General features: G+C 68.8%; 49 protein-coding genes and 1 tRNA gene. 26 read left to right on the plus strand and 24 right to left on the minus strand.

Annotated elements, in window-relative coordinates:
- On the plus strand, nucleotides 1–1,557 hold a 1,557-nt coding region (locus tag VFY73_RS06800; protein ID WP_329717170.1), incomplete at its 5' end, for a glycoside hydrolase family 2 protein.
- A gap of 85 nt (nucleotides 1,558–1,642) precedes the next feature.
- On the opposite strand, the gene VFY73_RS06805 is transcribed toward VFY73_RS06800, so the two are convergent.
- Nucleotides 1,643–3,319 carry a glycosyl hydrolase family 18 protein gene (locus VFY73_RS06805; RefSeq protein WP_329717171.1) on the minus strand — a complete coding sequence of 559 codons (1,677 nt, stop codon included), beginning with the start codon at nucleotides 3,317–3,319 and terminating at the stop codon, nucleotides 1,643–1,645.
- 370 nt (nucleotides 3,320–3,689) lie between these two features.
- On the opposite strand from VFY73_RS06805, the gene VFY73_RS06810 reads away from it, so the two are divergent.
- Both VFY73_RS06810 and VFY73_RS06815 read left to right on the plus strand, forming a co-directional pair.
- Entirely contained in the window at nucleotides 3,690–4,220 is a 531-nt protein-coding gene (locus VFY73_RS06810; protein ID WP_329717172.1) for an SRPBCC family protein, read from the plus strand.
- Between the two features lie 220 nt (nucleotides 4,221–4,440).
- Entirely contained in the window at nucleotides 4,441–4,692 is a 252-nt protein-coding gene (locus VFY73_RS06815; protein ID WP_329717173.1) for a hypothetical protein, read from the plus strand.
- Nucleotides 4,693–4,714: 22 nt separating this feature from the next.
- Here VFY73_RS06815 and VFY73_RS06820 read toward each other — a convergent pair whose 3' ends face one another.
- Nucleotides 4,715–5,350 carry a Smr/MutS family protein gene (locus VFY73_RS06820; RefSeq protein ID WP_329717174.1) on the minus strand — a complete coding sequence of 212 codons (636 nt, stop codon included), beginning with the start codon at nucleotides 5,348–5,350 and terminating at the stop codon, nucleotides 4,715–4,717.
- A gap of 146 nt (nucleotides 5,351–5,496) precedes the next feature.
- On the opposite strand from VFY73_RS06820, the gene VFY73_RS06825 reads away from it, so the two are divergent.
- Together VFY73_RS06825 and VFY73_RS06830 are read left to right on the plus strand one after the other, a co-directional pair.
- On the plus strand, nucleotides 5,497–6,015 hold the full coding sequence (locus VFY73_RS06825; protein ID WP_329717175.1) for a hypothetical protein: 519 nt from the start codon (nucleotides 5,497–5,499) through the stop codon (nucleotides 6,013–6,015).
- Complete coding sequence (locus VFY73_RS06830; protein WP_329717176.1) at nucleotides 6,012–6,737, plus strand: hypothetical protein; 726 nt, start codon at nucleotides 6,012–6,014, stop codon at nucleotides 6,735–6,737. The genes VFY73_RS06825 and VFY73_RS06830 overlap by 4 nt, the downstream gene beginning before the upstream one ends.
- Here VFY73_RS06830 and radC read toward each other — a convergent pair.
- Entirely contained in the window at nucleotides 6,709–7,383 is a 675-nt protein-coding gene (gene radC / locus VFY73_RS06835; protein ID WP_329717177.1) for a RadC family protein, read from the minus strand. The genes VFY73_RS06830 and radC overlap by 29 nt on opposite strands.
- An 83-nt stretch (nucleotides 7,384–7,466) precedes the next feature.
- Between radC and VFY73_RS06840 the strand changes: the two genes are divergently transcribed.
- The 5 genes from VFY73_RS06840 (at nucleotide 7,467) to VFY73_RS06860 (ending at nucleotide 14,806) form a co-directional block, all read left to right on the plus strand.
- Nucleotides 7,467–7,943 (plus strand): FKBP-type peptidyl-prolyl cis-trans isomerase, encoded by a 477-nt coding sequence (locus VFY73_RS06840; protein WP_329717178.1) that lies wholly within the window; start codon nucleotides 7,467–7,469, stop codon nucleotides 7,941–7,943.
- Complete coding sequence (ispH, locus tag VFY73_RS06845; protein WP_329717179.1) at nucleotides 7,943–8,914, plus strand: 4-hydroxy-3-methylbut-2-enyl diphosphate reductase; 972 nt, start codon at nucleotides 7,943–7,945, stop codon at nucleotides 8,912–8,914. The genes VFY73_RS06840 and ispH overlap by 1 nt, the downstream gene beginning before the upstream one ends.
- Before the next feature lie 113 nt (nucleotides 8,915–9,027).
- Nucleotides 9,028–10,326, plus strand: coding sequence for a serine--tRNA ligase (gene serS / locus VFY73_RS06850; protein ID WP_329717180.1), 1,299 nt, complete (start codon nucleotides 9,028–9,030; stop codon nucleotides 10,324–10,326).
- Nucleotides 10,323–14,639 (plus strand): DEAD/DEAH box helicase, encoded by a 4,317-nt coding sequence (locus tag VFY73_RS06855; RefSeq protein ID WP_329717181.1) that lies wholly within the window; start codon nucleotides 10,323–10,325, stop codon nucleotides 14,637–14,639. Before serS ends, VFY73_RS06855 begins: the two co-directional genes overlap by 4 nt.
- Before the next feature lie 75 nt (nucleotides 14,640–14,714).
- Nucleotides 14,715–14,806, plus strand: a tRNA-Ser gene (locus tag VFY73_RS06860).
- 72 nt (nucleotides 14,807–14,878) lie between these two features.
- Here VFY73_RS06860 and VFY73_RS06865 read toward each other — a convergent pair.
- From VFY73_RS06865 to VFY73_RS06905, 9 genes are all read right to left on the minus strand, one after another.
- On the minus strand, nucleotides 14,879–15,838 hold the full coding sequence (locus tag VFY73_RS06865) for an arginine N-succinyltransferase (RefSeq protein WP_329717182.1): 960 nt from the start codon (nucleotides 15,836–15,838) through the stop codon (nucleotides 14,879–14,881).
- The gene (locus VFY73_RS06870) at nucleotides 15,831–16,913 is read right to left on the minus strand and encodes an arginine N-succinyltransferase (RefSeq protein ID WP_329717183.1); all 1,083 of its coding nucleotides are present in this window, start codon (nucleotides 16,911–16,913) and stop codon (nucleotides 15,831–15,833) included. Before VFY73_RS06870 ends, VFY73_RS06865 begins: the two co-directional genes overlap by 8 nt.
- On the minus strand, nucleotides 16,906–17,928 hold the full coding sequence (locus tag VFY73_RS06875) for a GlxA family transcriptional regulator (RefSeq protein ID WP_329717184.1): 1,023 nt from the start codon (nucleotides 17,926–17,928) through the stop codon (nucleotides 16,906–16,908). Before VFY73_RS06875 ends, VFY73_RS06870 begins: the two co-directional genes overlap by 8 nt.
- 13 nt (nucleotides 17,929–17,941) lie before the next feature.
- Nucleotides 17,942–18,718 (minus strand): ABC transporter ATP-binding protein, encoded by a 777-nt coding sequence (locus VFY73_RS06880; RefSeq protein WP_329717185.1) that lies wholly within the window; start codon nucleotides 18,716–18,718, stop codon nucleotides 17,942–17,944.
- Between the two features lie 14 nt (nucleotides 18,719–18,732).
- On the minus strand, nucleotides 18,733–19,857 hold the full coding sequence (locus VFY73_RS06885; protein ID WP_329717186.1) for a succinylglutamate desuccinylase/aspartoacylase family protein: 1,125 nt from the start codon (nucleotides 19,855–19,857) through the stop codon (nucleotides 18,733–18,735).
- A 4-nt stretch (nucleotides 19,858–19,861) separates the two neighbouring features.
- The gene (locus VFY73_RS06890; RefSeq protein WP_329717187.1) at nucleotides 19,862–20,548 is read right to left on the minus strand and encodes an ABC transporter permease; all 687 of its coding nucleotides are present in this window, start codon (nucleotides 20,546–20,548) and stop codon (nucleotides 19,862–19,864) included.
- 265 nt (nucleotides 20,549–20,813) lie between these two features.
- Complete coding sequence (locus tag VFY73_RS06895) at nucleotides 20,814–21,500, minus strand: ABC transporter permease (protein WP_329717188.1); 687 nt, start codon at nucleotides 21,498–21,500, stop codon at nucleotides 20,814–20,816.
- A 5-nt stretch (nucleotides 21,501–21,505) separates the two neighbouring features.
- On the minus strand, nucleotides 21,506–22,306 hold the full coding sequence (locus VFY73_RS06900) for an ABC transporter substrate-binding protein (RefSeq protein ID WP_329717189.1): 801 nt from the start codon (nucleotides 22,304–22,306) through the stop codon (nucleotides 21,506–21,508).
- Nucleotides 22,307–22,335: 29 nt separating this feature from the next.
- A complete protein-coding gene (locus VFY73_RS06905; protein WP_329717190.1) occupies nucleotides 22,336–23,607 on the minus strand; it encodes a cyanophycinase in 1,272 nt (423 codons plus the stop codon).
- A 255-nt stretch (nucleotides 23,608–23,862) separates the two neighbouring features.
- On the opposite strand from VFY73_RS06905, the gene VFY73_RS06910 reads away from it, so the two are divergent.
- From VFY73_RS06910 to VFY73_RS06940, 7 genes are all read left to right on the plus strand, one after another.
- Nucleotides 23,863–26,592, plus strand: coding sequence for a TonB-dependent receptor (locus tag VFY73_RS06910; protein ID WP_329717191.1), 2,730 nt, complete (start codon nucleotides 23,863–23,865; stop codon nucleotides 26,590–26,592).
- A 77-nt stretch (nucleotides 26,593–26,669) separates the two neighbouring features.
- Nucleotides 26,670–26,984: a hypothetical protein gene (locus tag VFY73_RS06915; protein WP_329717192.1), complete on the plus strand. Its 315-nt coding sequence runs from the start codon at nucleotides 26,670–26,672 to the stop codon at nucleotides 26,982–26,984.
- 186 nt (nucleotides 26,985–27,170) lie between these two features.
- Nucleotides 27,171–27,566 (plus strand): hypothetical protein, encoded by a 396-nt coding sequence (locus tag VFY73_RS06920; RefSeq protein WP_329717193.1) that lies wholly within the window; start codon nucleotides 27,171–27,173, stop codon nucleotides 27,564–27,566.
- 85 nt (nucleotides 27,567–27,651) lie between these two features.
- Nucleotides 27,652–28,152 carry a tetratricopeptide repeat protein gene (locus VFY73_RS06925; protein WP_329717194.1) on the plus strand — a complete coding sequence of 167 codons (501 nt, stop codon included), beginning with the start codon at nucleotides 27,652–27,654 and terminating at the stop codon, nucleotides 28,150–28,152.
- Nucleotides 28,153–28,262: 110 nt separating this feature from the next.
- Complete coding sequence (locus VFY73_RS06930; RefSeq protein WP_329717195.1) at nucleotides 28,263–28,829, plus strand: Spy/CpxP family protein refolding chaperone; 567 nt, start codon at nucleotides 28,263–28,265, stop codon at nucleotides 28,827–28,829.
- Nucleotides 28,830–28,922: 93 nt separating this feature from the next.
- Nucleotides 28,923–29,645 carry a response regulator transcription factor gene (locus VFY73_RS06935; protein ID WP_329717218.1) on the plus strand — a complete coding sequence of 241 codons (723 nt, stop codon included), beginning with the start codon at nucleotides 28,923–28,925 and terminating at the stop codon, nucleotides 29,643–29,645.
- A 102-nt stretch (nucleotides 29,646–29,747) separates the two neighbouring features.
- Complete coding sequence (locus VFY73_RS06940; protein ID WP_329717196.1) at nucleotides 29,748–31,289, plus strand: sensor histidine kinase; 1,542 nt, start codon at nucleotides 29,748–29,750, stop codon at nucleotides 31,287–31,289.
- Here VFY73_RS06940 and VFY73_RS06945 read toward each other — a convergent pair whose 3' ends face one another.
- The 3 genes from VFY73_RS06945 to VFY73_RS06955 form a co-directional block, all read right to left on the minus strand.
- Complete coding sequence (locus VFY73_RS06945) at nucleotides 31,290–32,693, minus strand: MATE family efflux transporter (protein WP_329717197.1); 1,404 nt, start codon at nucleotides 32,691–32,693, stop codon at nucleotides 31,290–31,292.
- The gene (locus tag VFY73_RS06950) at nucleotides 32,690–33,157 is read right to left on the minus strand and encodes a DUF3717 domain-containing protein (RefSeq protein ID WP_329717198.1); all 468 of its coding nucleotides are present in this window, start codon (nucleotides 33,155–33,157) and stop codon (nucleotides 32,690–32,692) included. The genes VFY73_RS06945 and VFY73_RS06950 overlap by 4 nt, the downstream gene beginning before the upstream one ends.
- 74 nt (nucleotides 33,158–33,231) lie before the next feature.
- On the minus strand, nucleotides 33,232–33,795 hold the full coding sequence (locus VFY73_RS06955; RefSeq protein WP_329717199.1) for a PaaI family thioesterase: 564 nt from the start codon (nucleotides 33,793–33,795) through the stop codon (nucleotides 33,232–33,234).
- A gap of 49 nt (nucleotides 33,796–33,844) precedes the next feature.
- On the opposite strand from VFY73_RS06955, the gene VFY73_RS06960 reads away from it, so the two are divergent.
- The gene (locus tag VFY73_RS06960; RefSeq protein ID WP_329717200.1) at nucleotides 33,845–34,345 is read left to right on the plus strand and encodes a MarR family winged helix-turn-helix transcriptional regulator; all 501 of its coding nucleotides are present in this window, start codon (nucleotides 33,845–33,847) and stop codon (nucleotides 34,343–34,345) included.
- Nucleotides 34,338–35,573, plus strand: a complete 1,236-nt coding sequence (locus VFY73_RS06965; RefSeq protein ID WP_329717201.1) for an MFS transporter — start codon at nucleotides 34,338–34,340, stop codon at nucleotides 35,571–35,573. Before VFY73_RS06960 ends, VFY73_RS06965 begins: the two co-directional genes overlap by 8 nt.
- On the opposite strand, the gene VFY73_RS06970 is transcribed toward VFY73_RS06965, so the two are convergent.
- The 3 genes from VFY73_RS06970 to VFY73_RS06980 form a co-directional block, all read right to left on the minus strand.
- Nucleotides 35,570–36,349 carry a DNA-binding domain-containing protein gene (locus VFY73_RS06970; protein ID WP_329717202.1) on the minus strand — a complete coding sequence of 260 codons (780 nt, stop codon included), beginning with the start codon at nucleotides 36,347–36,349 and terminating at the stop codon, nucleotides 35,570–35,572. The two genes, VFY73_RS06965 and VFY73_RS06970, sit on opposite strands and share 4 nt — an antisense overlap.
- The gene (locus VFY73_RS06975; protein WP_329717203.1) at nucleotides 36,346–37,197 is read right to left on the minus strand and encodes a DUF692 domain-containing protein; all 852 of its coding nucleotides are present in this window, start codon (nucleotides 37,195–37,197) and stop codon (nucleotides 36,346–36,348) included. The genes VFY73_RS06970 and VFY73_RS06975 overlap by 4 nt, the downstream gene beginning before the upstream one ends.
- Nucleotides 37,198–37,361: 164 nt before the next feature.
- Nucleotides 37,362–37,625: a hypothetical protein gene (locus VFY73_RS06980; protein ID WP_329717204.1), complete on the minus strand. Its 264-nt coding sequence runs from the start codon at nucleotides 37,623–37,625 to the stop codon at nucleotides 37,362–37,364.
- Nucleotides 37,626–37,869: 244 nt separating this feature from the next.
- Between VFY73_RS06980 and VFY73_RS06985 the strand changes: the two genes are divergently transcribed.
- The gene (locus VFY73_RS06985; protein WP_329717205.1) at nucleotides 37,870–38,346 is read left to right on the plus strand and encodes a cupin domain-containing protein; all 477 of its coding nucleotides are present in this window, start codon (nucleotides 37,870–37,872) and stop codon (nucleotides 38,344–38,346) included.
- A gap of 43 nt (nucleotides 38,347–38,389) precedes the next feature.
- On the opposite strand, the gene VFY73_RS06990 is transcribed toward VFY73_RS06985, so the two are convergent.
- Nucleotides 38,390–39,511, minus strand: coding sequence for an aromatic ring-hydroxylating dioxygenase subunit alpha (locus VFY73_RS06990; RefSeq protein ID WP_329717206.1), 1,122 nt, complete (start codon nucleotides 39,509–39,511; stop codon nucleotides 38,390–38,392).
- 248 nt (nucleotides 39,512–39,759) lie between these two features.
- On the opposite strand from VFY73_RS06990, the gene xseB reads away from it, so the two are divergent.
- The 4 genes from xseB (at nucleotide 39,760) to folE2 (ending at nucleotide 43,693) form a co-directional block, all read left to right on the plus strand.
- Nucleotides 39,760–40,005: an exodeoxyribonuclease VII small subunit gene (gene xseB / locus VFY73_RS06995; RefSeq protein ID WP_329717207.1), complete on the plus strand. Its 246-nt coding sequence runs from the start codon at nucleotides 39,760–39,762 to the stop codon at nucleotides 40,003–40,005.
- Entirely contained in the window at nucleotides 40,002–40,889 is an 888-nt protein-coding gene (locus VFY73_RS07000) for a farnesyl diphosphate synthase (RefSeq protein ID WP_329717208.1), read from the plus strand. The genes xseB and VFY73_RS07000 overlap by 4 nt, the downstream gene beginning before the upstream one ends.
- A 29-nt stretch (nucleotides 40,890–40,918) precedes the next feature.
- A complete protein-coding gene (gene dxs, locus VFY73_RS07005; protein WP_329717209.1) occupies nucleotides 40,919–42,808 on the plus strand; it encodes a 1-deoxy-D-xylulose-5-phosphate synthase in 1,890 nt (629 codons plus the stop codon).
- Between the two features lie 81 nt (nucleotides 42,809–42,889).
- Nucleotides 42,890–43,693, plus strand: coding sequence for a GTP cyclohydrolase FolE2 (gene folE2 / locus VFY73_RS07010; protein ID WP_329717210.1), 804 nt, complete (start codon nucleotides 42,890–42,892; stop codon nucleotides 43,691–43,693).
- Between the two features lie 129 nt (nucleotides 43,694–43,822).
- Here folE2 and VFY73_RS07015 read toward each other — a convergent pair whose 3' ends face one another.
- From VFY73_RS07015 to VFY73_RS07025, 3 genes are all read right to left on the minus strand, one after another.
- Complete coding sequence (locus tag VFY73_RS07015) at nucleotides 43,823–44,476, minus strand: GntR family transcriptional regulator (RefSeq protein ID WP_329717211.1); 654 nt, start codon at nucleotides 44,474–44,476, stop codon at nucleotides 43,823–43,825.
- Nucleotides 44,477–44,564: 88 nt separating this feature from the next.
- Complete coding sequence (locus VFY73_RS07020) at nucleotides 44,565–45,944, minus strand: aspartate aminotransferase family protein (RefSeq protein WP_329717212.1); 1,380 nt, start codon at nucleotides 45,942–45,944, stop codon at nucleotides 44,565–44,567.
- A gap of 2 nt (nucleotides 45,945–45,946) precedes the next feature.
- Nucleotides 45,947–47,287: a glutamine synthetase family protein gene (locus VFY73_RS07025; protein ID WP_329717213.1), complete on the minus strand. Its 1,341-nt coding sequence runs from the start codon at nucleotides 47,285–47,287 to the stop codon at nucleotides 45,947–45,949.
- Between the two features lie 178 nt (nucleotides 47,288–47,465).
- Here VFY73_RS07025 and aroQ point away from each other — a divergent pair, with 178 nt between their 5' ends.
- A complete protein-coding gene (gene aroQ / locus VFY73_RS07030; protein ID WP_329717214.1) occupies nucleotides 47,466–47,912 on the plus strand; it encodes a type II 3-dehydroquinate dehydratase in 447 nt (148 codons plus the stop codon).
- A gap of 91 nt (nucleotides 47,913–48,003) precedes the next feature.
- Here the strand turns inward: aroQ and VFY73_RS07035 are convergent, their stop codons facing one another.
- On the minus strand, nucleotides 48,004–48,750 hold the full coding sequence (locus tag VFY73_RS07035; protein WP_329717215.1) for a general secretion pathway protein GspB: 747 nt from the start codon (nucleotides 48,748–48,750) through the stop codon (nucleotides 48,004–48,006).
- A gap of 33 nt (nucleotides 48,751–48,783) precedes the next feature.
- A complete protein-coding gene (locus VFY73_RS07040) occupies nucleotides 48,784–50,553 on the minus strand; it encodes an AAA family ATPase (RefSeq protein WP_329717216.1) in 1,770 nt (589 codons plus the stop codon).
- Nucleotides 50,554–50,780: 227 nt separating this feature from the next.
- Between VFY73_RS07040 and VFY73_RS07045 the strand changes: the two genes are divergently transcribed.
- Nucleotides 50,781–52,298, plus strand: a 1,518-nt coding sequence (locus tag VFY73_RS07045) for a thiamine pyrophosphate-binding protein (RefSeq protein ID WP_329717217.1), incomplete at its 3' end; no start/stop codon positions are given.

A 52,298-nucleotide genomic window follows, 5' to 3' on the forward strand; every position in this document is an offset into this window, starting at 1 on the left:
TGCTGGGTGCCGCTGGACACGCTGAAGCTGCACGCCGAGCCGGCGCAGTACCGCGAGGTGCTGACCCGCCTGCGCGACGCAGGGGTCAACCTGATCCGCGTCGGCGGCACGATGGCCTACGAGGCCGATGCCTTCTTCGAACTCTGCGACGAGCTGGGCCTGATGGTCTGGCAGGAGCTGATGTTCGCGAACATGGACTATCCGGCCGACGACGCCGGCTTCGCCGCCGAGGTCGATGCCGAGCTGGCGAGCCAGTTGCTGGCCTGGGGCGCGCGGGCCAGCGTGGTCGTGGTCTGTGGCAATTCCGAGGTCGAGCAGCAGGCGGCGATGTGGGGCGCGTCGCGCGAACACTGGCAGCCGCCGTTGTTCCACGAACGCATCGCACAGGCGGTGGCTGAGCAATTGCCCGGTGTCGTCTACTGGCCGTCGAGCGCGCATGGCGGCTCGTTCCCGTTCCAGCCGAACGTGGGAACCACCTCGTACTACGGCGTCGGCGCCTACCGCCGTCCGTTGGCCGACGCGCGGACGAGCGGGCTGCGCTTCGCCACCGAATGCCTTGCCTTCGCGCAAGTGCCGCCGGACAGCACGCTGGCCCGTTTGCGTGCACTGAACAGCGACGTGGCGGTGCGCACGCACAGCCCGTTGTGGAAGGCGCGCGCGCCGCGCGACCTCGGTGCGGGCTGGGATTTCGACGACGTGCGCGATCACTACGTCAAGCACGTGTTCGGTGAAGACCCGATGGCCTTGCGCATGAGCGACCCGGCGCGGCACCTGGTGCTGGGCCGCGCGGCAGCGTCCGAAGCGGTGATCGCCGCGTTCAGCCAATGGCGTGCCGCGGATTCAGCCTGTCGTGGCGCGATGGTCTGGTTTCTGCGCGACCTGTGGGCTGGCGCTGGCTGGGGCTATCTCGACGACCAGTGTCAGCCGAAGGCCGTGTTCCACGCGCTGGCGCGCGTCTGCCAGCCGCTGCATCTTGGCTTCGTCGACGAGGGGCTGAACGGCTTCACGCTGCATGCCACGAATGAGCGCGGCGAGGTGCTGGGCGGCACGCTCAGCGTCACGATCTTCCGCGAAGGCGAATGGCCGGTGGCCCAGGGTGAGAAGGCGATGCAGCTGCCCGCGCGTTCGTGCCAGGGCTGGCCGATGACCGACTGGCTCGATGGCTTCACGGACCTGTCGTGGGCCTACCGCTTCGGCCCGCCACCGGCCGACGTGCTGGTGGCGCGCTGGCAGGGTCGGCAAGGCGTGGTGGAGCGAGTGCACTTCGTCGACGTCGAAGGCGTGCCGCTGCCACGTCGCGAGATCGGCTTGAGCGCCGAGGCCGGGCCGGTGATCGACGATGCGATCGAGGTGACGGTGCGCAGCCGCGGCGCCGCCCGCTTCGTGCACTTCGAGGTCGACGGCTGGCAGGCGGACGACGAGGGCTTTCACCTCGCGCCGGGCGGCGAGCGGCGGCTGCGCTTCACGCCGGTGCCGAACTATCCGCGCCGGCCATGGCGTGCCACCGTGTCGGCGATCAACGCGCTGGTGCCGGCGACGGTGCGTCAATCGGGCTGAGGCCCGTGCATGAAAAAGGGCGACCTCGTGGTCGCCCTGGCTCTCTCATGACGGCCCGACTTGAAGTCGGGCCGCTCTCCTCACATCACTTCCAGATGCCGGTCTGAATCAGCGGGTCGTCGGTGCCGCCCATGTTCTGCACGACCTTCTTGCCGATCGTGCCAGGCGACGCCAGCGCGGCGCTGCCGCAGCTGCCGTTGGCCGTCTTCAGGATGCTCCACAGCATCGAGCCATCGCGCGCATTGCGGTTGGCGTGGTTGCTGTTCTTCACGGACATCGTGTAGCGGTTTACCGAGTACGGCAGGTTCAGGGTCGCGCCGTACTGGTTCTGCAGGTTGCGTGAGCCTTCGCACTGCGCGTCCGCATCGTTGACCACCAGGTTCGCACCGGACCAGCCCTCGGGTGAAGTCTCGAGGCCGATCGAGACGATGGTCTTCGACGGGAACAGGTTGCGGTAGTCGGTCCACGCGGTCACGCCGTCGTAGTGCTCGTAGCGAGCGTCATACGACATCACGTTGACCATGTCGAACATATTGGCGACATCCGCATGGTCGCGTACCAGCAGCCGCTCGCGGCCGGCGTTGCCGCCCCAGAACGACAGCTTGCCGGCGCAGTCGGGCATGTTCGACGTGGCGGCGATGCAGTCCGCACCGGTCGACCAGCCCGCGACCGCGAGGATGCGACCGCCACCGGCGATGTCCACCGCCTTGCGCATCGCCCGGGTGGCGTTGGCGTAGCGGGTGACGTTCGCATCGGCCTCGTAGTCGACATCGAGGCCGTCGAAGCCCAGGTCCTTCATGATGTTGGCCAGCGCGGTGATGCGCGAACCCGATCCGGCCTGGCCTTCGGCCGCGAGGCCGTCCCAGTCGTTGTAGGTGGCACCGCCGACGGCGAGGATGACCTTCATGTTGCGCATGTGCAGCACGTCGATCGCCGCCTTGATGTCGCTCGGTCGGCCATTGAAGTTGATGCCCGTGCCCGACCAGCTGTTGGCCGCCAGCCCGCCCCATGAGAAGTTCGGGTGCGCGAAAGCCGCCATCACGTGGGTGTAGTTGGCCGGGATCTGCGCCAGCTTGCTCAGGCCGTAGACCTGCGCCGGCGTCTTGCCGTCCGCATCGAACCAGTTGTCACTCCAGCTCGGGTAGTAGCCGGCATAGGTGCGGGTATTCTGGTTCGCGCTCAGTGCTTCAGGCGGCAGATCGGGCGGCGGCGGCGGGGGCGGCGGCGGCGGAGGAGGTGTACCGCCGTCGCACTTGGCAGTCTTGGTCCATGGCTCGCCGCTGCCCTTCGGACCGCTGTTGGTGGTCGGATCTTTGTTGATCGACTTGGCCAACGCCTTGTAGCCCTGGCCATCGTCGACCACCAGGCTGCCCCGGAGGTACTTGTAGTCATTGCGCCAAGGGTCGCACGGGGCAGGGGCGGGGGGAGGAGGAGGAGGCGGCGGCGGCGTGCCGGTGCACGAATCGATCTGCGTCCACGGCTGGCCGCTGCCGACCGGGCCGCTGTGGGTGGTCGGGTCTTCACCCTGCGTCCACCAGTTGGCCTTGTAGCTCAGGCCGTTGCGGGTGACGGTGTCGTCCTTGACGTAGGCGACAGCGGCGTCCCAGGGCTGACAGGCTGGTGCCAGCAGCTGGAAGTCGCGCACTCCAGCGGCATTGGTGGCGGCGGGCGCCAGCAGGGCTGAGGCCGCCACGGCGGCTGACAAGGTGGCCAGCCAGTCCAGACGACTGGAGCGCTTGGCCGCGCTTACGGGGTTGATCATGGCGAATGCTCCTTCAGAGTGAACCCGGTCGGTCGGCTTTCGAACGACACGGGCAGCAGTCTGCGTCGGGCTTTCACTGACGTCCTCAGTTGAAACCAGTATAGAACCAGTTGTGGCGCCACTGAAGTGTAATGGGACGTTTCATGGTGGGCGCTGTGGCTCAACTTTTCATCATTGACCCTGCTGAAGTGAGTTGTTCCAGCGCGCCTCGACGTGGTGCATTCTGCAAATTCCAGAGTAGATACCAATGGGAGTCCACTTGGGCAGCAGGCCCGTATGAGCCAGGGCTTCCTCAGGTAGCCAACCGCTGCCAGCTTGGGCATCATCGCGGCCGCGCCGCTGCCGTGCGCGAAGCCACCGGAGGATGAGCATGCTGAAGAAGATGGCGATCGTCATCGTCGCGGCGTTGGCTGCGCTGCTGTTATTCGCCGCGACGCGGCCCGACAGCTTCCGCATCGAGCGCAAGGCAACGATCCAGGCACCACCAGAGAAGGTGTTCGGCCTGATCAACGACTTCCACCAGTGGCCGCTGTGGTCGCCGTGGGAGAAGCTGGACCCAGCGATGAAGCGCACGCTCGGTGGGCCGATGGCCGGCCTGGGCGCGACCTATGCCTGGGAAGGCAACAGCGACGTCGGCGCCGGCCGGATGGAGATCAAAGAGTCGGTCCCGTCGTCGAAGGTCCACATCCAGCTCGACTTCCTGCAGCCGTTCGAGTCGCACAACCAGACCGACTTCATCCTGACGCCGCAGGGCAACGGCACCGAGGTGAACTGGGCGATGTACGGCAAGGCCGACTTCATGACCAAGCTGATGAGTGTGTTCTCCAGCATGGACAGCATGGTCGGTCCGGATTTCGAGAAGGGCCTGGCGAACATGAAGGCGGTGGCTGAGAAGAACTGAACGTGAAGCAGGTGTGGCGCCAACCTCTCCGGGCTGTGTGAATCGGCAAGTGTTCGCAAACGGGCGGGTCTCCCGGTAAGCGGGGAAACGGCAGGCAAAAGCGCTGGCGCGAACTTGCTCGCTCGCTAAATTGAGGGCTCCTTCCACTCAATGACAGGAGCTTCATCCGATGCAAACCCAACGTGTTGGCAGATCCTCGACATGGGCGCTGGCAGGCGCCTTGCTGGCGCTCGGCGCCGTCTCGGCTCAGGCACAGGCGCCCGCTCCCATCGACCCCGCCAAGCAGCCGCCCACCGCGGCGGGGGCGGGGCCCGTCGATCAATTCACCAAGGCAGATGTCACCCGCGACGGCAAGTTGTCGCGTGATGAAGCCAAGGCCGTGCCGGGGGTCGGCGACAAGTTCGATGTGCTCGACAAGGACAAGGACGGATCGCTGAACCTGACGGAATTCAGCGCCGGCTTCGGCAAGTAAAGGTGAATCGGGTTCCTCGAAATCAGCGGGAACCCAACAGCACCACCAGCGCACCGGCCCCACCTTGCGGGCCCGGTGCCTGGGCGAAGGCGATCACCTCTCGCCGCTGGGCGAGCCAGCGTTGTACCTTGGCCTTGAGCACCGGCATCTTGCCCGGCGAGCCATGGCCCTTGCCGTGCACCACGCGCACGCAACGTCGGCCCTGGTTGTGGGCCTGGCGAATGAAGCTGGCCAAAGCCTCACGCGCTTCGTCGCGCCGCAGGCCGTGCAGGTCGACCTGCCCCTGGATCGCCCATTGGCCGCGGCGCAGCTTGTTCAGCACGTCGATGCCGATATCCGGCCGGCGAAAACTCAGGCCGTCGTCGGTCAGCAGCAGCGTGTCGATGTCGACTTCATCGGACAGCGCCTCGCGCAGCGCGGCCTGCTCATCGAGCACGCGCTGACGCGGCTCGGGTGACGGCAGTGGCGTTGTCGACGCCGCCTTCGGCGTCGCTTTCACCGGCTTGACGGGCCCCACCGCGTGGGCAAACACATGCCGCTCACGTTCGCGCCGCGCGGCCTCGGCGGCTTCCCGCGCGCGCGCCGCGGCGGCTTCAGCCTGGGCCGCGCGCATCGCATCGCGCATGGCGCCCAGGTCTTTCAGGCTGTTGGACTTCACGATGGGCCGATTGTCGCGGTTGCGCGCCGTCCGTCCGGCCGAGGTCGCGGCCTGTCGGCGAAGCCTGCAGTGTGTCGCTTGCGGGTGGGCATTGGAATGGCCGCCCCGTACGCTGGCGACCATTCCATACCTCTGCCGGATCTCCCATGCGTCGTTCGTTGCTGCTCCCTGCGCTGTTGACCTCCTGGCTGGTTGGCGGTGTCGTTTCGGTCGTCAGCCTGCCGGCCGCTGCCGCCGGCGCCGGCATCGAGCTGAGCGACAAGTCGTCGGCCGCCGACGTGGGCCTGCCGGCCTATCCGGGCGCCGCGATCCGGCGCGACAAGCACGATGGCGGCGAAGGCCTGAACCTGTCACTGTGGGGCGGCTCGCTGGGCTTCAAGCTCGCACTGGTCAAGTTCACGAGCACCGATCCGGTCGAGAAGGTGGCCGGCTTCTATCGCGATGCGATGGGCCGTTACGGCACGGTGCTCGACTGCACCGGCCCGCGGCCGGCGGCGCCGGGGCCGACCGACAAGAAGGTGCTCGCCTGCAACAAGGACGACAAGGGCGAGCCGGGCGGCAAGCTCTACAAGGTCGGCACGCCGCAGCAGCAGCGCATCGTCAGCATCAAGCCGGTCGGCTCTCGGGTCGAGTTCGATCTGGTCAGAGTGGAGGCCAGCCAATGATCGCCGCTGTCATCCCACCGAGCCGGCCTCGTTTGCAGGGGGTGGGGGGGCTGGCCGCCTGCTTCGTCGCGCTGGCCTACGTCGTCGGCTTTGCGGGGATGGCCACGCTGCTGAACCCGCCCGGTTCGGTCGGCAGCAACCCATCCGATCTGTTGGCCTTCCTGCTGGACAAGAAGCTGCTCTTCCAGCTGTGGATGGTGTTGATCTACGTGCTGGCCGGAGGCGCGCTGGTGGTTCTTTCGGTGTCGTTGCACGAGCGGCTGAAGGACGGGTTCAGCGACCAGATGCAGATTGCCACGCCGTTCGGCCTGATCTGGGCCGGCCTCGTGATCGCCAGCGGGATGGTGGCCATCTCGGGGCTGGAGTCGGTCGCGGACCTGCGCGCCAAAGATGCGAACCTGGCCGTGTTCACCTGGGTGTCGGTGGGCACGATCCAGAACGCGCTGGGCGGTGGGATCGAGGTGGTCGGCGGCGTCTGGATGCTGCTGGTCAGCGTGGCGTTGGTGCGGTGGTCCGGATTTTCGAGGGCTCTGGGCTGGTACGGCGTGCTGATCGGCGCTGTCGGGGTGTTGACCGTCGTGCCGCCACTGAAGGAGCTGACCACTGTCTTCGGCCTTGGCCAGATCCCGTGGTTTGCCTGGATGGGCGCGGCCATGTTGCGCCCGCCGGGGCGGCCAGGCGTGATGGCAGCCGCTACATCAACCCCCGCTCCGCGAAGCTGACGACCTGCCCGGTGCCGATGACCAGGTGGTCGAGCACTTTCACGTCGATCAACTGCAGGGCGCTCTTCAACGACTGGGTCAGGAACTCGTCGGCGCGTGACGGCTCGGCCACGCCGGACGGGTGGTTGTGGGCCAGGATCACAGCGCCGGCATTCAGGTCCATCGCGTGGCGCACCACCTCGCGCGGGTAGACGCTGGTCTGGGTGAGGGTGCCGCGGAACAGCTCGCGCCACTCGATCAACCGGTGCTGGCTGTCGAGGAACAGCACCGCAAACACCTCGTGGCCCAGGCCACCGAGTTGCAACGCGGCGAATTCCTTGACCTTGGCCGGTGAGTCGAAGACCGGTGCGTGACGAAGCTGCTGCGCCAGCGCGCGGCGCGCCAGCTCCATCACCGCGGCCATCTCGGCCCGCTTGGCAGGCCCCATGCCTTTGACGTGCCTGAAGTCGTCCGCCTCGGTGTGCAACAGGCCCGCCACACCTTTGAAGCCGCCGAGCAGCTCGTCGGCCAGCGCCAGCACACCCTTGCCCTTCATGCCGGTGCGCAGCAGCAGGGCCACCAGCTCGGCGTCGGCCAATGCCTGCGGGCCATGCGCGAGCAGTTTCTCGCGCGGGCGCAGCGCCACAGGCAGATCCTTGATCGTCATCAGCACTCCCTCGTTGTTGTTTTCGGGCCGGTCGTGGGCCGGCTCGTAAAATCAGGAGCAAAGCCTATCAACCCACCCGCTGAATGGGGATCCCCCGTAAGCGGGATCGTCGCGCTGTGAACACTGTCCAAATGGGGTCGTTCCTGACCCTGCATTACCGGCTCGCCGGCCCTGATGGGGCCGATGTGGTCAGCACATTCAACGGCCAGCCGGCCACGCTGTCGGTCGGCGCCGGCCAGCTGGCGCCGGCCATCGAGCAAAAGCTGATCGGCCTGCAAGAGGGGACCGAGGCCACCTTGGTGCTCGCCGCGGGCGAGGCTTTCGGCGAGCGCAACGGCGACATGCTGCAAAGGGTCAAGCGCAGCCTGCTGACGCAGCATGGCGACCCCGAGGCCGAGTACAACATCGGTGACGTGGTCGAATTCCCCACCCCGGACGGCACCGGCCGCTTCGCCGGCGTGGTCCGCGAATGCGGCGACGATTGGCTGCTGTTCGATTTCAACCACCCGCTGGCCGGGCAGGCCGTGACCTTCCAGGTCCGGCTCATCGGAGTACTTTGATGGCGATTCAGCCGCATGAGGTCTTGCTGGCCGAGCCGCGTGGCTTTTGCGCCGGCGTCGACCGCGCGATCGAGATCGTCGAACGGGCGCTGACCAGGTTCGGCGCGCCGATCTACGTCCGCCACGAGATCGTTCACAACACCTACGTGGTCAACGACCTGAAGGCCAAGGGCGCAATCTTCATCGAAGACTTGGCCGATGTGCCCCCCGGGGCGACGCTGGTCTTCTCGGCCCATGGCGTGCCCAAGGCGGTGCGGACCGAAGCCGCCCAGCGCGGCTTCCAGGTGTTCGACGCAACCTGCCCGCTGGTCACCAAGGTGCACGTCGAGGTCGCCAAGCTGGCCAAGGAAGGCTACGAGTTCATCATGATCGGCCACAAGGGGCACCCCGAAGTCGAAGGCACGATGGGCCAGTTGCACGAAGGCATCTACCTGGTCGAAGACGTGGCCGACGTGGCCACCGCCCCGGTCACCAAGCCCGACATGCTGGCCGTGGTGACCCAGACCACGCTGAGCGTGGACGACGCAGCGGACATCCTGGCGGCCGTCAAGGCGCGCTTTCCGAAGGTGCGCGAGCCGAAGCAGCAAGACATCTGCTACGCCACGCAGAACCGGCAGGACGCGGTGAAGTTCATGGCCCCGCAGGTCGACGTGGTCATCGTCGTCGGCAGCCCGACCAGCTCGAACAGCAATCGCCTGCGCGAACTGGCCGAGCGCCTGGGCACGCCGGCCTACATGGTCGACGCGGCCGAAGACCTGCAGGAAGCCTGGCTGGACGATCGGCCGCGTGTCGGCCTGACGGCCGGTGCTTCGGCGCCCGAAGTGCTGGTCAACGCGATCGTCGACCGGCTGAAGGCGCTGGGCGCATTGGCAGTGCGCAAGCTGCCCGGCGTGGAAGAAACCATCCAGTTCCCGCTGCCGATGGGCCTGGGCGACAAATCGATGGCCGAGTTCTCTTCGTCTCGATCCTGACGGCGGCTTCGCAACCCTCTGCGACGGGCGCCCATGAGTTTCATGCGGCGCCTTTTTCTTGTTGCTGTTATCGCCTTCCTACAATCCGCCCCAGTTTCGCGAAAGAGATCACCATGCTCGACATCACCTTGCTGCGCAAAGACCTCGACGCCGTCGTCAAGCGCCTCGAAACCCGCAAGACCCCGCAACCCTTTCTCGACGTGCCGGCCTTCAGCGCGCTCGAAGCCGAACGCAAGCGCCTGCAGGTGCGCACCGAAGAGTTGCAGGCCCAGCGCAACAGCCTGTCGAAGCAGGTCGGCATGGCCAAGGGCAAGGGTGAAGACGCGTCGGCGCTGATGGCGCAGGTGGCCGGCATCGCAGACGAATTGAAGAGCGGCGCCGAGCGGCTCGAGGCCTTGCAGGCCGAGATATCGCAGATGCTGATGAGCATCCCGAACCTGCCGCATGAAAGCGTGCCGGTGGGCGCCGACGAGACCGACAACACCGTCGTGCGCCGCTGGGGTGAACCGCGCGCGTTCGACTTCCCGGCCAAGGACCACGTTGATGTCGGGGCGCCGCTGGGCCTCGATTTCGAGACCGGTGCCAAGCTGAGCGGCTCGCGCTTCACCTTCATGAAGGGCCCGGTCGCGCGGCTGCACCGTGCGCTCGCCCAGTTCATGCTGGACGTACAGACGCAGGAGCACGGCTACGCCGAGTGCTACACGCCCTACATCGTCAACCGCGAGGTGCTCGAAGGCACCGGCCAGCTGCCCAAGTTCAAGGAAGACATGTTCTGGGTGCTGCGGGGCGGCGACGAGGAACAGGCCGAGCAGTACCTGATCTCGACCTCGGAAATCTCGCTGACCAACACCGTGCGCGGCGAGATGCTGCAAGCCGACAAGTTGCCGATCAAGCTGACGGCGCACAGCCCGTGCTTCCGCTCGGAAGCTGGCTCGGCCGGGCGCGACACGCGCGGCATGATCCGTCAGCACCAGTTCGACAAGGTCGAGATGGTGCGTATCGAACATCCCGAGCACAGCATGGCTGCGCTGGAAGAGATGACGGGCCACGCCGAAGTCATTCTGCAAAAGCTCGGCCTGCCGTACCGCGTGGTGCTGCTGTGTACTGGCGACATGGGGTTCGGCTCGACGAAAACGTATGACCTCGAGGTCTGGCTGCCGGCGCAGAACACCTACCGCGAGATCAGCTCGTGCTCGAACATGGGCGCCTTCCAGGCCCGCCGCATGGGCACGCGCTTCAAGAACGCGCAAGGCAAGCCCGATCTGGTGCACACGCTGAACGGCTCGGGCCTGGCCGTCGGTCGCACGCTGGTGGCGGTGCTGGAGAACTATCAACGCCCCGACGGCGGCATTGACGTTCCCGAAGCCCTGCGCCCCTACCTGGGTGGCCAAGCGGTGCTGAAGGCCGCGTGACGAGCGAGTTCACCGACGGCGCTGAACTGCGCAGCCGGCTCGATGCACTGACGACGATCGAGCGCGACCTGCTGGCCGCGCTCGCATTGGGTGCAGCCCCCCGCCCGCGCGACTGGGTGGCCGAGCTGTTGGCCGCGCCGGGCGTGCGCGAGGCCGCGACCGTGCGGCCGACATTGGACAGCGTTCGCGCCGGCTTGCACGCGCTGCAGCAAGCCGGCTGGATCGAATCCAGCGAACGCAAGCCCGGCTTCTGGGGCGTGGCGGCGCCCGCGCTGCCTGTCGTCTACGAACGGATGTTGCAGCGCGCCGACGTGCCCCTGCTGCGCGGCGCGCTGGCCCGTGCCGATGGCTACCCCGCGCTGGCCGCGGCCGGCCGCATCACCGGCGAGCGCATCCCCAGCATCGAGGCCAGCTTGGCACTGGTGCGGCTGGAGCTGCTGAGCGGTGCGTCGCCCGATGCGATGCAGGCGCTGGACAAGCGCATGCCCTGGGGCGTACAGGCCGACACGCTGATCGAACCCGCGCTCGCATATTGCCTTGACGACGCGCTGTTCGAGCGCTTGCACCCGCATTGGCAACGCGCGCAACTGCAGCGCGCGTGGCGCGAATGGGTCAGCGTCTGGCTGCCGCCGGAAGCCTGGGACCTGCGGGCCTGGACCGAAAAGCTGCTCGCCCGCAGCAGCCCGGCCGACCGTGGCGCTGAACTGCTGCGTTGGGCCTATGGCGACTACCTGCTGGCCATCGGTGACACCTCGCGGCTGGCCGCGCTGATGCATTTGGCCGATGGTGGTGACGTGCCGGTACCGGCCGAACACCTGGCCGTGCGCGCCGCCTATCAAGCTGCGATCGCTGCGCAAGCCGGACGCTGGCCAGAGGCCGAGGCCGGCTTCGACGCGGCACTCGCCACCTTGCGCCAAGCCAGCGGCAAGCGCCGCGAGCTGCTGCCGCCCTCGCTTGGCATGGCCTATGTGCAGTGCCTGCTGGCGCAGTACACGCCGGCGGCCGAGGCCAAAGCCCTGAAGTACGCCCTGGGCGAAGGCGGCAAGCGCGAACCGGTGCTCGACGGACCCTTCGGTTTCGCCGCGCTGGCGATCCTGATCCATCAAGGCGAAGTGCCGCGCCAGCTGCAGCCCTTCCAGCCCGCCCGCTACACGACGCCCAGGCACGTCTCGCCGCTGGACTACTGGCGCTGGTTGATGCGCGCGTGGCTGAAGCAGGGCGCCTTGCCCGAGCCGCTGCTGCCGGCCGAGGCCGATGCGGCCGCGCGCCTGAAAGACAAGCTGCGTGCCGCGGGGCTGACCCACCTCGAGGCCGAGTTCGACGCGGCGATGCGGGTGCTGGCAGGTGAACGCGCGCCGGCCTGGTTCTTCGTGCCTGGCACGCAAGAGCCTTGGCAAGCCGCACTGGCCGCGCTCGGGGCCGTGCTGCAGCCCACGACCGATGGCGCTGCTGCCGCTGTGACGGACGCAGCGCCAACCCGCCTGCTGTGGCTGCTCGATGTCGATGCCGATGGCCGTGTGCTGGACTTGGTCCCGCACGACCAGAAGCAGGGTTCACGCGGCTGGAGCAAGCCGAAGGAGGCGCCAATCGCACGCCTGCAGCGCAGCGCTGAAGCCCTGGCGCCGCACGATGCGGCCGTCGCGCGCACGATTCGACAAGAGGCCTATGGTCGCGCGCACCGGCTGGACCTGGCCGCCGCGGTGGTCGCGCTGGTCGGCCATCCGGCCGTGGCCTTTGCCGATGCCCCGGAGCAGATCGTCGAGCTGGCCGAAGCCGGCCCCGAACTCGACGTGGTGCAAGAGGGCGACATGCTGCGCGTGCGCATGCTGCCTCAGATGAGCATCGGCCACGACGCCGCTGCGCCACGCTGGGCCGGCAGCGCCGCTGAACAGAAGGAGCTCGATGCGCTGCGCCTGATCTGCGTGCTGCGCGAGTCGCCGCAGCGGGCTCGGCTCGTGCGGCTGACGCCGGCGCAAAAGCGCGTCGCGCAACTGCTGGGCCCGAACGGCCTGGAGATCCCGCGCGAAGGCGCTGCACAGCTGCAGCAGGTGCTGGCGGGGTTGGGCACGCACTTCCGCATCCATGCCGACGACAGCGCGACCGCGCAGGCCGCGCGCGAGTTGCCCGCCGAGGCGCGCCTGCGTGCCGAGCTGACGCCCGTCGGCTCTGGCCTGCAGGTTCGCATCGTGGCGGCGCCGTTCGGTGCCGACTACCGCGCCGATGGCCCGCGCCTCGTGCCCGGCAGCGGGCGCGCGCGGGTCGTGGCCACGCTGCGTGGTGAGACGCTGGGCGTGCAACGCGACCTCGCCAGCGAGCAGGCGAACCTGGAAGCCGTGCTGGACGATTGCCCGATGCTGCCGGCGCCTGCCCCGGGCGCGCCGTGTGAATGGCAGATCGACGAGACCGACGCCGCGCTCGCGGTGGTCGAAGCCTTGCACCGCCTGGCGGGCGCCGTGAGCCTGGACTGGCCACAAGGACGCGCGATGCGCGTCGAAACGGCGGGGCTGAACCAGCTGGCGCTGAACGTGCACACGCGCCAGGAGTGGCTGGCGGTGCAGGGCGAGCTGAAGGTCGATGAAGGCCTGGTGCTCGGCCTGCAACAGCTGATTGGCGCCGCTGCGGCGAAGAACCGATTCATTCCCCTCGGCGAGGGCCGCTACCTCGCGCTGACGCAAGAGCTGCGCGAACGCCTGGGCGACCTGGCCGCGGTGGCCGAGGCCCAGCGCGCCAACGCCACGCTGGCGGCCTTGCGCATCCCGACCGTCGCCGCGCCTTGGCTGCAGCAGGTGCTCGAAGGCACCCAGGTCGAGTTCGACAGCGAATTCGCGGCGCGCCTGCAGCGGCTGGACGAAGCGCGCAGCCTGGTGCCCAAGCTGCCCGCCAACCTGCAGGCCACGCTGCGGCCGTATCAGGAAGAGGGCTTCGAATGGGCGATGCGCCTGTCGCACGCGGGCCTGGGCGCCTGCCTGGCCGACGACATGGGCCTGGGCAAGACACTGCAGGCGCTGGGCGTTCTGCTGGCGCGTGCCGGGCAGGGGCCGGCGCTGGTGGTCGCACCGACCTCGCTGGTCGGCAACTGGCGAGCCGAAGCGCTGCGCTTTGCGCCTTCCCTCAACGTGCGGGTCTATGCCGAGGGTGGCCCGCCTGGTGAGCGTGAACGCCTGATCGACGAGGCCCGGCCCGGCACGCTGCTGCTGGTGTCATACCCGTTGCTGCAGATCGATGCAGAGGCCTTCGCCAAGCGCGAGTGGGGCACGTTGGTGCTCGACGAAGCGCAAGCGGTCAAGAACGCCGCGGCCAAACGCAGCCAGGCGGTGTTCGCGTTGAGGGCGGGCTTTCGCCTGGCGCTGTCGGGCACGCCGGTGGAAAATCGGCTCGGCGAGCTGTGGTCGATCATGCGCGCCTGCAACCCTGGCCTGTTGGGCAGTGCTGCGCGCTTTGCCGAACGCTTTGCGGGGCCGATCGAACGCCAACGCGACAAGCATGCGCAAAAGCAACTGCGTCGCCTGATCGCCCCGTTCGTCTTGCGCCGAACCAAGGCCCAGGTGCTGGACGACCTGCCGCCGCGCACGGAACTGGTCTTGCGTGTGCAGCCCGACGAAACCGAGGCTGCGCACTACGAGGCGCTGCGCCGCGACGCGCTGATCGCGGCCGAGCGCGCGATGGAAGGCGATGCCCCGGGTCAGGCGCAACTGAACGTGCTGGCGGGCCTGACGCGCCTGCGCCGCGCCGCCTGCGACCCGCGCCTGGTCAGCCCGCACCTGAGTGCCAAAGGCGCCAAGGTGCAGGCCTTTGCGGAATTGGCCACCGAGCTGGTGGCCAACGGCCACAAGGCGCTGGTCTTCAGCCAGTTCGTCGATTTCCTGACGCTGCTGCGCGAGCCGCTCGATGCGGCAGGCATCCGCTACCAGTACCTCGACGGCAGCACACCAGCGGCCGAGCGCATGAAGCGCGTCGACGCTTTCCAGGCCGGCGACGGCGAGCTGTTCCTGATCAGCCTGAAGGCCGGTGGTTTTGGCCTGAATCTGACCGTGGCCGACTACGTGGTCATCGCCGATCCGTGGTGGAACCCGGCCGCCGAAGACCAGGCCAGCGGCCGCGCGCACCGCATCGGCCAGCTGCGGCCGGTGACGGTCTACCGCCTCGTCAACCAGGGCACGCTGGAGGAAAAGATCCTCACGCTGCACCGCGACAAGCGCGAGCTGGCCGACCTGCTGCTCGAAGGCAGCGATGGCTCGGCCCGGATGCCGCCTGCTGATGAGTTGATAGCGTTGATGCGTGCAGATGACGAGACGGCAGGTCTGTTCGAGTAGTTCGTAATTTCTTGGGCTAGAATGCGCGGCTTCACCCAGTGACCACGGGTGCCGAGAAGATTCAAGAAGAGTTCAGGAAAGGTGGCAGAGTGGTCGAATGCACCGGATTCGAAATCCGGCGTACTGGTTCTCCAGTACCGAGGGTTCGAATCCCTCCCTTTCCGCCAGGTACGCTTTCGCAGCTGTTCGCAGCGATCCGCAAACACCCCTCAAAGCCCCGCATGTCGGGGCTTTGTTGTTCATGGCTGTTCGCTGCTTCTTGAGTGCCCCGCGACAGCCTCTGCGCCAGCGGACGCCGGCGCAGCCCACAGGCGGGTGGCGGCCGTCGTGCCCAGCTGCGCCAAGCTGGCCTGGCTCATCTGCAGCTCTTCGCCGTCGACGCGCGCGGCCGCCAGGCGCAGGCCGCTGTCGCCTTCCAGCGCCAGCCAGCATCGCGAAGTGGGCGTCACGTCGACAGCGGCCGTGCTCAGCCAGCGGCCACCGCGCGCAACCGGCGCGTCGAGGTGGCCTTCATGCACCGGGCCGCCGTCGAACACGGTGACATGCTGACCCGCGTGCAGGCCATTGGCGGCCAGCGCGTCGGCCCAGGGACGTGCGTCTTCTGCCGGGCGTGACAAGGCTGTTTGCGCCGCGTCGCTCAGCAGCGCCACCATCACCGGTTGACGCGGCAGCAAGGGCGCCAGCCCTCGCACCCAGGCGGCGCCGAAACGCCGCTCTGCCTGCGCCGGGCCCATGGGCAGGCAGTGCTGGCCCAGGCCTTGCCAGAAGGGCGAGTGGCCGTGGGCATCGCGGATGCCGGGCAGCTCGGCGAACACCCGCGCACCGGGCGATGCGGCCCCTTGGCGCTCGGCGCGCATGCGGCGCATGGCCAGCCAGGCCAGTGCCGCCTCGACCAGCAGGCGCGGTGCCTCGGCCCGACCGGCGTCGGCGCGCAACTCGGCCAGCTCGGCTGCGCCGCAAAGGTCGCTGCCCAGCAGCAAGGTTTGTTGCAGGCGAAACAGGTTGAGTTCGGCCGAGGCATGCAATGCGCGCCCCAGGTGGAACCAGTGGCGCGGCTCCTGCAACCCGGCCTGGTCGACCACCAGCAGCGTGGCCAACACGCGCGGCTGGTCGCCCTGCGTGGCAGGGGGCTCGGTCAGGGCCAGGCGCCAGGTGCCGGGCGTGTGTTCCGCGGTGGCGCGCAGGTGCAGCTCAGACATGGTGGGCGTCCTCTTCTGGGGCCAGCGGTGTGGCGATGGCTGGTTCGCCAGGGCCCAACGCGAGCTTGGTGCCGAGTGCCGCCGGCAACTCTGCGTCGCCGTCTGCGAGCCGGCACAGCACCGCGCGGAAGTCGGCGCGCTGAGACGACGCGGCAATGTGCAGCGCGGTGCGGCGCACCGACGGTTCCGTGCCTCCAGGGCTGATGCGCACGTGCCGCGAGAGCGCGACGCTGCGCGCGCTGGTCAGACGTGTCTCGACGATCGGGCCGGCATCGAACACGTCGACGTAGGTGTCGGTGTCGAAGCCCTCGTCCTGCAGGATGGAGAACGGCAGCGCCGCCACCGGGTGCAGTTGGCCGACGGCCCACTGCGCCTGCTCAGGCAGCAGCGCCACGTAGACGGGCGACTGCGGCAGCAGCTCGGCGATGAAGCGCTTGCTACGGCCCACCGCCAGGCGCTCGGCGGTGGGGTAGTCCAGACCGATGAAGCGCTGGCCCACGGCGGCCCAGAAGGGGCAGTGGCCGTTGTCGTCCGCCAGGCCCGGGCTTTCCGCCGCCACGCGCTCGGCAAAGCGCTCGGCGAACTGGTGGATGAACAGCAGGCGCCCGCGCGACAGCAGCTGCGGTGCAGGCGTTCGCTCGTAGGCGGGCTCGATGTAGAACGAGGTCAGCAGCGTCGCGCCGGTCAGGTCGTGGCACAGGTGCAGGGTGTGCAGCCGGTTGCTGGCGGCGAGCGCGGGGCTGACCTGCACGGTGTACTCGTTGCGGTAGCAGTAGAACTGCCCACCTTCGCCCGCCGCAGCGGTGATGCCGGCGGTGCCCACCACGCGGCCGGCCGCCATGTCTTCCAGCACGAAGAGGTAGATCTCGCCGCCGCTGGCGTCGTCGGCGTTGGTGAAGGCTTCGGTGGAACGTGCCAGCCGGTCTTGCAGCACGCTGCGGTCGGCGGGCAGGGTGGTGATGCCATGCGCACTGGCGGCGGCCAGGCGCTCCAGCGCGTCCAGGTCGGCCGCGTGCGCGGGGCGCAGCAGGTAGCGGTCGGGGTCGTGCAACGGGGCGTTCACGAAGTCAGTCATGGGGTGTCTCCTCGGCGGCAATTGCCGCCGGGTTGAAAGCGGTGGGTGACCGGGGCGCGGCGCGCCAGGCGGCGGCGCGCTGGGCGCGCTCGTCCCGCGGGGTGTGGCCGTATTGCGCACGGTAGGCACGCGAGAAGTGCGGGGCCGAGGCGAAGCCGCAGGCCAGGCCGATCTGCAGGATGGACTGCGGCCCGTCCAGCAGCAGCCGGCGAGCACGCGCCAGGCGCAGCTGCATGTACCAGCGCGCGGGCAGCTCTTCCAGGTGCTGCTTGAACAGCCGCTCCAGCTGCCGGCGCGACACGCCTACCAGCTGCGCCACGTCGTCGGTGGCCAGGGGTTCGGCGAGGTTGGCCTCCATCAGGGCCACCGCCTCGCTCAGCTTGGGCGGCATGGCGCTGCCGGCGCCGGCGCGGCTGGCGCCCTGGCGCTCGTCGGCCGGGCGCAGGCGCGCCAGGCCGAAGTGGGCCAGCAGTTCGCGCTGCAGCTTGGGGCCGTGGCGCTGCCCCAGCCAATGCAAGGCCAGGTCCAGGCTGGCACCGCCGCCGGCCGCACTCGGCTGCGAGTCGCCGGGCTCGAAGAGCTGGGCCGAGACGACCACGGCGGGGTGGCGTTGCGCCAGCTCGGCCACGTCGGCCCAGCGCACGGTGCAGCGCGCGCCGTCGAGCAGGCCCGCGGCCGCCAGCCAGCCGGCGCCGCTGCCGATGCCGCCCAGCACGTCGGGCCGTGGCGCGAGTGCTGCGAGGGTGGTGCAGGCGATGTGGTCGGCTTCGGAGTTCGGCAGGCACGGCGCGACGACGAAAAGCGCAGCCAGCGGCCCGGCCGCGGCCAACGGCGCATCGACGGCGAATTCGCGGCCGAGGCTGCAAGCCACCGGCGCACCGTCGGCCGACAGCAGCCGCTCCTCGTAGCCGATCGACGGGTCCAGCGCATTGGCGGCGCCGAGCGCATCGCGCACGCCGGCCCATTCGAGCAGGTGAAAGCCCGGCAGCAGCCAGAAACCGACGCGCTGCGCCACGCCGCTGCGTGCCCTATTTCAGGCCGGAGCCGATGAACTGCCGCAGCCGTTCGCTGCGCGGCGCGCCGAAGAGCTCAGCGGGCGGGCCTTCTTCCTCGACCTTGCCCTGGTGCAGGAAGACCGTGCGGCTGGAGACCTCGCGCGCGAAACCCATCTCGTGCGTGACGACCAGCATGGTGCGGCCCTCGGCGGCCAGGTCGCGCATGACCTGCAGCACCTCGCCCACGCGCTCGGGGTCGAGCGCCGAAGTGGGCTCGTCGAACAGCAGCACCTCCGGGTCCATGGCCAGCGCGCGGGCGATGGCCACGCGCTGCTGCTCGCCGCCCGACAGCTGCGCCGGAAAGGCATCGGCCCGGTGCGCCAGGCCCACACGGTCGAGCAGCGCATGCGCGCGCTCGGTGGCCTCGGCCTTGGGCCGGCCCAGCACGTGCACGGGCGCTTCGGTGATGTTCTGCAAGGTCGTGCGATGTTGCCAGAGGTTGAAACTCTGGAACACGAAGGCCAGCCGCGTACGCCAGCGGCGCAGCTGAGCCGCATCGGCGGCGTCGAGCTCGCCTTCGCGGGTGGGGCGCAGCTGCAGCGTCTCGCCGCCGAGCGCCATGGTGCCCTGGTGCGGCCGCTCCAACAGGTTCAGGCATCGCAGCAGCGTGCTCTTGCCTGAGCCGCTGGAGCCGATGATGGTGATCACGTCGCCGGGTTGGGCGGTGAGGCTGACGCCGCCCAGCACCTCGCGCTGGCCGAAGCGCTTGTGCAGGTCGTGGACGTGGAGGCTGGCGGTGGGTTGGTTCATGGCGGGTTTCAACTTCATGCCGACATCAGCCGGCCTTCGCGCAGAGGCTCGCGCCCGGCCACCTTGGCCAGCGTGGCGCCCGCGCGCACGAAGCGGCGGCTGGCGCGCGCGTAGAGCAGCCCGTCGACCGGGCTGGACAAGGTGGTGCAGGCGCCGCTGGCAGGGTCGATCAGCTCGGCCAGCGGCTGGCCGGCGGCCAGGCGTTCGCCGCAATCGGCCAGGAAGACCAGCACGCCGGCGTGCGGCGCGCGTACCGGCATGGATCCGGCCAGGGGCAGGGCGAGAGGTGGGGCATGCTTGCTTTCGGTGGGGGCCGGGCCGTCGACGAAACCCTGCATTGCGAGGAAATCGACCAGTGCCTGCGCGTCCTGCGCGGCCAGGCGGTGGCACACGTCGACCTCGCCGCGCAGTTCCACCGTGGCGGCCAGGCAGCGGCCGGGCAGTTGGTCGGCGTCCATGCCCAGGCGTTCGGCCAGGCGCGGCCAGAAGGTCGAGCAGGCTTCGTCGAAGGGCGCGTCGCCCGAGTCGCTGGCCAGCAGCGCCAGCGGTGCGCCCAGGCGCTGCGCCAGCGGCGCGAAGGTGGGCCAGCCCTCCGGCGTGGTGTAGAGGTGCAGCACGGCCTCGTGGTCGCAGTGCAGGTCCAGCACCAGGTCGGCGTCGGCGGCCAGGCCCAGTAGCGTCTTGCGCAGGCTCGCCAGTTCGTCGGTGGCGGGCAGGCCGGCGCAGGCCTCGGCGAGCGCGGCGCGGGCCTGTTGCAGGTTGGCCGCAGCGTCGTTGCCCAGGCGGCCCAGCAGGGCCTGGGCCACCGTGCCGCTCAGGTCGGCGTAGTGGCGGTTGAAGTTCTCGCCCGAGCCCAGGTCGAAGCGGCCTTGCGGCTGGCTCAGCGGGTGCTGGGCCAGGCCGATCGGGTTGGCGGCCGGCACCAGCACGACCTCGCCGGTGAGCCGGCCCTCGGCTTCGAGCTGGCGCAAGGCCAGGCGCAGGTGCTGGGCCACCAGCATCGGCGGCACCTCGTCGGCATGCAGCGAGGCCTGCAGGTAGGCCTTGCGGCCGCGGTCGGTGGGGCCGTGGTGCAGGCTGACGAGTTCGCGGGTGGTGCCGGGTGCGGCGGGCGCCAGGCGGTGGTGTCTGACTTGCATGGGTTCAGCGCGCCCGCAGCGGCAGCAGCCATCGACGCTCGGCGGCGCGGAACAGCGCCACCAGCACGAGGGTGAGGGCCAGGTACAGCAGCGCCGCGGTGATGAAGGATTCGAAGGGCAGGTAGTGGCGCGCGTACAGCTCGCGCGCCGCGCCGGTCAGGTCGAGCAGGGTGACGACGCTGGCCAGCGAGGTGCCGTGCAGCATCATCACCACCTCGTTGCCATAGCCGGGCAGCGCGCGCCGGAAGGCCGAGGGCAGCACGATGCGGCGCAGCATCACCCCGCGCGACATGCCCAGCGCCTTGGCTGCTTCCACCTCGCCGTGCGGCAGCGCGCGGATGGCGCCTGCCAGCAGCTCGGTGGTGTAGGCGCAGGTGTTGATGGCGAAGGCCGCGATGGCGCAGAACCAGGCCGAGCTGAGCCAGGGCCAGAGCACCGACTCGCGCACCACGTCGAACTGCGCCAGGCCGTAGTACAGCAGGAACAGCTGCACCAGCATCGGCGTGCCGCGGATGAAGTAGGTGAAGCTCCACACCAGGCGCGACAGCCACGGTTGCGGCAGGCTGCGCAGCACCGCCAGCGGCACGGCGGCCAAGCCGCCCACCAGCAGCGCGGCCATCAGCAGGCGCAGGGTGGTCCACAGGCCGAGCAGCCACTGTGGCCAGGCCTCGATCATGGGTTCGAGTGTCATTGGAGCCCCTCGCTCGACGGGTATGTCGATCGGTCCCCCGAGGGGAGGGCGGGCCGGCTTGGGAGCGGCCCGGCGCTCGGCCCGGTGGAATGGAGCCCCTCGCTCGACGGGTACGTCGATCGATCCCCCGAGGGGATGGCGGGCCGGCTTGGGAGCGGCCCGGCGCTCGGCCCGACAGTGTGGAGCCCCTCGCTCGACGGGTACGTCGATCGATCCCCCGGGGGGATGGCGGGCCGGCTTGGGAGCGGCCCGGCGCTCGGCCCGCTCATAGCGCACCCCTCCGAGTGCCGATGGACAGCCGGCGCTGCGCGGCGGCGAAGGCGAGTTCGGACAGCGTCGTGAAGCCCAGGTAGACGAGCGCCACGGCGGTGTAGAAGAGGAAGGGTTCGCGCGTGGCGCCGGCGGCGAGGCTGGCGCGGTGCATCAGGTCGGTCAGGCCGATCACCGACACGATGGCCGTGCTCTTGAGCAGCACCAGCCAGTTGTTGGCCAGCGGTGGCAGCGCGTGGCGCAGCATCTGCGGGCCGACGATGCGCACGAACACCTGCCAGCCGCTCATGCCGCAGGCCAGCGCCGCCTCGCGCTGGCCGGGTGGAACGGCGAGGAAGGCCCCACGGAAGGTCTCGGCCAGGTAGGCGCCGAAGACGAAGCCGATGGTCAGCACCCCGGCGATGAACGGGTCGATGTCGACGTAGGTGCCGTCCAGCGCTGCCACCACCTCGTTGACCAGCATCTGCCCGCCGTAGAAGACGAGGAGCATCAGCACCAGGTCTGGTACCGCGCGCACGACGGTGGTGTAGGTGGCGGCCAGCGCGTTGAGCGCGCGCGAGCGGGCCAGCCGCGCCATCGCGCCAGCCAGTCCCAGCACGGTGGCCACGGCCAGCGAGCAGAAGGCGACGGCCAGGGTAATGCCCGCGCCCTCGGCGAGCGCGCCGGTGTATTCGTGCAACATGGGGGTTACTTCTGGGCCGCGGCGGCGTCGCCGTAGATGTCGAAGTCGAAGTACTTGTCCTGCAGCTTCTGGTAGGTGCCGTTGGCGCGGATGGCAGCGATGGCCACGTTCAGCGACTGCAGCAGCGCGGGGTCGTTCCTGCGCACCGCCACGCCCACGCCGTGGCCGAAGTAGGCCGGGTCGGTGTAGGCCGGGCCGGCGAACACGAAGCCCTTGCCCTGGTCGCGCTTGAGAAAACCCGCGTCAGCAGCCACCGCGTCCACCAGCGTCGCGTCGAGCCGGCCGGCGGCCAGGTCGAGGTAGATGTCGTCCTGCTTGGCGTAGCGAACGATCTCGCTGTGCTTGAAGGTGTCGGTCGCGAAACGGTCGTTGATGGTGGCGCGCTGCACGCCGATGCGCTTGCCCTTGAGTCCTTCGGGGCTGACGACCAAGCCGCTGCCGGCCTTGATGATCACGCGGTTCGGGGTCTTGTAGTACTTGTCGCTGAAGGCGACGGCCTTCTTGCGTTCTTCGGTGATCGACAGCGACGCGACGATGGCGTCGAACTTGCGCGCGTTGAGCGCTGGGATCATGCCGTCGAAATCCTGCTGCACGAGGGTGCAGCGGGCCTTCATCTGCTCGCACAGGGCGTGGGCGATGTCGATGTCGAAGCCCTTGAGCTGGCCATCGGCGCCCACTTGCGAGAACGGCGGGTACGCGCCTTCCACGCCGATGCGTACGGCGCCGCCGGGGGCGAGCTGGGCGGCGGCAGCCAGAGGCAGGCCGAGGGCGAGCGCGGTGATGGCGCGGCGGATGTGGCGGGTCATGTCGGTTTCCTGTCTGGTTCTGATGGGGGTCAGCGGCTCCAGGCCGTGTAGAGCGGCTGGCGCAGGCGCATCGGTGTCACGTCCAGTCCCATGTGGGCGACGGTGTAGTCCTCGCCGCCGAAGTGGCCGGTGAACCAGCCGTGGGTGTCGGGCCGCTTGTGCAGGCGGAACTCGAATCCGAGCTCCGGCGCCGGGTCGTCAGCCGGTGGCAGGGCGTTGAAGGCGAGGCCGCGCAGCTCACGCTGTGGGCTGTCCAGCAGGTGCGCCATGGCGTTCGAGATCGTCGCGTCGCCCAGCATGTCGAGCGGGAATATGCGGTTGTTGAAGTAGGGCTTGAAGTCGGCCGCGTTCGGGTCGATGCGGTGATCGGCCGCCTTGGGCGCCGAAGGCGTGAGCACGCGCGTGGCCAGGTCGTAGCGGTCGCCACGGTCCAGGTAAGTCAGCACGGCGTTCTTCAGATTGAACGCACCCAGCGCGGCGTCGTGCGCGGCGGTCGACAGGTCGGCCAGCAGCGCGCCGCGCCCACCTATCACCTCGACCTGCGTGCCGCGAACGATGGCGGCGCTGTTCTCTTCCACGCCCAGGCCCAGCGTGTAGCCGCGCTGCAGCATCAGCGGCAGCATGCGGCCGATGCGGCCGCGGCGCAGGAAGTGCTGGTCGACGAACAGGCTCGGGCCGACGAAGCCCAGGCCGCGGTCGACCTCGCGGCCGTTGCGCAGCGGGCCCTTCATCGCGGCCATCACGTCCTGCGCATCACGGAACATGGTGGTGCTCATGATCGCGGCGCCGGCGGAGGTGCCGGCCACCACGCCGCCGCGGTTGAACACGTCCCACACCGCCTGAAGCAGCGGTGTGGTCTGGCCGACGGGCTGCAGCGTGTCGACGATGCGCTCCTGCGCGCCACCGGAGAAGAACACGCCCTGGCAGCCGCGCACTTTGTCGACCCACTCGGGGTGCTTCACGGCCGCGGCCAGGTCGACGCCCGGCAGCTTGGGCGCGACGGCGATGTGCTCGGTGCGGGCGCCGTGCTTCTGCAGCGCACGGGCGATGAGGCCGGCGCTGCGCTCGGGGTTGCCGGCGGCGGTGGCGAAGATCGCGAAGCGCGCGCCCGGGCCGCCGGCCAACGCTACCAGGCGCGACCAGACCTCGTCGTTGTCGTAGCGCAGCGCGCCGCCAATCGGGACGGCGGTCGGCACGGCAATGCCTTGCGTGGAAGGGTTCGCGGCTTGCGCCAGGGCGGCGGGCGCGGCGGCGGTGGCGGTGAGTGCCGCAAGGAAGCGGCGGCGGTGCTGGTCATGCATGGGCCGCGATGTTGTCGGCGCGGCCCGGCCTTGTCGCGGGGGTTGCCCCGCAGCCGGCGGAATCAGGCAAGCCCATGTCGCAAGACAGCAAGCTGCGCCCGTGGCTGCGCACGGCCGCTTGACGTTTTGCGACGCGCTCTTGCCCGGCCGCGCCGAACTGGGGGCGACCCGCTGGCCGCCCACGAACTGGCTTCCTAGAGTCCGCCGCCATCGCACCGCCGGTGGTGCGAACCCGTCCCCAGCCAGGAGTTGTCCATGTCCCGTCGTTCCCGCCCCGAGTTCTCTTTGCGCCCTGCCGCCTTGGCCGCCGCGCTGCTGGCCGCCACCCTGGGCGCGCAGGCGCAGCAGGAGCCTGCCGAAGGCACGTCGCAGCGCGTGGAGATCACCGGCTCCAGCATCAAGCGGGTGGAGGGCGAGACCGCGCTGCCGGTGCAGATCATCAAGCGCGAAGACATCGAAAAGACCGGCTCCACGACCGCGGCCGAGCTGATCAAGACCATCAGCGCGAACACTGCGCCGCTGTCCGACGGCGCCAGCATCACCGACAGCACCTCGGGCCAGCGCGGCTTCAACGGCGCCAACATGCGCGGCATCGGCGTCTCCAGCACGCTGGTGCTGCTGAACGGCCGCCGCCTCGCGAACTTCGCCTCGCCGGGCGACAACGCGGGCGTGGACCTGAACAACATCCCCGCCGGCGCCATCGAGCGGGTGGAGGTGCTGAAGGACGGCGCCTCCGCCATCTACGGCACCGATGCGATCGGCGGCGTGATCAACTTCATCACCCGCAAGGACTACCGCGGCGTCGACCTGCACGCTTACGCGTCGGGCACGCAGGAAGGTGGCGCGGGCAAGCGCACCGTGGCGATCTCCGGCGGAACCGGCAACCTGTCCGACGACCGCTTCAACCTCTTCGGCGTCCTCGACTTCCAGCAGCTCGATGCGCTGCGCTCCAGCCAGCGCCAGTTCATCCAGGACCGGCCGCTGGCCGAGCGCCTGCCGGCGCTGATGTCGAGCAACACCTACCCCGCCAACATCGATTTCTTCGACAACCAGCGTGATCTGCTGGTCGATGCTGGCGTGCTGCCCGCAGACAGCGGCACGCGCGTCAACCCCTCGGCGCCGGACTGCAACCCGCCTGCCACCGTGCATGCGCCCGACGGCCCTGGCGGGGCGCAAGGCTGCAGCTACGACTACATGCGCGACACCGAGATCTACCCCGAGTCGCAGCGCATTGGCTTCGTTGGCCGCGCCACTTTCGCGCTGGACGAGGACAACCACCTGTTCGCCGAGCTGGTGCAGTCGCAGGCGAAGACGCGCTATGTGCTCAGCCCGAACCCGCAGCGTATCCGCAACCTGCCCACCAGCGTGCTGCCCGAGCCTTACCGCAGCGTGCTCGAAGACGCCGGCGAGGTGGACTTCAGCGGCATCCGCCTGCGCATGGCCGAGGCCGGCAACCGCACCAACGAAGTCACCAGCGAAGCGCAGCGCATCGTGCTGGGCGCGAGCGGCGTGGCGATGGGCTGGGACTACGACCTGGCCGTCAGCCGTGCCGAGAACCGCGCGATCGACAAGTACGTCGACGGCTACGTGCTGTACGACGAGTTCGTCGAAGGCGTGACCAGCGGCCTCATCAACCCGTTCGGCGCGTCGTCGGTCGACGGCCGCGCCTACATCGACTCGATCAAGATCAATGACGAGGCCCGCAAGTCCGCGGGCGTGAGCACGGCCATCGACGGCAAGATCAGCCGCGCGCTGACCCGCCTGGCCGGCGGCGACCTGGGCCTGGCGCTGGGCGGCGAGTTCCGCCACGAGAAGACCAGCTTCACGCCCTCGACGCTGCTGGTCAGCAACAACATCGCCGGTGACCGCGACTCGTCGGGCCTGTCGAGCGACCTGGCCGCCACCAGCGACAGCCGCAAGGTGGCCTCGGTGTACGGCGAACTGAGCGCGCCGTTCACCAAGGAGCTGGAGGCTCAGTTCGCGCTGCGCTACGACAAGTACAGCCAGGTCGGCGACACGGTGAACCCGAAGATCGGCCTGCGCTGGCAGCCCGACAAGCAGTGGCTGGTGCGTGGCTCGGCCGGCACGGGCTTCCGCGCGCCGTCGCTCACCGACCTGAACCGGCCCACGACCTACGGCGTGACCTCCAGCCTGATCACTGACCCGTACTGCGTCGACTTCGACGGCACCATCGATGGCTGTACCGACCAATGGCCGGTGGAGCGACAGAGCAACCCGAACCTGAAACCCGAGAAGTCGCGCCAGTTCTCGTTCGGCACGGTGTTTGAGCCCAGCCGCAACTGGAGCTTCAGCGTCGACTACTGGAACATCCAGGTCAAGGACGTGATCAGCACGCTGGGCGAGCAGATCATCATCGAGAACCCCGACCGCTACAACGGCACCTACATCGAGCGCGACGAGGACGGCTACATCACCAACGTCATCCTGCGCAAGGAAAACCAGGGCGAGCTGCGCACCTCGGGTGTCGACATCGACATCGACTGGCGCGGCGACAAGGGCGAGTGGGGTCGCTTCTCGGCGGGCATGAACGGCACGCTGGTGCTGACGTACGACCGCCAGTTCGGTCCTGAGGAGCCGTTGCGCAGCAACCTGGGCGTGTTCCTCAACGACCAAGTCATCCAGCGCTGGCGTCACCGCCTGTCGTTCGGCTGGGACTTCGGCGCGGTCGGCCTGACGCTGGCCAACAGCTACTCGTCGGGCTACCGCGACCAGAACACCACCTACGACCCGTCCAGCGACCAGTTGCTGCCCAGCCGCCGCGTCGAAGCCTACTCGCTGTGGGACCTGACCGGTTCGTGGGCCGTGGACGAGACCCTCAAGCTGCGCGCCGGCGTGCTGAACCTCTTCAACACCGCGCCGCCGTTCTCGAACCAGGCTTACTACTTCCTGGCCGGCTACGACCCGACCTACACCGACCCGCGCGGCCGGACGTTCTATGCGGCGCTGAGCTACAAGTTCCGCTGACCGCAGGCAGAAAACGGTCTGCTGCCGAGCCCGGGCGATCGGTTCATACTGGAGTCCCGCTTGCGTTGGAGGCCGCGATGAGCAGCTACCTCATTGTCAAGACGCGTACGGCCCCAGATGGCAAGGTCACCGAGGCGGTGATGCGGCAGATGAAGCTGGCGCCCGACGGCAGCAAGCTGCTGGGCTTGCTCGAAGAGCAGCCGTGGGGCAGCAGCACCATCGCCAACCTGATCGCTGCCGGCCATTCGGTCTTCGTCGGCGTGCCTGGGCCGAAGGGTGACTGGAATTACGGCGACGAGGTGAAGGTGGTCGGCCCGCAGCACGATCTGCAAAGCGTCGACGATGAAGGGCTGCGGACTTACTCGCTGAGTCACCTGCCGGCGATGAACTGAGCAGGGGACCAGGGCTGCGCCGGCTGTGACGGTACGCGGCGATCGGCGTCCTCATCTCGCGGCGCTCAGGCCATCTTGCTCTGCTGCAGGCTGTTCCTTTGGCTTGACGGCCGGTCGGGTCCTGCGAGACATCCGGACGTGGCCTGCGAACACTGGATGGTTTCAAAGACCACCTGGAGATTCGCGATGTCTCGCTCCTACCGCCTTGCCACTGTCGTCATTTCTGCCTGCGCCGGCCTTTTGCCGCTCGGTGCCGCCCAGGCTGCCGCCACCGAGCATCTGAACGCCGCGAGCGTCGGACCTTCGCAGGTGCAGGTGATGGCCCGTGGGCAGGCGATCAGCAGCGCCGAGTTTGCAGAACTGCGTGGCGAATACCGCCTGGCCGGCGGTGGCCGGCTGGTCGTCGAGGGTGTGCGGCACCGACCGATGGTGGCGCTGAACGACCGCGCGCCGGTGCGGCTGGTGTCGCTGGGCGAGCATCGCTACGCCAGCGCCGACGACGCACTGCAGCTTCGGTTCAACGCCCATGCCAACGGCAACGTCGATGCTGTAACCATCACGCTGCCAAACGGCACTCACTGAGCGTCCGCCGCATTGCGGTTGAAGGCGGACGCGGTGGCGCTGTGGCTGCCTCCACCGACGACCACCGCAGTGCGAGGATGCCCCAATGAAGCTGCCCAAGAGCTGGATGGCGTTGATGTTGACCCTGGCGCTGGTGTCGCCGCTGGCGCAAGCCGCCGGTGGCGGTGGCGGGGCCGGTGGATCCGGCGGAGGTAGTGCCAGGTCGGACCCTGAATTCAACAAGGCCGTCGAGGCGATCAAGGCGAAGCGGTTCGAGCAGGCGATTCCGCTGCTGCAGGCCTACGTCGTCCGCTCGCCCGACGACGCAGACGGCGAGAACTGGCTGGCCTATTCCTTGCGGAAGACAGGCCAGATGGACGCGGCTTTCGAGCACTACGCCAAGGCGTTGAAGCTCAATCCAAATCACCTCGGCGCGCACGAATATGTCGGCGAGGCCTACCTGATGGTCGGCAACCTGGCCAAGGCCGAGGAGCATCTGAAGTTCCTCGACAAGCTTTGCTTTCTGCCGTGCGAGGAGTACACCGACCTGAAGACCGCGGTTGCCGCCTACCGTGCGAACCAGGGGCTGTCGATGGCCAAGCCTTGAGCGTGGGCTGAACGCCCGGTTTACGGTTCTTTACGCTGGGGGCAAACGCTTCTGACACGGGCCACCGACCATGCGTCTCATTGTCATGAGAGACCAAGGAAGGAGCCGCGATGAAGCCCATCCACCTGCAGACGACCTGGCGCTATGTGGCAGCAGGCCTGGCGCTGTCGGCCGCCGCCGCGTTCGGCATCGTCAACCTTGCGTCGGCGCACGGCCGGCCCGATGCGCCGCCGCCGGCTGGCATGCACCCTGGGCACGGCGTCGGCATGCCCGGCATGGGCCTGCCGCTGGTCGGCCCGATGATGGACCGCATGCTCGACGACGTGCAGGCCACACCGGCCCAGCGCGAGCAACTGCGCCAGATTGCCCAATCGGCGCAAGTCGACCTGAAGGCTCCCGGCGAGGCTGCGCGTGCCGATCACGCCCATCTGGCCGAACTGTTCGCCCAGCCCACCCTCGACCCGGCGGCGATCGAAGCGCTGCGCCAGCAGATGCTGGCCCGGCACGACCAGGTCAGCAAGCGGCTGAACGTGGCGATGCTGGAGGCGGCCCAGGTGCTCACCGCCGAGCAGCGCCAGCACCTGGCTTCGCGCATGAGGCAGCACGCGCAACGGCGGGCGGAGCACCAAACCGAGCGCATGGGCCGCGGCGCGGCTGTCGATGCGGCCCCGCACTGATCACGAAGGCCTTCCATGACGTATGCTTTGACGACGGTGCGCGCACCGCGCGCCGCGCGTGAAGGGGCGCCTGGCGCCTTCGCCGCCACCGAAATGAGCCCCGCCAAGCTGTTGTTGATCGACGACGATACCCGCCTGACCTCGATGGTGGGTGAGTACCTGCGCGGCCATGGGTTCGACGTGGACACCGCCGGCTCGCTGGCCATCGGGCGCGAGCGCCTGCGCAGCGGGCTGTACGACGCCCTGGTGCTGGACCTGATGCTGCCTGACGGCGATGGCCTGGAGATGACCCGCGAGCTGCGGGGCGACTCCCGCACGCGTCGGCTGCCATTGCTGATGCTGACGGCCCGCGGCGAGCCGATGGACCGCATCATCGGCCTGGAGATCGGCGCCGACGACTACCTGCCCAAGCCGTTCGAGCCGCGCGAGTTGCTGGCCCGCATCAAAGCCTTGCTCCGCCGGGCGGCGCCCGAGCCCGCGAGCGACGAGGTGCTGCGCTTCGGCCGGCTCGAAATCGACCTCGGCGCGCGCGAGGCCCGGCTGGACGGCAAGCGCTGCGACCTGACCGGCCACCAGCTCGAACTGCTGACCGTGCTGGCCCAGAGCCCCGGCCGGGTGCTCAGCCGCGACCAGATCATGGATGCGCTGAAAGGCCACCCGATGGAGGCTTTCGACCGCTCGATCGACGTGCACGTTTCACGCATCCGGGCGGTGATCGAAGACGACCCGAAGAACCCGAAACGGGTGCTGACGGTGCGTGGCACCGGCTACGTGTTTGCCCGCAAGCAAGACCAGGAAGCCACCGGCAATGACTGAAGCAGCGGCGCCGTGCCGGGCTTGCGATCCCCCGGCGGGGCATGTGCCTTCGCCGGGGCTGGGCCAACGCCGCCCTGCGCGCCGGCGGCGCCGACCGCGCCCTTGAAATCCCTCTACCTGCGCATCTGGCTGACGGTGGTGACCGCGCTCGCGTTGTTCGCGCTGGCGTCGGGCTGGCTGGTGCAGCGCCACCTGGAGCAGGAGCGGCAGCGTGCCGAGGCCGTCATCACCGAGCGGATGGCCGCGTGGGGCGACCTGATCCAGAACTCGATCCCCGGACCCGGCGCGACCGCCGAAGAGCAGACCAACGCGTTGCGCGAGTGGTCACGTCGCCTGCGCGTGCCGTTGGCCTTGCATGACGTGCGCGGCCATCGCATCGGCGCATCCGAGTCTTACCTGCGGCGTGAGGCCGATGGGCCGAACGGGCCGCGACGGCCTTTTTCGATCCACCTGGAAGATGGCCGCACGCTGTGGCTGATGCGGCCGAACATGGTGCGCCTGCAGCGCGGGGAACAGGCGCTGGAGGGCGAACGCCCGCCGCCGCTGGCGATCGGCGCGGTGGTCGCGCCTGGCGGTTCGGCCTCCGGCGTGATCGTGCACAACGTTGGCGGCGAAGACCGGCCCGACCTGGTGCCGGGCGGGCCACCCGGCGCACCGCCTGATCCGATGGTGGTCGTCGGCCAAGGTGCCGTGCCGGGTGGGCCGGGTGGGGGCGGCGGGTTCCGCATCGGGCTGCCACTGCCACCGCCGCCCGCCGACTGGTTGGCCAGCCTGGGTCTGGTGGCGCTGTTGCTGATGCTTTTTCTGGCGGTGGCCGGCGGCGCATACCCGGTCGTGCGCCGGCTGACCCGGCGGCTGGAGACGCTCAAGCAAGGCGTCGAAACCTTCGGTGCCGGTGCGTTGCACCACCGGGTGCTGGCCGACGGCAAGGACGAAGTGGCCGCTCTGGCCACCAGCTTCAATCGCGCCGCCTCCCGCATCGAGGCCTTGGTCAAGTCCAATCAGAGCCTGCTGGCCAATGCCAGCCACGAACTGCGCTCACCGCTGGCGCGCTTGAAGATGGCGGTGGCGATGCTCGACGACGCGCCGCCATCGATGCAGGCCGGCCTGAGGCGCGAGATCGACACCAACATCGGTGAGCTCGATTCGCTGGTTGAAGAGGTCTTGCTGTCAAGCCGGCTGGATGCGGGTGCCGTCCACGACCTGGCCGGGCAGGTCGACCTCGCGGGCTTGCTGGCCGAAGAGGCATCGCGTGTCGGCGCGGAGCTGACGGCTTCGCCTGAAGGCGCGGCATTGCGCGTCCCGGGCAGCGAACGCCTGTTGCGACGTGCGGCCCGCAATCTGCTGGAAAACGCGCGCCGCTATGGCGGCGGTGAGGTCAGCGTCGAACTCGGCGGCGTGGCCGGTGGCCAGGTGGCGGTTCGAGTCTGCGACCGGGGCGTCGGTGTGCCCGAGGCCGAGCGCGAGCGCATCTTCGAGCCGTTCTATCGCCTGCCGGGCCATGCCGAGCGTGAAGGTGGCGTCGGGCTGGGGCTGGCGCTGGTGCGCCAGATCGCCGCGGCCCACCGGGGCGAGGTGCGCTGCGAAGCGCGCGACGGCGGCGGCAGCTGCTTCGTGATCACGCTGCCGGTGGCCGCCGGCTGATCAGCGGGCAGGCGGCGGTCGGAGCCTGAGCTGCATCAACGCAGTCAGCGCAATGCCGGCGACGACCAGCCCCGCGGTCGACGCGGCCCAGAAGCCGCGTGCGCCCTGCAGCACTTCGGGCGTGCCACCGAACAGATCGAAGCCCAGCGTGTAGCCGCCGAACAGGCCCATGCCCCACAGCGTGCCGGCGTAGATGAACATCGGCAAGGTCGCGATGCGCCAGGCGCGGAGCACGAAGGCCGCAATCGTCTGCAGCGCGTCGGCCAGGTGAAACACGACCACCCAGGCCAACAGCGGCAATGCGGCGGCGGCGACCGCTGCGTCGGTCGTGTAGAGCGAGATCACTTGCTCGCGCGTCAGGTACATCAGCGAACCCAGCGCCGCGGCGATCATGGCGCCCAGCAGCATGCCGTGCCAACCGAGCTTGCGCGCATCGGCCAGATCACCGGCGCCGATGCGCTGCGCCACCAGTGTGGCTGTCGCATTGGCCAGCCCGAGCGGCAGCATGAACATCAGCGAGACGATGTTGACGGCGATCTGGTGACCGGCCACCGGCAAGGTGCCGATGCGCGAGATCAGCAGCGCCATCACGCTGAAGCCGGTCACCTCGACCAGGATCGCCATGCCCATCGGCACGCCCAGCCGCAACAGGCCCCACAAGGCCTTGCGGTTCGGCTCGTGCAGGCCGCGGCCCCAGAGTTTGAATTGGTCGTAGAAGGGGTCACGCCGCATCAGCAGCGCCGCCAGCAGCACCTGGGCCCACATCGCCACGGCGGTGGCAATGCCGGCCCCGGTGACGCCCAGCTCGGGCACGCCCAACGCCGGCACGCCGAATACCAGCGCGGCCGACAGTGGCAGCTTCAGCACGAGGCCGCCAATCTGCAAGGCCATCACCGCCTTGGGCCGCGAGACGGCGGTGTTGAAGCCCCGAAAGACGGTGAACAGCATCGAGGCCGGCAGCGCGAACGTCAGCGCCTGCAGGTAGCCGCGCACCCGATCGGCCATCTGCGGGCTGGCCTTGGCCGCCCACAAGAAGGGCTGTGGAAACAGCAGCAGCAGGCAACCGAGCACCGACAACGCCAGTGCAAGCCAGACGGCCTGGTGCGCCTCGTCGCCGGCGGCCTCCAGCCGCTGCGCGCCGAACAGCTGGCCGGCGATCGGCGACACCGCGAGCACGATGCCCATGAAGCCGACGAAGATGGTGACGTAAGCTGCTGCGCCGACCGCGAATGCGGCCAGGTCGTCCGGCGAGTGGCGGCTGACCAGCACCGTGTCGATGGTGCTGAAGGCCAGCACGGCGATCTGGCCGATGACGACCGGCCAGGCCAGCGGTGCGATGCGTCGCACGTCGGTCCAGAAGTTCTCCCCGCGGCTGCCGGTCGTCGACGCTGGAATGCTGCTCACGCCGCCCTTTCGGGAGGGTGCGGCGGAAAGGTTTCGGCAGCGGGGTGGTCGGCGCCGGTGGACGCGCGGGCGCGTTCGGCGTAGCGGTTGAAGCGCCAGGCCTTGGCTTCGAGCGTGATGCGGCGCCAGACCTGGCGCTTTTCGCCCGGGCTCAGCACCGGCCAGTCCTGCACCTCGTCTTCGGTGCGGCCGCAGCCCTTGCAAATGGCGTCGCCCTGTGCCGTGGAGCAGATCGCGATGCAGGGGGCGTCCGGCGTGCTGGCGTACCAGGCCAGCCAGGCGTCACGGGCCTTCGGCGGCATGCTGTGCTCGTCGGCCTCGTTCTCGCGGTAATACACCATGTAGGCGTACACCTCGGCCAGCGCGCGCACTTCGGGGCAGGCGGTCACGCCATCGGGCGACGGCGAGCGCTCGCGCCACCAGTTGATGGCGAGCTCGATGTCGTGAATGTGGATGCCGGCCATGCGCGCGTGTTCGTGAAGCACTCGCGGCCAGGCCGACGAGGGGAGGGCGATTCTAGGGTGCGCCGACCCGTGGCTCAGTGGGCGGGCGCGGCGGCCCCCACGCCGGGCAAGGGGAACACCAGGCAGGTGGTCGTGCCGTGGGCATAGAGCTTTCCATCGGGCCCGACGATGCGGGCTTCGGCGGTGGCCAACTGCCGCCCGGCGTGCACGACCTGGCCGATGGCCCGCAGCGGGCCGCTCTTGGCCGACGCGGCGCGAACGATGTTCACGCTCAGCTCGGCGGTGGTGTAGCCCATGCCGACCTGCATCGTGGTGTGCACCGCGCAACCCAATGCCGAATCGAGCAGCGTGGCGTACCAGCCGCCATGCACCGAGCCGAGCGGGTTGTAGTGCTTCAGTGCGGGCGTGCCCTGGAAAACTGCTTTGCCGAAAGCGATCTCGACCAAGCCGAAGTCCATCGTGTCGGCAATGTGCGGGTAGGGCAGCTCACCGGTGAGCATGGCGTTCAGCGCCTGCAGGCCGGTCATGCCGGCCACGTCGGCAGGGGCGGCCAGGCCGGCGCCACGGCCGGCGTTCATGCGGGCCTGCAGTTCGGCGTATTGCTGGTTCCACAGATCCAAAGTTTCTTCCGGGGTCATGCACGATCCTTTTGTTGTAGCTACAATAATTGTAGATGCAATATAAATCATGACACAGCCGAGTGCCAACCCTGCTGCCACTGCGGCGACACCAGCGGCCCCGCGCCCGAAGGACTGCACGCACGACAAGCTGCGCCGGTTGATGCGCCGCCTGTCGACGCACTACGACGCGCGTTTGCGCCGGGCGGGTCTGAAGACGACGCAGTTTTCGCTGCTGGCCCGTGTCGGCTACCTCGGGCCGGTGCGCCCGGCCGATCTGGCCGAGGCGATGGGGCTGGACGCCTCGACGCTGACGCGCAACCTGAAGCCGCTGGCCCAGGCCGGCTGGTTGACGGTGGATGCCGGTGTCGACGGCCGCAGCCGCCTGGTCAGCCTGACCGAAGCCGGCCGCGCCAAGCTGCTGCAAGCCCGCGTGCTTTGGCGCGAAGCCCAGGCGGCCCTGACCGCGCAACTGGGTGCCGAGCGGCTGACCGCGCTGCATGCGCTGATCGACGAATCCCTGGTCTTGTTGCCAGCCCACGAGCTCGAAGACGGAGCCTGCGATGAATGATTCTGTTGCGCCGCGCGGCCCGCAAAGCCTGCATTGGGGCTGGATCCTGCTGGCGGCAGCCGGCACTTTCGCGTTGACGATGGGCGTGCGCCAGTCGATGGGCCTGTTTCTCGGCTCGCTCAACAGCAGCACCGGGCTCGGCTTGGCCAACATCAGCCTCGCGTTCGCATTCGGCCAGTTGTGGTGGGGCCTGACCCAGCCGTTCGCCGGCGCGCTGGCCGACAAGCTGGGCGCGGGCCGCGTGTTGTTGACAGGCATGGCGCTGGTGGCACTCGGCACGGTGCTGACGCCGCTGATGAGCAGCACGCCGGGGCTGGTCCTCGCGGTGGGCGTGCTGGCCGCCGGTGGTGCCGGCATGGCCGGCCCCGCGGTGTTGATGTCCGCCGCGTCGCGGCTGATCCCTGCTGCCCGGCGCGGCCTGGCCACTGGCATCGTCAACGCTGGCGGTTCGTTCGGCCAGTTCGTGATGGCGCCGTTGGCCGGCGCCTTGACCTTGGGGCTGGGCTGGGCCAGCGCGATGCAGGTGATGGGCTTGCTGGTGTTGCTGGCGTTGCCCGCCGCATGGGCCCTGCGCGGCAATTCGGCGCAGGCCGCATCGACGGCCGCCAAGCCGGTGTCGACCCGCGAGGCGATCGCTGCAGCATTGCGCACGCCCAGCTACTTGCTGCTGGCTGGCGGGTTCTTCGTCTGCGGCTTCCACGTGGCGTTTCTCGCCACCCATTTGCCCGGTGTGGTCGCGGCCTGCGGGCTGCCGCTGCAGTACGGCGCCTGGGCGCTGGCCGTGCTGGGGCTGTTCAACATCATCGGCAGCCTGGCGATGGGTTGGGCGGTGGGGCGCTGGCGGATGAAGTCGTTGCTGTCGCTCGTCTATGCCGCGCGTGCAGTGGCGGTGCTGGCCTTCCTGCTCGCACCGAAGTCAGGCGCGGTGGTGTTGATCTTCGCCGCCTTCATGGGCCTGACCTTTCTCTCCACCGTTCCGCCGACGGCCGGCCTGGTCGCCAAGTTCTTCGGCCTCGGTAACATGGCCACCTTGTTCGGCTTGGTGATGCTGAGCCACCAGATCGGCGGCTTCCTTGGCGCATGGCTCGGTGGCCGGGTGTTCGAGGGCAGCGGCAACTACGATCTGGTCTGGATCATCGACATCGTGCTGGCCGTGGGCGCCGCGCTGATCCACCTGCCGATTCGCGAGGCGCCGCTGCAGCGGGCGCCGGCACTGGCGCCCGCTTAGGGCGCAATCAGCAAGCCGTCATCAATCCAGCGGCGCAGGGCGCTCGCCACCCAGGTCGGTGCGTTGTCGCCGCGACGAATCGCGGCTTGTTCGCACAGCATGGCGAAGGGTTCGCCGTCCAGGCAAGCGGTGAGCAGCTCGCCTTCGTCCGGCTGTAGCGAGCGCCAACGCGTTTCGAGGCCCTGGCGCCAGATCAGCAGCCGGTGGTCGAGGGCTTCTGGCTCGTCGGTGGCCGCATCTTCGTCGTGTGTCAGCGCTTGCCAGATGGGCTCGACGGCCCACTGCAGCGTCAGCAGGTGCACGGACGGATGCGGCGCGAACCTGGCGTCGGGCCATTGCTCGGGCGTCATCGCGGCGAGGGCCTCGAATGTGAGTGACGCCGCGTCGGCCGCATCGAAGCTGTAGCCGAGTGCCCACTCCATGGCTGCCAGGTCGGCGAGCGCGGGGTGGGGCAGGGCGTCCGGGTGATTGGCAAGCCAGTCGCGCAGGCCATCGCCGAAACAGCGTATCGACGGCTTGCGCGACGGTTCGTCGGCCAGGTAGGCCAGCGCCAGCGCCGCGAAATCATCGTCGCCCAACACGCGATGCACGACGGGCAGATTGCTGCGCAGGGCTTCGATCAAGCGTGCGCGGTAGGCGTGGTGGTAGACGCCGATGCGCGGCGGCTGGCCTTTGACCGCGCGCAACAGCGGCGTGACGGGAGCCTCGTCGTCGGCCAACAGCAGCGCCGCGAAGGCGCGCTGTTGGGCGAGCAGCTCTGGCGTCGTGCTACTCATACGGTCAACTCCTGCGCGGGTGCCAGGGTGATGGCCGATTCGCGCCGTGCGCGGTTCAGTTCGCTGACCAGCTCGGCCAACGCCGGGATGTGGTCGTCGCGCTCGATCATCGTCGGCACCGGCCCGAGGCGGGCGATCGTGTGGCGGTACAAGTCCCAGACCGCCTCGCAGACGGGGTGATCGTGGGTGTCGATCAGGAAGCCATCTTCGCCGGTCTCGTGCCCGGCCAGATGAATCTGCCGTACACGCTCGGCCGGCATCGCGTCGATGAAGGCGCGTGGGTCGAAGCCGTGGTTGGTGGCGCTGACGTAGACGTTGTTGACGTCCAGCAGCAGCTCGCAATCGGCGCGGCGAGCCAGTTCGGCGATGAACTGCCATTCGCTCATCTCGTCGGCCGACCAGGTGACGTAGCTGGAGACGTTCTCCAGCAGCAGCCGGCGGCCGAGTGCGTCTTGCACCTGCAACACACGCTCGGTCACGTGGCGCAGCGCGGCTTCGGTGTAGGGCAGCGGCAGCAAGTCGTGCAGGTTGTGCCGGTCGACGCCTGTCCAGCACAGGTGGTCGGAGACCCAGGCCGGCTCGATACGGTCCGCCAGCGCCTTCAGATCGCGCAGGTAGCCCAGGTCCAGCGGATCGGCGCTGCCGATCGACAAGGACACCCCGTGCATCACCATCGGCACATCGCGCCGGATCGCATCCAGGTGCGCCAGCGGCTTGCCGCCCGGCACCATGTAGTTCTCGCTGATGACTTCGAGCCAGTCCACGCCAAGCTTCGGCCCTGGCGTAGCGCGAAAGTCCGCGTAGTGATCGGTCCGAAGGCCGAGGCCGAAGCCAGAGAGGTTGTGCATATGGCAAGCGAGCTGGGCTTCGACAGGCTCAGCCCGAACGGAAGGGGGTTCAGGCGCGCGCAGCGCCGCCGCCGATCAAGTGGCGTGCGCGGGTCCGGCTTTGCCGGTCCGCTGCGCGAGCCCCCATGGGGGGCAGCCCGCCGGAGCGGGCGTGGGGGCCTAAATCAACCCTTCACCACCGTGCCGCCTTCCTTCTTGCACTCATCGGCGCTCTTCTTGTTGACCCAGCCCTGGCCCTTGCAGCTGTTGTGGCCCTTGCACTCGCTCTTGGCGGTCTTGCACTCTGAGGTGCCCTTGCAGCTGTTGACTCCCGAACACTTGACGCCGCCGTCTTCGGCGGCCTGGGCCATCGGGGCGGCGCCGAGGGCGAACAGGGCGGCAGCAGCGGCGGCGATCGCGACGGCGGACTTGGTGGTGTTGACGTTCATGTGAATGACTCCAGTGGTTAGGGGTGTTTGGGCGAGAAGGCCCGAAGAGCCCGGCCGGCAGGCACCGCGATTGCTGTGTCTGTTCGACCTTGCAGCGGTTCGTCGTGCCATTGGCCGAGTTCTTACACCCCTTACGCGCTGGACTTTCAATTGGACGCAAATCGGTCGCTCAGCAAATCCTTCACGCCCCACGTGCGCGCGTGTGTGGCTTGGTGAGCAATTGGCAACAGAATCTCGGCCCATCATGAAACGTACTCTGGTCGCTGCGCTCACAGGCGCGTGTCTCACGGTGCTGGCCGTCACGGCCGCCGACTCCATTCGTTACCACCATGGCGCACCGCCCCCGTCCGAGCGTGCGGTCGAGCGCCCGCTGGGCGAATTCAAGGTCGATCCGAGCTGGATTCTTTCGGGCAGCCCCGTCTTCCGGGGGGCCGAGACGGTTCGCTCACCCGATGGCAAGATGGTGAGCGGGCTGTGGGCCTGCGATGGGCCGACGTCGTTTGTCTGGCACTTCAGCCACGACGAGACGGTGCACCTGCTCGAGGGGCATGTCGAGGTGGAGTACCAGGGCCGCAAGTTCACGATCACGCCCGGCGACACGGCCAGCTTCCACGCCGGCACCAAGGCGGTCTGGCACGTGCCGAAGCATGCCAAGAAGGCTTACACGCTGCACCAGCCGAGCTGGATGGTGCGGGCCTGGCGCAAGCTGACGCGGATGTGACGAACGGCCGGGGCGGCGGGAGCCGCCCGGCCAATGTCGAAACCTACCAGCTGGGGCGGCCCAGCCCCATGACGCGGCGGTACCACTCGTGGAAGTGCTGCATGCCGTCTTCCATTGGGCTCTGGTAGGGGCCCGATTCGTCGTCGCCACGCTCGAACAGGGCCTTGCGGCCAGCGTCCATGCGCTCGCCGATCTCGTCGTCCTCGACGCAGGTCTCCATGTAGGCGGCGCGCTGGGCCTCGACGAATTCGCGCTCGAAGGCGGCGATTTCTTCCGGGTAGTAGAACTCGACCACGTTGAGTGTCTTCTGCGCCCCCTGCGGGTACAGCGTCGAGACGGTCAGCACGTTCGGGTACCACTCGATCATGATGTTCGGGTAGTAGGTCAGCCAGATGGCCCCGTGCTTGGGCAGTTGGCCGCTGCCGGCGCGCAGCACCTGCTCGTGCCAGCGCTCGTAGACCGGTGAGCCGGCCCGTTCCAGGGTGTTGCGCACGCCGACGGTCTGCACCGAGTGGTGCTTGCCGAACTCCCAGCGCAGGTCGTCGCAGGTGACGAACTGACCCAGGCCCGGGTGGAACGGGCCGACGTGGTAGTCCTCCAGATAGACCTCGATGAAGGTCTTCCAGTTGTACTTGCACTCGTGCATCTCGACGTGGTCGAGCACATAGCCCGAGAAGTCGAGATCGGCCCGCGGGCCCAAATGGGCCAGGTCGGCGGCGATGTCGCGCCCGTTGTCTTCGAAGACCAGACCGTTCCACTGACGCACCTTGTAGTTGTTCAGGTGCAGGCAGGGGTCATGGTCGAAGTGCGGCGCGCCGATCAGCTGGCCATGCAGGTCGTAAGTCCAGCGGTGCAGCGGGCAGACGATGTTCGAGCGCGTGTTGCCGCGCCCACGAAGCATCACCGCCTGCCGGTGCCGGCAGACGTTCGAGACCAGCTCGACCCCATCGCGGGTGCGCACGAGCGCGCGCCCTTCGCCCTCTTGGGGCAGCGCGTAGTAGTCGCCCAGTTCGGGCACGGACAGCTCGTGCGCCAGGTAGCGCGGTCCGTGCTGAAAGATGAGTTCCTGCTCCCTACGGAGCAGATCCTCGTCGAAATAGGTGGATACGGAGAGTTGAGAGCGCGCGCGCTCCAGAGCTTCCAGCGTGATGCTCAGGTCCGACATGATCCCCAGGATCTCCAAAAAACATGTCTGCCCCCCACCCGGTGGCCCCGCGGGTGGGTCTGAAAAAATGAAACCCCGCTTCACACCCTGTGAGAGGTTGGGCAGCGGGGGGACGTATTCTAGCCGGGCTGTCGGGTCCGGGCCACGGCGCGGGTAATTTGCAGCGGCTTTTGCCTGCGCAAGCACCCCGATACGGGTTTACGCGAAATGTGCTGACTACAATTGCCATTTGCCCGTAACAATCCAAGATGCCCCGCGCCGCCTCCCCCGCAGCCCCGGCCGCTGACGTGCCCGCCAGCTATGAAGCCGCGCTGACGGAGCTGGATGCGCTGGTACAGGCCATGGAGGGTGGGCAACTGCCGCTGGACAGGTTGCTGGAAGGCTATCGCCGCGGCGCCGTTCTGCTCGATTTCTGCCGCGCTCGGCTGGCGAGCGTCGAGACCCAAGTGAAGGTCCTCGAGGAGGGGCTGCAAAAGCCCTGGACGAACGCATGACATCAGAAGATTTCGATGCTTGGGCACGCGCTGAGCTGACGGCCGTCGAATCGGCTCTGGACAGCCTGGTGCCGGCTGATCCGCCCGCGGGGCTGGGTGAGGCGATGCGCTACGCCGTGCTGGACGGTGGCAAGCGCTTGCGCCCGCTGCTGGCGCTGGCCGCCTGCGAGGCGGTCGACGGCCAGTCGAATGCCGCGATGCGGGCGGCGGTGGCGGTGGAGCTGATCCACGCCTATTCGCTGGTGCATGACGACATGCCTTGCATGGACGACGACGCGCTGCGCCGCGGCAAGCCGACCGTGCACGTGAAATACGGCGAGGCACAAGCCATGCTGGCCGGCGATGCGATGCAGGCGCTGGCTTTCGAGGTTTTGACGCCCGAACAGGGCATCCCGCCGGCACTGCAAGCCAAGCTGGTCGGGCTGCTCGCCCGGGCCGCCGGCCACCGGGGCATGGCCGGCGGCCAGGCCATCGACTTGGCCAGCGTCGGCCATCGGCTGGATGAAACCGCGCTGCGCGACATGCACCGCCGCAAGACCGGCGCGCTGCTCCAGGCCAGTGTGCTGATGGGGGCCGCTTGCGGCGCCACCATCCCCGCCGCGTGGGAAGCGCTGTCGGACTATGGTGCGGCGATCGGCCTGGCCTTCCAGGTCGTCGACGACATCCTCGATGTCACGCAGGAATCCGAGACGCTGGGCAAGACGGCCGGCAAGGACCTGGAAAACGACAAGCCGACCTACGTCACCGTGCTGGGCATGGCCGCCGCGCGCCGCCATGCCGACGAGTTGCGAGACCAGGCGCAGGCAGCGCTTCGGCGCAGCGGCCTTGGCCGCACCCACCGTCTGGCCTGGCTGGCCGACAAAGTGGTCGACCGCCATCACTGACCGCGCCACCGCCGGATCGCGAGCAAGCCATGACCCAAGCCTTGTTGCAAACCATCCAGTCGCCGCAGGACCTGCGCAAGCTCAACCGCGCCCAGCTGAAGACGCTGGCCGGCGAATTGCGCGACTTCCTGCTCGACAGCGTCAGCCGCACCGGCGGCCACCTGTCGTCGAACCTGGGCACGGTGGAGTTGACGGTGGCGCTGCACCACGTGTTCAACACCCCGTACGACCGGCTGGTGTGGGACGTGGGCCACCAGTCGTACCCGCACAAGATCCTCACCGGTCGCCGCGAGGCCATGGCAACGCTGAAGCAGCTGGGGGGCATCAGTGGCTTTCCGCGCCGCTGCGAGAGCGAGTACGACACTTTCGGCGTCGGCCACTCGTCGACGTCGATCTCCGCCGCGCTGGGCATGGCCCACGCCGCCAAGCTCAAGGGCGAGAACCGCAAGGCGGTTGCGGTCATCGGCGACGGCGCCTTGACCGGCGGCATGGCCTTCGAGGCACTGAACCACGGTGGTTACGCCGGCGGCCACGGCTTGCCGGACATGCTGGTGATCCTGAACGACAACGACATGTCGATCAGCCCGCCGGTCGGTGCGCTGAACCGCTACCTGGCGCGCCTGATGAGCGGCAAGTTCTACGCCGCAGCGCGCGAGGGCGCCAAGAGCGTGCTGAAGAACACCCCGTTGTACGAATTTGCCAAGCGTTTCGAGGAACACAGCAAGGGCATGGTCGTTCCCGGCACGATCTTCGAAGAGTTCGGCTTCAACTACGTCGGCCCGATCGACGGCCACGACCTCGATTCGCTGGTGCCGACGCTGGAAAACCTGCGCGAGGCCAAGGGCCCGCAGTTCCTGCACGTGGTGACGAAGAAGGGCTACGGCTACAAGCTGGCCGAGTCCGACCCGGTCAACTACCACGGCCCGGGCAAGTTCGACCCGGCCGTCGGCCTGCAAAAACCCGCCACGGCGCCCAAGGCCACCTTCACCCAGGTCTTCGGCCAATGGCTGTGCGACATGGCCGAGACCGATGAGCGCCTGGTCGGCATCACGCCGGCGATGCGCGAAGGCTCTGGAATGGTCGAGTTCGAGAAGCGCTTCCCGAAGCGTTACCACGACGTCGGCATCGCCGAGCAGCACGCGGTCACCTTCGGTGCCGGCCTGGCCTGCGAAGGGCTGAAGCCGGTGGTCGCGATCTACTCGACCTTCCTGCAGCGCGGCTACGACCAGTTGATCCACGACGTCGCGATCCAGAACCTGCCCGTGATGTTCGCGCTCGACCGCGCCGGCATCGTCGGTGCCGACGGCGCGACCCACTGTGGCGCTTACGACATTGCCTACGTGCGCTGCGTGCCCAACATGGCGATGCTGACGCCGGCGGACGAGAACGAATGCCGCCAGGCGTTGACGACGGCGTTCAAGCATGATGGCCCGGTGGCTGTGCGTTACCCGCGCGGCAGCGGCGCTGGCGTGGCGGTGCAGCCCGGCCTGACGACGCTGCCCTGGGGCAAGGGCGAGATTCGCCGCGAAGGCCGCCGCATCGCGATGCTGGCCTTTGGCACGATCCTGTACCCCACCTTGACGGCCGCCGGCAAACTGGACGCGACGGTGGCCAACATGCGCTTTGCCAAGCCGCTGGATACCGAGCTGGTGCTGCAGTTGGCGCGTACCCATGAAGCGATCGTGACGATCGAAGAGGGTTGCCTGCCTGGTGGTGCCGGCAGCGCCGTGCTGGAGACTCTGGCCGCCGCCGGCCTGAACACCCCGGTGCTGCGCCTGGGCTTGCCCGACGAATTCATCGAGCACGGCGATCCGGCCAAGCTGCTGGCGCTGTGTGGGCTGGATGCGGCCGGCATCGAGCAGGCGGTGATCAAGCGTTTCGGCGCGCCGCTGTCGCTGGTGACGCCGGCGGCGGCTTAACACGGATCGGTATTCACCCTGGCGACAGCAAGCGCTGTCGAAAGCTGCGAAGCTACGCGGCTGGTTCCCCGCTGTTTTCCCATGAATCACCCGACCGAAGCGCTGCACATCCCCGACACCCAGAGCGAACGCGACGAGCGACATCTGGCCATCCAACGCGTCGGCGTGAAGGACGTGCGCTACCCGCTGACGCTGAAAGTGGCTGGTGCCGAGCAGAGCACGGCCGCGCTGTGGAACCTGGACGTGGCGCTGCCCGCCGAGAAAAAGGGCACCCACATGTCGCGCTTCGTCGCGTGGCTGGATGCCCAGGACAAGGCGCTGGACGCGGCCGGGCTGTCGCGCGAGTTGGCGGTGATGCTGGACAAGCTCAACGCCGCCGAGGGCCGCATCGAGGCCAAATTCTCGTTCTTCATCCGCAAGCGTGCGCCGGTGTCAGGCCTGCAAAGCTTGCTCGACTATGCCGGCGCCCTGGTCGCCGAAAAACGCGGCGACAAGACGTCGGTCTGGATCGAGGTCGGTGTGCCGGTGAAGAGCCTGTGCCCGTGCTCGAAGGAAATCTCGGACTACGGCGCCCACAACCAGCGCTCGCTGGTCACGATCCGCGTCGAAGTGGCGTCGCCCGACAGGGCGCCGATCGAGTGGCACGAATTGGTGCGCTTTGCCGAAGAAGCCGCGTCGAGCGAGATCTGGCCGATGCTCAAGCGTGCCGACGAAAAGTGGGTCACCGAGCGCGCCTACGAGAACCCCAAGTTCGTCGAGGACTTGGTGCGGGACGTGGCGCTGGCATTGAATGCCGACAAGCGCATTGGCCGCTATGTCGTGGATGTGGAGAACTTTGAGTCGATTCACAACCACTCGGCTTGGGCCCGCATAGAGCGGGCCTAAGCCCGCCGGCAAGCCGGCGGCTTTCGCGTTCGCGAAAGCGAGTGATTGCGGCAACGGCTCACATCGCCTTCGCGATGTGAGCGTTGTCACAACCACTCGGCCTGGGCGCGCATCGAGCGAACGCAAGTCTCAGCGCTGCTGCTGAATGCACCGGCGCAGGAACTGCCCGGCGACAAAGATGTCCTTCTCGACTGCGCGGCGCACGCCGGCGCTGTCGCGTCGGGTCAAGGCTTTCACCAGGTCTTCGTGGGCGTCGTTCAGCACGGCTGCTGCGTCGGGCGTGTCGAAGAGCTGGTTCGAGATCGGGCCGGCCTTGAGCCACAAGGTATCGATCAGCTCAAACAACAGAGGCGAGCCCGCGGCGCGGTACAGGCGCACGTGGAAGTCTTCATTGGCCGCCAGGTAGTCACTGGGATTGGCCTTGGCAAGCGCGCGCTCCATGCGCCGGCACAGAGCGGTCAGCTCCTTGGTGCCGGCCGCGTCGAGCCGCGCTGCGCCGCGCTCGGCGGCTTCGCCTTCGAGCAGTATGCGCATTTGCAGCAGGTCGTCGAACTCGGGCAATGACAGCCGTGGCACGGTCACGCCGGCGTGCGGCACGTTGACCAGCGCACCTTCGGCAGCCAGCCGCTGCAACGCGGCGCGCACGGGCATCTGGCCCACCCCCATCTCCGCAGCCACGGTGCGGATCTTCAGCCGCTCGCCGGGCAGAAAGCGACCGACGGTGAGCCATTGGCGCAGCGTGGCGTAGGTGCTGTCTTGCTGCGTGGTGCTGGGGGTCGTCATCTCTTTGGGGCGACCTCGAATGAGGCCGGCGCCCGGAGGCACCGCCGCCTCCCTGCTGGAACCGGTTGAGGTGTGGCACGCAGGCACGTCATGCTGTGGCCGTTAGGGCTGTCAGCACTTCGTCGAATGCGGCCAGCAGCCGGTCGACGTCGGCATCGGTGGTGTAGGGGCAGACCAGCATCATGTTGTGGAAGGGCGTGATCATCACACCGCGATTGAGCAGGAACAGGTGCAGTGCCCGTTCCAAATCGTCGTCCATCGCCGCGCTGGCTTCACTGCCGTTGCGAGGTGGCGTGGCGCAGAACTGGAATTCGCAGCGTGCGCCGACCTGTGTCACGCACCAGGGCACGCGGCGGCGCGCGATCGCAGTACGCAAGCCTTCGGCGAGCCGGGTGGAGCGCGCGTGGAGCGTTGCGAACACGGCTGGTGTCATCAGCTCGGTCAGCGTCGCGCGCATCGCAGCCATGGCCAGCAGATTGGCGGTCAGGGTGGTGCCAATGCCGGAGTGCCCGGGCGGCGCGGCGCGCTTGGCTGCTTCGGCGCGCGCTGCGAGTTCTGCGCTGAAGCCATAGGCCGCGCAAGGCATGCCGCCGCCCAGCGGCTTGCCGACGACCACGGCGTCGGGCGCCAGACCGTGGGCGCGCGCGTAACCCCCCGGTCCGCTGCTGATGGTGTGCGTCTCGTCCATCACCAGCAGGCTGCCGTGGCGGTGCACGAGGGCGATCGCACGCTCCCAAAAACCGGGCTCGGGCAACACCATGCCGATGTTGGTCATCACCGGCTCGGCCAGCACGCAGGCCACGTCGCCCGGTGCGAGCGCTGCTTCCAGCGCGGCCAGGTCGTTGAACTCGACGACGCGTGTGGTCGCCGTCAGATCGTGCACCTGGCCGAGCAGGCTGCCACGCTGCTGCGGGCGGCCGTCGACCAGGTCGACGAACACGTCATCGACGGTGCCGTGGTAGCAGCCGTTGAAGACCAGCAGCACCTTGCGTCCGGTGGTTGCGCGCAGCCAGCGCAGCACGAAGCGGTTGGCATCGGTGGCGGTCATTGCGAATTGCCACTTGGGCAACCCGAAGCGTTCGGCGAGCAGCGCAGAGACCACCGCTGCATCCTCGTTGGCGAGCATCGTGGTCAGGCCCCGTTCGGCCTGGCGCTGCAATGCGGCCGTGACGGCGGGCGGGGAGTGGCCGAACATCGCGCCGGTGTCGCCCAGGCAGAAGTCGACACGCTCGTTGCCGTCCACGTCGACCAGCCGCGCCCCTCGAGCCTGCGCCACCTGCAGCGGGAACGGCGTGGCCCAGTCGTTCATCCAGTGCAGCGGCACGCCGAACATCAGATGCCGGGCCGAGGTGGTGGCCTGCTCGCGTGAGCGCGGGTTCGCGGCGGCATAGCGGGCGCGCTCGGCTTGCGTCACCGCACGGACGCGGGACGCCGCCACGCCGGTGGGGGAGGGTGTCGTCATCGTCATGCTCAGACCAGCAGCAGCAGGTGCTCGCGTTCCCATGAGCTGATCACCCGGTTGTAGGTGGCGTACTCGAGCTCCTTCACTGCGCAGAAGGCGTCGACGAAGTGCTCGCCCAACACCTCCTTCACCGGGTCGCAGGCTCGCATGGCCTCGATCGCGTCTTCCAGGTGCCGTGGCAGTTCGTGGCTGACGTTCCAGGCACTGCCGGCCGTGGGTTCGGTGGGCTGCAGCCTGTCGCGCATGCCGAGCCAGCCGCAGGCCAGCGTGGCGGCCATCGCGAGGTAGGGGTTCACGTCGACGCCCGGAACGCGGTTCTCGATCCGGCGCGACTCGGGGCCCGACTTGGGCACGCGCAGGCCGCAGGTGCGGTTGTCATGGCCCCAACGCACGTTGATCGGCGCCGACATGTACGGGGCCAGCCGGCGATACGAGTTCACGTACGGCGCGAACATCGGCATCAGTTGCGGGATGTAGGTCTGCAGACCGGCCAGGTAGTGCATGAACAGATCGCTGGCCGCCCCGTCTTCACGGCTGAATACGTTGCGGTCGTCTGAAGCACTCAGCAGGTTCTGGTGAATGTGCATCGCGCTGCCCGGCTCTTGCTCCATCGGCTTGGCCATGAAAGTGGCGAACACGCCGTGGCGCAGCGCGGTTTCGCGCACCGTGCGCTTGAACAGGAACACGCGGTCGGCCAGGTCCAGCGGCTCGCCGTGGCTGAAGTTGATCTCCATCTGGCCTGGACCGGCCTCGTGGATCAGCGTTTCAACGCCGAGCTGGTGCACCTCGCAGAACTGCGACAGCTCCATGAAGAACGGATCGAAGTCGTTGACCGCGTCGATCGAATAGCTCTGCCGCCCGACCTCGGGCTTGCCGGTGCGGCCCAGCGGCGGCTGCAGCGGCTCGTGCGGGTTCTGCTGGCGGGCGACGAGGTAGAACTCCATCTCCGGCGCGACGATCGGCTTCCAGCCCTGGCGCTCGTACAGCGCCAGCACCCGCCGCAGCACGGCGCGCGGCGACAGCTCGACCGCGCGGCCGTCCCACTCCTGGCAATCGTGGATCACCACCGCCACCGGCTCCGCGGCCCACGGCACCAGGCGTACGGTGGCTGGGTCTGGCAGGCAGACCATGTCGGGGTCGGTGTCACCGACGAAGGGGCCGTTGTCGGGTTGCTGGCCATTGACCGTGTTCAGCAACACGCTCTTCGGAATGCGCATCTCGCCGGTGGCCAGGAACAGGTCGCGCGGCAGGATCTTGCCGCGCGCGATGCCGGTCATGTCGGGGATCACACACTCCACCTCGTGGATGCGGTGGCGAGCGAGGAATTCTTCGATGCTGGAGTGGTTCATGCCGCGATCTTAGCCAATTTCGAGAAATGTGATCACAAATAGATGCCTATTCCTGGGTGACTGAACTATCTCGACGTCGGTGTGATCACGTTGGCAACGAAGTCGGTGTGCCGCCGACGGGTGCGATGACGCCTCGCCCGCACCACGGTGGCCGCTTCACGCATTAGCATCACGCTCCATGAGCATCCTCTTGCTGAACGGCCCGAACCTGAACCTGCTCGGCACGCGCGAGCCGCACATCTACGGCGCCGACACGCTGGTCGACGTGGAGCGGCGCTTCGTCGACGAGGCGGCTGCGCTGGGCCTGGCGGTGGCGTGCTTCCAGAGCAACCACGAGGGCGCGCTGATCGACCGCATCCACGCGGCGCGGCTGGACGGCACGCAAGCCATCGTGATCAACCCCGGCGGGTTGACCCACACCAGCGTGTCATTGCGCGACGCGTTGGCCGGCGTGGCGCTGCCGGTCGTCGAGGTGCACATCAGCAACGTGCACAAGCGAGAAGAGTTTCGCCATCACTCGTTCATCTCGGCGGTGGCCGATGGCGTTGTCGCCGGGCTGGGCGTGATGGGCTACAGCGCCGCACTGCGCTACCTCGCGGCCAAGCTGGCCAAGCCGGCCGCCTGACCGGCCCGGTTGAAGCTCCCGTCCTCAAGCAATGTGGCTTGGCCACTTTGCTTGAACCCCCGTGGGAGGCGGGCCGGGCGCAGCCCGGGGTTCAGTACGCCAGACGGAAGCGCTGGCCTTTGAAGCGCAGTACGGCGCTCTTCGGCTCGATGCGCTCCAACACCAGCCCCGGCGCCGGCTGCCCGCCTTCTTTCACCACCTCGCCGTTGAGCATCACGAAGCGACTGCTCGCGTCGTCCGAATAGACCGAGCCGGTCACCGTCAGGTTGGGCAGTTGCTGGCGCAGCGTGCCGGGTAGCTCGGCCAGCAGCGGGATGGCGGTGGGGGCCGCTTCCGGCGCCCGCAGCGCAGCGGGGGCGGGCACCGGCGCCGGCACCCGCACCGTTGGCGTGGCCACGGGCGGCGGTGGGGGGGGCGTGCGTTGAGCCGCTGGCTTGACCTCGCGCACGGGCCGCGGTGCAGGCGGCGCCACATAGGCCACGGGCGGTGGTGCAGGTGCCACGGCCGGTGCCGGCGTCGGCTCAACGGCCGGGGCTGGCGTGACAGCCGGTGGTTCAGCCATCGGCGGTGGTGCCGTCGCGACCATCGGTGCTGGCGCGGATTCGGATGTTCCCAGCGGTGCCGGCAGCGGCGCGTGCGCGTCCGCGCCCATGCGCCAGGCCAATGCGGCCACCACGACCAGTGCGGTGCCGCCGCCGGCAGCCAGCGCCCAGCGCGGCAAGCCCGTGCCGCGTCCGCTGCCGGGCGCGCCTTCGATGGACTGCGCGTGCAGGCCTGGCACCTGGCCGCGCTCCCGTTCGGCGTCGGCCCGCTTCAGGGCGTCGAGGATGTAAGACATCGTGGGCGATCGAAATTCGTCGAAAGGTGTTCGTCAGCGACGCGCGGTCGTCGTTGCTGGGGGCGGCAACAGCCGTGGCTCGTCGACGCCAGTGGCGCGGTTCAGCAGCATCACCGTCATCGGTCCGGCCACACCGTCGGGCGACAAGCCCTGCGCGACCTGGAAGCTCGCGACACGGGCCGTGAAGGGCTCGCGGGCCGGCTCGGCCGCTGAACCCGGCCGGCGCTCGCCCCGCAACGCGCGGCCCAGACGCTCCATCAGCCAGGCGCTGGCTTCGGGGTTGGCCGTCGTCAGCGTGCCCGGGCCGGCATAACCCGGTGGCGCGCGCCAGAAGGTGCCGAAGTCACCGCGCCAGGCCGCACCCAGCGTGGCCAACGGCACGGTGACGCTGGCCTTGCCGCGGCGCAGCGTGGCGGTGTCGGCCGTCAGCGTGGTCAGCAGCACATGGAAGGGACGGTTGTCGCCGTCGTACAGCACCAGCACGCCGGGGCGATCCAGCTGGCGTACCAACGCCAGGCTGCCCGGGCCCTTGAAGCAGGGCAGGGCCTGGCGCATGGCACTGGCGCAGAAGTCGTTGCCGTTGCCAAGCGTAACGCCCCAGGCCGAGGCCAGCTCGCGCCAGGCGTCGGCCTCGCCATGCAACTCGGCATTGAACGTGGCGCGCAGTTCGGCCGCGCTGAGTGCGGCCGGGCTGGCGGTGGCCGTCGCCCCGGCAGTCGCGGGCGCGGCGTTGCTCGCCGGTGCGCTGGCGGGGGGCACCGGGGCAGGGCTGCCGGCCGCGCCACGCAGCGTGCCGCTCGCGACCGCGGCCGCCATGGTCGCCGGCTGGGCGGCCGCCGGCGCGGGAGTGGTGGGTCGCATCACCCAAGCAGCCGCGGCGGCGATCGACACGCCGGCCAGCAAACCACCGGCCCAGGGCGCGGCACGGCGGGCCTGTGCCGGCCAGCCCGTCAGCGCTGCCGACGGGTGGTGGTCGCCGAATACCTCCGCGGCGGCGCGCTCGATCACCTCGACGCCGATCTTGGCCTGGCCGGTCGCATAACCGCCCAGCAGTGCGCGGTCGCACAGCAGGTTCACACGCCGCGGCACGCCGCGCGACAACTGGTGGATGCGCTTCAGCGCGGCCTTGTCGAATGGCGACGCCCCTTCGCCGCCGGCCACGCCCAGCCGGTGCGCCACATAGCGGGCCGTTTCGGCCTCGTCGAGTGCGCTCAGGTGATAGCGCGCGATCACGCGCTGGGCCAGTTGCTCCAGCTCGGGCCGGGCCAGCATGTCGCGCAGCTCGGGCTGGCCGATCAGGATGATCTGCAGCAGCTTGCGCTCGGCCGTTTCCAGGTTTGTCAGCAGGCGCAACTGCTCCAGCACGTCGGCCGACAGGTTCTGCGCCTCGTCGATGATCAGCACATTGGTCTGGCCGACCGAGTGGGTGCGCAGCAGGAATTCGTTGAGCGGGTCGATGAACTCCTTGATCGACCTTGGCGTGCCCTCGTGGGCCGGCGGCAGCGCCGGCAGCGGGATGCGGAACTCGTCGCACACCGTCTGCAGCAGCTCGGGCACCGTGAGCTTGGGGTTGAAGATGTAGGCGACGTTGCAGCGCGGCGGCACCTGCTCGAGGAAGCAGCGGCAGACGGTTGTCTTGCCGGCACCGATCTCGCCGGTCAGCAGCACGAAACCGCCGCCGCCCTTGACGCCATACAGCAGGTGCGCCAACGCCTCGCGGTGGCGCTCGCTCATGAACAGATAGCGCGGATCCGGCGCGATCGAAAACGGCGGCTGCCTCAGGCCGAAGAACTTCGCGTACATGGGGCGGGAGGATACCCGCAGGCCGCCGCGATGGCCTGCGCGCGCCATCTCCGCGTTTCGAGCTTGGTCCCGCGGCTCGCGGCCCGTCGCGTTCCATCGTGGCTTGATCCCGTCACCCCGTGGTCCGTCCGATGATGCTTGGGCGGCGATGGGCGGCCGCCCAGACTGCGTGCCACCGGCGCTTGGGGCCGTCCCAGGCGCCTGGTGGACCAACCGCAGGAATCGCCATGGGTGTTCGTGATCTCCAAGTGCCGGACGCGGCCGCGTCGCCGATAGCTGCGTGCCCCACGCTGGCGGCCGTGCTGGTGGAGGGCTTGCTGCAGCTCGGGGTGCGGCAAGCCTTCGGCGTCTCGGGCGGGGCGATGGCGACGCTGTGGCACGCGATGTCGGCCAGCCGCTTGCAGGTCTGCCACTTTCGGCACGAGAGCGGCGCGGCCTTCGCAGCGGCGGAAGCGCATTTCGTCACCGGGCGGCCGGTGCTGGTGTTCACCACCACCGGGCCCGGCCTGACCAACGCGCTCACCGGCCTGCTGGCCGCCCGCGGCGAGGGGGCGAAGGTGATTTTGCTGTCCGCCTGCTCGTCGGCAGCGTCGCGGGGGCGATTCGCGATTCAGGAAACCTCGCCTTCGACGATGCCGCAAAGCCTGTACGACAGCGGCCCGCTGTTCCACTTCGCCCGCGTGCTCGAAGACTCGAGTAGCCTGCCTGGGTTGATGCACCAGCTGGTGCAAGGGTTGGCGCGACGCGGTGGGTTCATGGCCCACATCGCCTTGCCGACCGCGGTGCAGGCCATGCCGACGGAAGTGCCGTTCAGGCTGTTCGCGCTCGGTGACGCGCTGTCCGCTGAAGCCCCGGATGTGCCGACACCGGCGATGCTTCACGCTTGCCAGCAAGCGCTGGCCGATGGGCCGTTCGCCCTCTGGCTCGGCTTTGGCGCACGTGGCGCGGCCCGCGAGGTGAGGGCGTTCGCCGAGCGCACCGGCGCGGCGGTGTTCTGCACGCCGCGCGGCAAAGGCGTCCTGCCTGAGGCGCACCCGCAGTTCATCGGTGTCAGCGGCATGGGCGGCCACGAGTCAGTCGCGGCCTGGGTGGCCACCCACCGCCCGGCGCGCATCCTCGTGCTGGGTTCGCGGCTGGGTGAAGCTTCGTCCTTGTTCGACCCGCGCTTCGTGCCGCGCCGCGGCTTCGTGCATGTCGATGTCAACCCCGAGGTGCCCGGCGTCGCCTACCCCGATGCCGCGACCTTGCCGATCGCGGCCGACGTTGGCGCTTTGCTGCGCGGGCTGCTGGCGTCGCTGCCAGCGGGTCGACACGTGTCGGGCGCGACACGGCCGACCTTGACATGCTCACCGCCGACCATCGTGGCCACGACACTGGTCCGGTCCGACTGCGTTCGACCCGAGGTGTTGATGGACGCGATCCAGTGCCAGGTGGTCGACGCAACCGAGGCCACCTTGTTCGCCGAATCGGGCCACGCGTTCATCTGGGCCACGCACCGGCTGCGTTTCGCCACGCCTGGGCGCTACCGTGTCAGCACAGGCTTTGGCGCGATGGGCCACGCCACTACCGGCGTGGTCGGAGCGGCGCTGGCGTCAAACGCCGGCCCAGGCTGCCGCGCCGTGGCGCTGGTGGGTGACGGTTCGATGTTGATGCACAACGAGATCAACACCGCGGTGAAGTACGCCGCGCCTGCCGTGTGGATCGTGCTCAACGACGGCCGCTACGGCATGTGCTGCCAGGGCATG

The sequence above is a fragment of the Ideonella sp. genome (assembly GCF_036277275.1).
Taxonomy (GTDB): domain Bacteria; phylum Pseudomonadota; class Gammaproteobacteria; order Burkholderiales; family Burkholderiaceae_C; genus Ideonella.

Bases quoted from the DNA above. Each gene is read 5' to 3' on its own strand.
- VFY73_RS06960 (WP_329717200.1), top strand. From the start codon at position 33,845: ATGACACAGCCGAGTGCCAACCCTGCTGCCACTGCGGCGACACCAGCG.
- VFY73_RS07000 (WP_329717208.1), top strand. From the start codon at position 40,002: ATGACATCAGAAGATTTCGATGCTTGGGCACGCGCTGAGCTGACGGCC.
- VFY73_RS06830 (WP_329717176.1), top strand. From the start codon at position 6,012: ATGATCGCCGCTGTCATCCCACCGAGCCGGCCTCGTTTGCAGGGGGTG.
- VFY73_RS06935 (WP_329717218.1), top strand. From the start codon at position 28,923: ATGAGCCCCGCCAAGCTGTTGTTGATCGACGACGATACCCGCCTGACC.
- VFY73_RS06900 (WP_329717189.1), bottom strand. From the start codon at position 22,306: ATGACCCGCCACATCCGCCGCGCCATCACCGCGCTCGCCCTCGGCCTG.
- VFY73_RS06950 (WP_329717198.1), bottom strand. From the start codon at position 33,157: ATGGCCGGCATCCACATTCACGACATCGAGCTCGCCATCAACTGGTGG.
- VFY73_RS06955 (WP_329717199.1), bottom strand. From the start codon at position 33,795: ATGACCCCGGAAGAAACTTTGGATCTGTGGAACCAGCAATACGCCGAA.
- radC (WP_329717177.1), bottom strand. From the start codon at position 7,383: ATGACGATCAAGGATCTGCCTGTGGCGCTGCGCCCGCGCGAGAAACTG.
- VFY73_RS06890 (WP_329717187.1), bottom strand. From the start codon at position 20,548: ATGACACTCGAACCCATGATCGAGGCCTGGCCACAGTGGCTGCTCGGC.
- VFY73_RS06980 (WP_329717204.1), bottom strand. From the start codon at position 37,625: ATGAACGTCAACACCACCAAGTCCGCCGTCGCGATCGCCGCCGCTGCT.
- VFY73_RS06920 (WP_329717193.1), top strand. From the start codon at position 27,171: ATGTCTCGCTCCTACCGCCTTGCCACTGTCGTCATTTCTGCCTGCGCC.
- VFY73_RS06895 (WP_329717188.1), bottom strand. From the start codon at position 21,500: ATGTTGCACGAATACACCGGCGCGCTCGCCGAGGGCGCGGGCATTACC.
- dxs (WP_329717209.1), top strand. From the start codon at position 40,919: ATGACCCAAGCCTTGTTGCAAACCATCCAGTCGCCGCAGGACCTGCGC.
- VFY73_RS06805 (WP_329717171.1), bottom strand. From the start codon at position 3,319: ATGATCAACCCCGTAAGCGCGGCCAAGCGCTCCAGTCGTCTGGACTGG.
- VFY73_RS07020 (WP_329717212.1), bottom strand. From the start codon at position 45,944: ATGACGATGACGACACCCTCCCCCACCGGCGTGGCGGCGTCCCGCGTC.
- VFY73_RS06810 (WP_329717172.1), top strand. From the start codon at position 3,690: ATGCTGAAGAAGATGGCGATCGTCATCGTCGCGGCGTTGGCTGCGCTG.
- VFY73_RS06870 (WP_329717183.1), bottom strand. From the start codon at position 16,913: ATGACTGACTTCGTGAACGCCCCGTTGCACGACCCCGACCGCTACCTG.
- VFY73_RS06975 (WP_329717203.1), bottom strand. From the start codon at position 37,197: ATGCACAACCTCTCTGGCTTCGGCCTCGGCCTTCGGACCGATCACTAC.
- VFY73_RS06990 (WP_329717206.1), bottom strand. From the start codon at position 39,511: ATGTCGGACCTGAGCATCACGCTGGAAGCTCTGGAGCGCGCGCGCTCT.
- VFY73_RS06930 (WP_329717195.1), top strand. From the start codon at position 28,263: ATGAAGCCCATCCACCTGCAGACGACCTGGCGCTATGTGGCAGCAGGC.
- VFY73_RS06915 (WP_329717192.1), top strand. From the start codon at position 26,670: ATGAGCAGCTACCTCATTGTCAAGACGCGTACGGCCCCAGATGGCAAG.
- VFY73_RS07040 (WP_329717216.1), bottom strand. From the start codon at position 50,553: ATGTACGCGAAGTTCTTCGGCCTGAGGCAGCCGCCGTTTTCGATCGCG.
- VFY73_RS07035 (WP_329717215.1), bottom strand. From the start codon at position 48,750: ATGTCTTACATCCTCGACGCCCTGAAGCGGGCCGACGCCGAACGGGAG.
- VFY73_RS06840 (WP_329717178.1), top strand. From the start codon at position 7,467: ATGGGGATCCCCCGTAAGCGGGATCGTCGCGCTGTGAACACTGTCCAA.
- VFY73_RS07025 (WP_329717213.1), bottom strand. From the start codon at position 47,287: ATGAACCACTCCAGCATCGAAGAATTCCTCGCTCGCCACCGCATCCAC.
- VFY73_RS06885 (WP_329717186.1), bottom strand. From the start codon at position 19,857: ATGCAAGTCAGACACCACCGCCTGGCGCCCGCCGCACCCGGCACCACC.
- VFY73_RS06910 (WP_329717191.1), top strand. From the start codon at position 23,863: ATGTCCCGTCGTTCCCGCCCCGAGTTCTCTTTGCGCCCTGCCGCCTTG.
- ispH (WP_329717179.1), top strand. From the start codon at position 7,943: ATGGCGATTCAGCCGCATGAGGTCTTGCTGGCCGAGCCGCGTGGCTTT.
- VFY73_RS06925 (WP_329717194.1), top strand. From the start codon at position 27,652: ATGAAGCTGCCCAAGAGCTGGATGGCGTTGATGTTGACCCTGGCGCTG.
- VFY73_RS07015 (WP_329717211.1), bottom strand. From the start codon at position 44,476: ATGACGACCCCCAGCACCACGCAGCAAGACAGCACCTACGCCACGCTG.
- VFY73_RS06905 (WP_329717190.1), bottom strand. From the start codon at position 23,607: ATGCATGACCAGCACCGCCGCCGCTTCCTTGCGGCACTCACCGCCACC.
- VFY73_RS06865 (WP_329717182.1), bottom strand. From the start codon at position 15,838: ATGTCTGAGCTGCACCTGCGCGCCACCGCGGAACACACGCCCGGCACC.
- aroQ (WP_329717214.1), top strand. From the start codon at position 47,466: ATGAGCATCCTCTTGCTGAACGGCCCGAACCTGAACCTGCTCGGCACG.
- VFY73_RS06965 (WP_329717201.1), top strand. From the start codon at position 34,338: ATGAATGATTCTGTTGCGCCGCGCGGCCCGCAAAGCCTGCATTGGGGC.
- xseB (WP_329717207.1), top strand. From the start codon at position 39,760: ATGCCCCGCGCCGCCTCCCCCGCAGCCCCGGCCGCTGACGTGCCCGCC.
- serS (WP_329717180.1), top strand. From the start codon at position 9,028: ATGCTCGACATCACCTTGCTGCGCAAAGACCTCGACGCCGTCGTCAAG.
- VFY73_RS06825 (WP_329717175.1), top strand. From the start codon at position 5,497: ATGCGTCGTTCGTTGCTGCTCCCTGCGCTGTTGACCTCCTGGCTGGTT.
- VFY73_RS06880 (WP_329717185.1), bottom strand. From the start codon at position 18,718: ATGAACCAACCCACCGCCAGCCTCCACGTCCACGACCTGCACAAGCGC.
- VFY73_RS06985 (WP_329717205.1), top strand. From the start codon at position 37,870: ATGAAACGTACTCTGGTCGCTGCGCTCACAGGCGCGTGTCTCACGGTG.
- folE2 (WP_329717210.1), top strand. From the start codon at position 42,890: ATGAATCACCCGACCGAAGCGCTGCACATCCCCGACACCCAGAGCGAA.
- VFY73_RS06970 (WP_329717202.1), bottom strand. From the start codon at position 36,349: ATGAGTAGCACGACGCCAGAGCTGCTCGCCCAACAGCGCGCCTTCGCG.